This is a genomic window from Marinobacter panjinensis (genome assembly GCF_005298175.1).
Lineage (GTDB): Bacteria > Pseudomonadota > Gammaproteobacteria > Pseudomonadales > Oleiphilaceae > Marinobacter > Marinobacter panjinensis.
Genome location: NZ_SZYH01000001.1, coordinates 3,508,310 through 3,558,273 on the forward strand (window position 1 = coordinate 3,508,310; position 49,964 = coordinate 3,558,273).

The 49,964-nt window shown below is 57.9% G+C and carries 46 protein-coding genes and 1 tRNA gene (1 of these 47 cut by a window edge); 18 read left to right on the forward strand and 29 right to left on the reverse strand.

The window, feature by feature from the left end:
* The 3 genes from FDP08_RS16065 to FDP08_RS16075 form a co-directional block, all read right to left on the reverse strand.
* Positions 1-2,660, reverse strand: partial view of an Ig-like domain-containing domain gene (locus FDP08_RS16065; RefSeq protein ID WP_137437126.1) — the 5' portion only. Its footprint begins 664 nt before the window's first position; the window shows 2,660 of its 3,324 coding nt (coding positions 1-2,660); it begins with the start codon at positions 2,658-2,660; its stop codon lies off the left edge, out of view.
* A gap of 13 nt (positions 2,661-2,673) precedes the next feature.
* Entirely contained in the window at positions 2,674-4,011 is a 1,338-nt protein-coding gene (gene aupA / locus FDP08_RS16070; protein WP_137437127.1) for an alkane uptake protein AupA, read from the reverse strand.
* A gap of 333 nt (positions 4,012-4,344) precedes the next feature.
* A complete protein-coding gene (locus tag FDP08_RS16075; RefSeq protein ID WP_137437128.1) occupies positions 4,345-4,584 on the reverse strand; it encodes a TIGR02647 family protein in 240 nt (79 codons plus the stop codon).
* Between the two features lie 100 nt (positions 4,585-4,684).
* Between FDP08_RS16075 and FDP08_RS16080 the strand changes: the two genes are divergently transcribed.
* The 3 genes from FDP08_RS16080 (at position 4,685) to FDP08_RS20385 (ending at position 6,717) form a co-directional block, all read left to right on the forward strand.
* Positions 4,685-5,365: a glutathione S-transferase family protein gene (locus FDP08_RS16080; protein WP_137437129.1), complete on the forward strand. Its 681-nt coding sequence runs from the start codon at positions 4,685-4,687 to the stop codon at positions 5,363-5,365.
* Between the two features lie 35 nt (positions 5,366-5,400).
* The gene (locus FDP08_RS16085) at positions 5,401-5,733 is read left to right on the forward strand and encodes a tRNA-binding protein (RefSeq protein WP_137437130.1); all 333 of its coding nucleotides are present in this window, start codon (positions 5,401-5,403) and stop codon (positions 5,731-5,733) included.
* Positions 5,734-6,060: 327 nt separating this feature from the next.
* Positions 6,061-6,717: a PEP-CTERM sorting domain-containing protein gene (locus FDP08_RS20385; RefSeq protein WP_206077300.1), complete on the forward strand. Its 657-nt coding sequence runs from the start codon at positions 6,061-6,063 to the stop codon at positions 6,715-6,717.
* Between the two features lie 276 nt (positions 6,718-6,993).
* On the opposite strand, the gene FDP08_RS16095 is transcribed toward FDP08_RS20385, so the two are convergent.
* The 4 genes from FDP08_RS16095 to rpsU all read right to left on the reverse strand — a co-directional run bounded on the left by FDP08_RS16095 (position 6,994) and on the right by rpsU (position 11,317).
* Positions 6,994-7,070 (reverse strand) — tRNA-Ile (locus tag FDP08_RS16095).
* Between the two features lie 115 nt (positions 7,071-7,185).
* Positions 7,186-9,033 carry an RNA polymerase sigma factor RpoD gene (gene rpoD / locus FDP08_RS16100; protein ID WP_137437131.1) on the reverse strand — a complete coding sequence of 616 codons (1,848 nt, stop codon included), beginning with the start codon at positions 9,031-9,033 and terminating at the stop codon, positions 7,186-7,188.
* Between the two features lie 181 nt (positions 9,034-9,214).
* A complete protein-coding gene (gene dnaG, locus FDP08_RS16105) occupies positions 9,215-10,948 on the reverse strand; it encodes a DNA primase (RefSeq protein ID WP_137437132.1) in 1,734 nt (577 codons plus the stop codon).
* Between the two features lie 153 nt (positions 10,949-11,101).
* On the reverse strand, positions 11,102-11,317 hold the full coding sequence (rpsU, locus tag FDP08_RS16110; RefSeq protein WP_007153483.1) for a 30S ribosomal protein S21: 216 nt from the start codon (positions 11,315-11,317) through the stop codon (positions 11,102-11,104).
* 239 nt (positions 11,318-11,556) lie between these two features.
* On the opposite strand from rpsU, the gene tsaD reads away from it, so the two are divergent.
* Positions 11,557-12,612, forward strand: coding sequence for a tRNA (adenosine(37)-N6)-threonylcarbamoyltransferase complex transferase subunit TsaD (gene tsaD, locus FDP08_RS16115; protein WP_137437133.1), 1,056 nt, complete (start codon positions 11,557-11,559; stop codon positions 12,610-12,612).
* On the opposite strand, the gene plsY is transcribed toward tsaD, so the two are convergent.
* Complete coding sequence (gene plsY, locus FDP08_RS16120; protein WP_137437134.1) at positions 12,609-13,202, reverse strand: glycerol-3-phosphate 1-O-acyltransferase PlsY; 594 nt, start codon at positions 13,200-13,202, stop codon at positions 12,609-12,611. The two genes, tsaD and plsY, sit on opposite strands and share 4 nt — an antisense overlap.
* 159 nt (positions 13,203-13,361) lie before the next feature.
* On the opposite strand from plsY, the gene folB reads away from it, so the two are divergent.
* Positions 13,362-13,718 (forward strand): dihydroneopterin aldolase, encoded by a 357-nt coding sequence (folB, locus tag FDP08_RS16125; RefSeq protein ID WP_137437135.1) that lies wholly within the window; start codon positions 13,362-13,364, stop codon positions 13,716-13,718.
* Complete coding sequence (gene folK, locus FDP08_RS16130; protein ID WP_137437136.1) at positions 13,718-14,236, forward strand: 2-amino-4-hydroxy-6-hydroxymethyldihydropteridine diphosphokinase; 519 nt, start codon at positions 13,718-13,720, stop codon at positions 14,234-14,236. Before folB ends, folK (FDP08_RS16130) begins: the two co-directional genes overlap by 1 nt.
* 15 nt (positions 14,237-14,251) lie before the next feature.
* Here folK (FDP08_RS16130) and pgi read toward each other — a convergent pair whose 3' ends face one another.
* The 10 genes from pgi to dksA form a co-directional block, all read right to left on the reverse strand.
* The gene (pgi, locus tag FDP08_RS16135) at positions 14,252-15,916 is read right to left on the reverse strand and encodes a glucose-6-phosphate isomerase (RefSeq protein WP_137437137.1); all 1,665 of its coding nucleotides are present in this window, start codon (positions 15,914-15,916) and stop codon (positions 14,252-14,254) included.
* Positions 15,917-15,944: 28 nt separating this feature from the next.
* The gene (panC, locus tag FDP08_RS16140) at positions 15,945-16,793 is read right to left on the reverse strand and encodes a pantoate--beta-alanine ligase (protein ID WP_137437138.1); all 849 of its coding nucleotides are present in this window, start codon (positions 16,791-16,793) and stop codon (positions 15,945-15,947) included.
* Entirely contained in the window at positions 16,790-17,584 is a 795-nt protein-coding gene (gene panB, locus FDP08_RS16145) for a 3-methyl-2-oxobutanoate hydroxymethyltransferase (protein WP_137437139.1), read from the reverse strand. The genes panC and panB overlap by 4 nt, the downstream gene beginning before the upstream one ends.
* 118 nt (positions 17,585-17,702) lie before the next feature.
* On the reverse strand, positions 17,703-18,218 hold the full coding sequence (gene folK / locus FDP08_RS16150) for a 2-amino-4-hydroxy-6-hydroxymethyldihydropteridine diphosphokinase (RefSeq protein WP_137437140.1): 516 nt from the start codon (positions 18,216-18,218) through the stop codon (positions 17,703-17,705).
* Positions 18,219-18,220: 2 nt separating this feature from the next.
* The gene (gene pcnB / locus FDP08_RS16155; protein ID WP_137437141.1) at positions 18,221-19,567 is read right to left on the reverse strand and encodes a polynucleotide adenylyltransferase PcnB; all 1,347 of its coding nucleotides are present in this window, start codon (positions 19,565-19,567) and stop codon (positions 18,221-18,223) included.
* 740 nt (positions 19,568-20,307) lie between these two features.
* On the reverse strand, positions 20,308-21,714 hold the full coding sequence (locus tag FDP08_RS16160) for a sigma-54-dependent transcriptional regulator (protein WP_137437142.1): 1,407 nt from the start codon (positions 21,712-21,714) through the stop codon (positions 20,308-20,310).
* A 7-nt stretch (positions 21,715-21,721) separates the two neighbouring features.
* Positions 21,722-24,682, reverse strand: coding sequence for an ATP-binding protein (locus FDP08_RS16165; protein WP_137437143.1), 2,961 nt, complete (start codon positions 24,680-24,682; stop codon positions 21,722-21,724).
* On the reverse strand, positions 24,672-24,848 hold the full coding sequence (locus FDP08_RS20345; protein WP_170979047.1) for a hypothetical protein: 177 nt from the start codon (positions 24,846-24,848) through the stop codon (positions 24,672-24,674). The genes FDP08_RS16165 and FDP08_RS20345 overlap by 11 nt, the downstream gene beginning before the upstream one ends.
* A 50-nt stretch (positions 24,849-24,898) precedes the next feature.
* The gene (gluQRS, locus tag FDP08_RS16170; RefSeq protein ID WP_137437144.1) at positions 24,899-25,771 is read right to left on the reverse strand and encodes a tRNA glutamyl-Q(34) synthetase GluQRS; all 873 of its coding nucleotides are present in this window, start codon (positions 25,769-25,771) and stop codon (positions 24,899-24,901) included.
* 53 nt (positions 25,772-25,824) lie between these two features.
* Positions 25,825-26,265, reverse strand: coding sequence for an RNA polymerase-binding protein DksA (gene dksA, locus FDP08_RS16175; RefSeq protein WP_137437145.1), 441 nt, complete (start codon positions 26,263-26,265; stop codon positions 25,825-25,827).
* A 119-nt stretch (positions 26,266-26,384) separates the two neighbouring features.
* Between dksA and sfsA the strand changes: the two genes are divergently transcribed.
* A complete protein-coding gene (sfsA, locus tag FDP08_RS16180; RefSeq protein WP_137437146.1) occupies positions 26,385-27,113 on the forward strand; it encodes a DNA/RNA nuclease SfsA in 729 nt (242 codons plus the stop codon).
* Here the strand turns inward: sfsA and FDP08_RS16185 are convergent.
* A complete protein-coding gene (locus tag FDP08_RS16185) occupies positions 27,097-27,456 on the reverse strand; it encodes a Rieske (2Fe-2S) protein (protein ID WP_137437147.1) in 360 nt (119 codons plus the stop codon). The two genes, sfsA and FDP08_RS16185, sit on opposite strands and share 17 nt — an antisense overlap.
* On the reverse strand, positions 27,453-29,081 hold the full coding sequence (locus tag FDP08_RS16190; RefSeq protein ID WP_170979048.1) for a bifunctional aminoglycoside phosphotransferase/ATP-binding protein: 1,629 nt from the start codon (positions 29,079-29,081) through the stop codon (positions 27,453-27,455). Before FDP08_RS16190 ends, FDP08_RS16185 begins: the two co-directional genes overlap by 4 nt.
* A gap of 71 nt (positions 29,082-29,152) precedes the next feature.
* On the opposite strand from FDP08_RS16190, the gene mrcB reads away from it, so the two are divergent.
* On the forward strand, positions 29,153-31,489 hold the full coding sequence (gene mrcB, locus FDP08_RS16195; protein WP_137437149.1) for a penicillin-binding protein 1B: 2,337 nt from the start codon (positions 29,153-29,155) through the stop codon (positions 31,487-31,489).
* Complete coding sequence (locus tag FDP08_RS16200) at positions 31,486-32,058, forward strand: tetratricopeptide repeat protein (protein WP_137437150.1); 573 nt, start codon at positions 31,486-31,488, stop codon at positions 32,056-32,058. The genes mrcB and FDP08_RS16200 overlap by 4 nt, the downstream gene beginning before the upstream one ends.
* Positions 32,059-32,113: 55 nt before the next feature.
* Here FDP08_RS16200 and FDP08_RS16205 read toward each other — a convergent pair whose 3' ends face one another.
* Entirely contained in the window at positions 32,114-33,025 is a 912-nt protein-coding gene (locus FDP08_RS16205) for a DUF4382 domain-containing protein (protein WP_137437151.1), read from the reverse strand.
* Positions 33,026-33,243: 218 nt separating this feature from the next.
* On the opposite strand from FDP08_RS16205, the gene FDP08_RS16210 reads away from it, so the two are divergent.
* The 4 genes from FDP08_RS16210 to FDP08_RS16225 all read left to right on the forward strand — a co-directional run bounded on the left by FDP08_RS16210 (position 33,244) and on the right by FDP08_RS16225 (position 36,402).
* Entirely contained in the window at positions 33,244-33,831 is a 588-nt protein-coding gene (locus FDP08_RS16210; protein ID WP_137437152.1) for an RNA polymerase sigma factor, read from the forward strand.
* Positions 33,832-33,841: 10 nt separating this feature from the next.
* Positions 33,842-34,546, forward strand: coding sequence for an anti-sigma factor family protein (locus FDP08_RS16215; RefSeq protein ID WP_170979049.1), 705 nt, complete (start codon positions 33,842-33,844; stop codon positions 34,544-34,546).
* Positions 34,543-34,941: a hypothetical protein gene (locus FDP08_RS16220; protein ID WP_228263329.1), complete on the forward strand. Its 399-nt coding sequence runs from the start codon at positions 34,543-34,545 to the stop codon at positions 34,939-34,941. The genes FDP08_RS16215 and FDP08_RS16220 overlap by 4 nt, the downstream gene beginning before the upstream one ends.
* A 150-nt stretch (positions 34,942-35,091) precedes the next feature.
* On the forward strand, positions 35,092-36,402 hold the full coding sequence (locus tag FDP08_RS16225; protein ID WP_137437154.1) for a tetratricopeptide repeat protein: 1,311 nt from the start codon (positions 35,092-35,094) through the stop codon (positions 36,400-36,402).
* Between the two features lie 36 nt (positions 36,403-36,438).
* Here FDP08_RS16225 and FDP08_RS16230 read toward each other — a convergent pair whose 3' ends face one another.
* From FDP08_RS16230 to FDP08_RS16255, 6 genes are all read right to left on the reverse strand, one after another.
* A complete protein-coding gene (locus FDP08_RS16230; RefSeq protein ID WP_137437155.1) occupies positions 36,439-37,359 on the reverse strand; it encodes a lipase family alpha/beta hydrolase in 921 nt (306 codons plus the stop codon).
* 345 nt (positions 37,360-37,704) lie between these two features.
* Entirely contained in the window at positions 37,705-38,985 is a 1,281-nt protein-coding gene (hemL, locus tag FDP08_RS16235) for a glutamate-1-semialdehyde 2,1-aminomutase (RefSeq protein ID WP_137437156.1), read from the reverse strand.
* Between the two features lie 3 nt (positions 38,986-38,988).
* On the reverse strand, positions 38,989-39,702 hold the full coding sequence (thiE, locus tag FDP08_RS16240; RefSeq protein WP_137437157.1) for a thiamine phosphate synthase: 714 nt from the start codon (positions 39,700-39,702) through the stop codon (positions 38,989-38,991).
* Positions 39,690-40,451, reverse strand: coding sequence for a bifunctional hydroxymethylpyrimidine kinase/phosphomethylpyrimidine kinase (thiD, locus tag FDP08_RS16245; protein ID WP_228263372.1), 762 nt, complete (start codon positions 40,449-40,451; stop codon positions 39,690-39,692). The genes thiE and thiD overlap by 13 nt, the downstream gene beginning before the upstream one ends.
* Before the next feature lie 38 nt (positions 40,452-40,489).
* Positions 40,490-40,912, reverse strand: a complete 423-nt coding sequence (gene hemJ, locus FDP08_RS16250) for a protoporphyrinogen oxidase HemJ (RefSeq protein ID WP_137437159.1) — start codon at positions 40,910-40,912, stop codon at positions 40,490-40,492.
* 3 nt (positions 40,913-40,915) lie between these two features.
* The gene (locus FDP08_RS16255; RefSeq protein WP_137437160.1) at positions 40,916-42,700 is read right to left on the reverse strand and encodes a chloride channel protein; all 1,785 of its coding nucleotides are present in this window, start codon (positions 42,698-42,700) and stop codon (positions 40,916-40,918) included.
* Between the two features lie 134 nt (positions 42,701-42,834).
* Here FDP08_RS16255 and argC point away from each other — a divergent pair, with 134 nt between their 5' ends.
* The 4 genes from argC to erpA all read left to right on the forward strand — a co-directional run bounded on the left by argC (position 42,835) and on the right by erpA (position 45,516).
* On the forward strand, positions 42,835-43,872 hold the full coding sequence (gene argC, locus FDP08_RS16260) for an N-acetyl-gamma-glutamyl-phosphate reductase (RefSeq protein ID WP_137437161.1): 1,038 nt from the start codon (positions 42,835-42,837) through the stop codon (positions 43,870-43,872).
* A 9-nt stretch (positions 43,873-43,881) separates the two neighbouring features.
* On the forward strand, positions 43,882-44,622 hold the full coding sequence (locus FDP08_RS16265; protein WP_137437162.1) for a DUF6776 family protein: 741 nt from the start codon (positions 43,882-43,884) through the stop codon (positions 44,620-44,622).
* 1 nt (position 44,623) lies between these two features.
* Positions 44,624-45,097 (forward strand): bactofilin family protein, encoded by a 474-nt coding sequence (locus FDP08_RS16270; protein ID WP_137437163.1) that lies wholly within the window; start codon positions 44,624-44,626, stop codon positions 45,095-45,097.
* Positions 45,098-45,186: 89 nt separating this feature from the next.
* A complete protein-coding gene (gene erpA / locus FDP08_RS16275; RefSeq protein ID WP_206077326.1) occupies positions 45,187-45,516 on the forward strand; it encodes an iron-sulfur cluster insertion protein ErpA in 330 nt (109 codons plus the stop codon).
* A 24-nt stretch (positions 45,517-45,540) separates the two neighbouring features.
* Here erpA and FDP08_RS16280 read toward each other — a convergent pair whose 3' ends face one another.
* Together FDP08_RS16280 and FDP08_RS16285 are read right to left on the reverse strand one after the other, a co-directional pair.
* Positions 45,541-46,638 (reverse strand): anhydro-N-acetylmuramic acid kinase, encoded by a 1,098-nt coding sequence (locus tag FDP08_RS16280; RefSeq protein WP_137437165.1) that lies wholly within the window; start codon positions 46,636-46,638, stop codon positions 45,541-45,543.
* Positions 46,639-46,641: 3 nt separating this feature from the next.
* Positions 46,642-48,042, reverse strand: coding sequence for an OapA family protein (locus tag FDP08_RS16285; RefSeq protein ID WP_137437166.1), 1,401 nt, complete (start codon positions 48,040-48,042; stop codon positions 46,642-46,644).
* 306 nt (positions 48,043-48,348) lie between these two features.
* Between FDP08_RS16285 and tyrS the strand changes: the two genes are divergently transcribed.
* Positions 48,349-49,551: a tyrosine--tRNA ligase gene (gene tyrS, locus FDP08_RS16290; RefSeq protein WP_137437167.1), complete on the forward strand. Its 1,203-nt coding sequence runs from the start codon at positions 48,349-48,351 to the stop codon at positions 49,549-49,551.
* The last annotated feature ends 413 nt before the right edge of the window (positions 49,552-49,964 follow it).

A 49,964-nucleotide genomic window follows, 5' to 3' on the forward strand; every position in this document is an offset into this window, starting at 1 on the left:
GTCTGATAGATAAATTTATTGTCAGGGCAGTCATCGGCGTTCTCATAATTGCACCCAACCCTTGCATTGGGTTCGCTTCCGCCATCGTTTCCAAGAACGGTGGCGTTGCGTGCCATGGCGAGGCGCGAGGCATTAGGCGGTGTCACGTAGTGATCAAGTTCCATACCCTCGGCATCCCTGGCAAACTCGAAATCGAATGATTCAAAGGCATCAATCTCGTAGTTTGAATTGGCGTCCCTGATCGGCAGATTTCGCAAGGGTGTGAATACGGTATCCACCTTCGCCTGTCCGCGAAAGAAAATTTCCAGTGACTCACTTCCATTGCCCGTTGGGCTTAGCAAATGTGAAGCGGCGAAGGCCTTGCCGTTTTCGCCGCAAATGACCCTGGAACAGTCGGCTGAGCTCTCATCCCCGGTTTCTGGGTCACCGAATTGATCAGAGACCAGGGTATACCTGTACAGTGTGCCTTCCTCCCATGGTTTCTCCGGGTAGAAGCGGATACGTTGATTGTTTTTCTCAATCCTTCCCAAAACTGTTTCAACGCGATTACCTGAGCCATCGACCTCCTCGACAATGAATGTGGAATCATTAATTGTGTCCAGATCCATGGATTGCGAGAACACGACCACTATAGGTCTGTCTGCGGGCAGGGTCGTGACTGGCAGGCGATCCCGTTCGCGATCCTCTGGCAAATCGCTACCGGCTTCAGAAAGCTTATCTTTGCAATAGCCGTGATCGCCATTTTCTCCGAGGTCGCGATCAGTGGTTATGCAGGGGAATCCTGGGTAGGTTGTCAGTGCAAACGGCGATTGTTGGGTTACTGGCTCACTTCCATCATCAATTTGGGGTAGCGAGAAGCTCAGTATTTGTGAAGTGGCACCATTGCCGACCAAGTCTGTCAGTGCGTTGTCGATCTGCACGGTATAAGCCACCCCGTGCTTAAGCCCACCTTCCGGGTTCAGTATCAGAGCTGTGCCGTCCAGTTTTGCTTTGAGCGAGCCGTTACCCGTGGTCAGCGGGTTGCCACCTTCATCCAGTACAATACCGTCGGCGATGGATTCCGCGTCCAGCGGCTCATCAAAGTTCAGCACCACAGGATCACCCGGGCGCTGCATGTCCTGGCGGGTAGGAGGCACCGCATTTTCCGGCCCCGGCATCCAGCTCACAAGCTGCGGGCCGGTGGTGTCCGCCAGTTCCTTATCGCGCTGGTCTGCGGCGTTGAGGGCGGATGTGGAATCGGTCGCGGCCTCGATGCGGAAAGCGATGGTGGAGTCGGTGAATTCCTGGCCCAGCAGGTTGGGTTCAACCATGCCGATGGCATCGATGGTCAGCACGCCGTCTTCCACAATGGCGATACCGGTAAGCTCCACGCCGAGCAGGTCCTGTGACAGGGAGGCGTTTGGCTGTGCCTCTTCCGTATTCATGGAGACGTCCATGAACAGTTTGACGTGGCGTGGGGCGTTCATGTCATCGGTATAGGGATTGGGCATCAGATAACCGGTTGCGTCCGACAGCATGGTGACTTTGATGTTGCCGGTCTGCTGCATCTCGCCGGTGGCCGGGTCGATGACGGGCACGCTACCGTTTATCTTCACATCCAGGCTGCTGCTGTTCAGCACGCTGCCTTTTGGCACCCGCAGGGGCAGGGGCTCATCGGCTTCGAAAGCGGGAGCATAGGCCAGTTCCGCAAACAGACCGCCGGTTTGCTGCGATGGCCCGGCGATGCCCTGCAATACCGAGTTCAGGGTAACGCCATTGATGAGTTGGCCATTGAGCCGGGAACGGCGGGCGCTGGCCTCGTCTTCACCGGCACCCAGTCCGGAATCGATAACTTGCTGGAAAAGCACAACAGTAGGGCTGGTGTCCCGTGGGGTTACTTCTTCGGTGAATTCGCCCAGGGTATCACCATGGAGTCCTGGCAGATTACGGACAGAAACGGTATAGGTCTCGCCGGAATTCAGAACGTCGTCTTCACGGCCACACAGTTGCGGGCTGTCAGCCAGGCACGGGTCGATGGTGATGTAGCGGCCATTGACCAGTACCGTTGCCGGTACTGTCTCGCCATTGCCGTCCTTGAGCTCAATGATCCCACCTTGCTCTTTCCACTCAGGGTGTACCGCCTGAGTCAGGCGCAGTCGGAATGTGGAAAAATTCATTGGTTTGAACGTGTTGTTCGCGGACGGAATCATCTCCGCTACGGCGAACCCGGTATCAAGATTATCCAGGGCGGCGATACCACTGAGGGCTCCACGGGTCGTGAACTGGATGCCCTCAGCATCAATAGCGTTCGGTGTGCCGATCAGACGACCACCCTCTGCTTCGAGCTCTTCGCTGAACTCAATGGTGTATTCGGTGCCCGGGCGCAGCATTCCATCCGGTGAGATCGTCAGGCTTCGCCCCTGATCAACACTCTCTGTCGAGAAGCCCACCTCGGTACTGCCATCGGTAATGCGTATTTTTCCGGCTACGTCGTTGTCGCTGAGGGCATTGGAGAATCTCAATACCAGATCGGCCTTCGGGCTGACCTCACTCTGCCCGTCTGCCGGATAGGAGTAGACGACGGAGCCCGGTTTGGCGGGCTTGTTGACTGTCTGTTCATCACCCCCGCAGGCCGCAAGCAGCATGGCGGGTATCAGTGCCAGTGTCTTATTGTATTTCATGGCAAGCCTCTCCTCAGAACTTCAGGGTGATGGAGCCGCTGATTACATGAATATCACCGTCGGCAGTTGTTTGGCGTTCGTTGCCGTCAAAGTCGACGATGGTGAAATCCCGATCCTGCAACTGCTGGTACTGGTAACCAATATCCAGCCGCACCGGATAAGCCAGCAGACGGGTGCGCTCGTAGGTGGCACTGATACCCAGGCCGGCCACGATCTTGTCGGTGTCCAGATAGTTAAGCTCGGGGTTGCGGGTGGTTTTCAGGGGAGACTCTTCGTAAGCCAGGCCGCCGCGGAGGGCAAAATTACGGCTTAACTGGTATTCGGCGCCGATGCGGGGAACCAGGGTGTCGTCGAATCCGATGCGGTTGCCGGCACTGACATTCTCCTGGTCCTTGATGCTGTCGCCGGCGAATTCGTCTTCCAGTTCCGACCAGTTCTGCTGCTCGACGCTGCCACCGACACGCCAGCCGTCTCCTTTATATTGGGTGCCAATGGCGATGGTTTCGGGCTGGAAAGAATCAATAGTGGCAACCGCGAGGCTCAGGCCCGGATCCGGAATGGTCTGGGTAACAATGATGTTGGAGTCAACCGACGTGGAAGCGGAGGACTTGGTGCGGTAGGTCAGCGCCGATTCCCAGCCATCCAGAAAGCAACCGCTGTCAGGGCAGAAGGTATCGCCCCACTTGATGGTGGTGCCAAGAATGGACTTCAGGGAAGGTTCAGCGTTAACCGCAAGCCGCTCGCGGCTGGTTTCCCCGCCAAGCGTGGACACTGCGTCCAGTTGTGCGGCCGCTTCCAGAGTCACGCGTACCGAAAAACCACCCGAAATGCCACGCCAGAGCGGGGTGGCACCGCCGATATTCAGGAACAGAGGCTCCTTGCCATATTGCAGGTACTGGCCGGTTTCAGAGGTTTCGGAAGAGAAGGCCAGCATCTCTTTGCCATATTTCTCAACACCGGCAATAAAGCCGAGGTAAATCGGGTGCTTGAAACGGGTCAGCGAGGCAAGGTTGGTTTTCATCCCGATCAGCACATGTTGGCTCGGTGAGTTCGAGACGATATCGCCGTCTGCATCAGACCGGCTGGAGCGCAGCTCCTGCTCCGCATGAAGAATGCCACCAGTGAGCTCGCCGCGCTCGTCGCTGGTCAGGTAAGACGGGTTGTAATAAGTAGCCGATACCTGATCGTTGAACATGGACAGTGACTGAGCGGTTGCAACATCCACGGGCATAACGCCGTAGGTAGTGCCCAGGTTGCCCATACTGGCAGAGGCGCTAAATGAAAAGCCGGCAGTGGCGGCTGCTACGGCGAGCGTCAAAGCGCGCAGAGAAAAATGGGGGGTCGGGACCATGAAACATACTCCATTCGTTGGTCTTGTTATTGATCTTCGCCATGCACCGGAGAGGTGACAGGGCTGACAACCATTGTTGGTACGTTTGTTCGAAAAGCAGTGTAGTGATCTTGTCTTATCGGGACGTTGGCTTTCTTGACAGCTTTTGATGTCGGAATGACCACTTGCCAGTGAAAGATGGTTTAAAAATGACGGAAATACAGAGTCTTATCAGGCCGGAAAGTGTTTTTTCTGTTACGGGGAGTTGTGAGCGGTTGCAGGTTTTGGCGCTGACGAAAAAGGCCCCGGTTGGGGGCCTTCAGGAAGAGCGGCAGAATAAAGCGCGCTGTTGTGTCAGCTGCTGGACAGCACCGATAGGACTCTCTGCGCATGCTCCGCTGTTTCGCTACCCAGGCTTGTCAGGTAACCGCCATCCTTCTGAGTGATCAGCCCCTTGGAGTATAGGCGTTCAGCCGCAGCAACCAACTCCGGTGCTGCCGAATGCTGGTGAACCTTGATGCCTTCCTGCGCGGAAGACAGGTCAAACATGGCAAGCAGGTTGAGTTCATCAATATGGTGGGAAGAGAAGGGCATGGTGCTTTCCTTGTGTTATTTTTAACGGGCTTGTACTAGTTGTATACGAAGCCAAAGTATTCGGCAACAACAGCCACGTCACCATAGGATGAAGACACGGATGTATACCCTTCATATCGCCAACAAGAATTACTCGTCATGGTCGTTACGGCCCTGGGTTCTGATGAAGGAACTGGGCATTGCGTTCGACGAACAGATGGTCGTGTTTGGTGACGAACCGTCCTGGCAGGCATTTCGGCGCCAGTGCCCCAGTGGCAAGGTCCCCTGCCTCATCGACCAGGACACAACCGTCTGGGACTCTCTGGCAATCATCGAGTACCTGGCGGAGCGGCATGACGATGTCTGGCCTTCGGAGGCCAGGGCCCGTGCCTGGGCCCGCTGTGCGGCCGCTGAAATGCACTCCGGATTCCAGCCGTTGCGAGATCTTTGCAGCATGAACGTGGGCCTGCGTATCCGCATGAACACTACCAGTGGGAGCCTGCAAAAGGATATCGACCGGATTGACAGTCTCTGGCTTGATGGTCTGAAGCAGTTTGGTGGCCCCTTTCTGGCTGGTGAACGGTTTACCGCCGTAGACGCTTTCTTCGCCCCGGTGGTATTCCGGGTGCGCACCTATGGGCTGGACCTGAGCGACGAATCAGCCGCTTACGTGGAGAGAATTCTGGCGTTAGGCAGCATGCAACAGTGGGAAGCTGAAGCGCTGGCGGAACCCTGGCGGGACGCAGTCCACGAGGACGTCGCGTTCACCGTCGGAACCCTGCTGGCAGACCACCGACAATAACCCCATTACTTAACCGGCCCGAGGAAACCCCAGGCATGATCAGTTGGGAAGACTTTGAGAACGTAGAGCTGCGAATCGGCACCATCATTGAAGTGAGCGAATTCCCGGAAGCTCGCAAGCCAGCGTACAAGCTGAAAGTCGATTTCGGCCCGGAGGTAGGCATTCGCAAATCCAGTGCCCAGATCACGGATCTTTACGATTCTGAAAAGCTGCTGGGCAAGCAGGTGCTCGCCGTGACCAACTTCCCGCCCAAACAGATCGGTCCCTTTATTTCCGAATGCCTGGTGACCGGCATCCAGACGGATGAGGGTGCGATAACGTTGGTTAGTCCTGATCATGAGGTGAGTAATGGGCAGAGGCTTATTTGATGATCGGAAATGGTTTACGTAGCTCGCTGGGTCTGACGGCCATTTGGATTCTTAGGTCTAGGTTCTTGAGGAAGTGGTACAAGGTTCGCTAGGACGCTGAACCTGTAAGTCGCAGGAAAGGAATGCGTTAAGGGAATGAGTGAGCGTCGAAAAACTTTACGAGAGGCCTTTGCGAAAGCTGTGCTCTGTATTTGTAAGTGTTTGATGCGTAAATTTCTTCCTGTAGTGGTCCATTAAATGCTTAGAGTTGCTCTAGAAACTTGGCGCCGGAGTCGGGGAAGATTGTCTTCAAGGTGATTTTCGGTCCAATTAATGGAGGAACGGAAAATGAAAACAAAAGGAATGCTGTTGTCGCTGCTGTTTGCCGTGGGTTCTATTGCAGCAGCGGGCTCTGTAAATGCAGGTGCTATGACGTATGACACCTGGGAGACAAACGAAAACGGCACAGGCAATTATATTTTCAAGGTTGATGACGATACAGCAAACAGGTTCAACTACTCTCTGACTGTTGATCCTTGGAATGCTGAAGCGCTGGGTATTTTCATTGACTTTGGTGCTGCTAGCACTGGAGTAGGAGCTTTGGATCTTCTCGGGGACAGTACTGTTTCCCTTGCAGGTCGGAATACAAGTAGCGACAGTTGTGGAACCGGATGTAATCTAGGCGGGCTGACTATCCCGGGCTTTGATGGCACGTGGGGGTTAGTATTCCGTCTCGGCACTACGGGTTTTGACGGAATCCAGACGTTTAACTGGAGTACATCTGACTTTGGTTTAGGTCTGAATGATTTCGGAGTGGTCGCGATCCGCTCTCAGGTACTGTGTGGAAATGGAGATTTGTTGCCTAACGATGTGAATGATTGCGAGGGCAGTGATAAGGCCTATGGCTATAGTACCGTATCGGTGCCAGAGCCCGGCACGCTCGCTCTGCTTGGCCTGGGTTTGTTGGGCCTGTTTTCCCGCCGCAAGGGTGCGATCAAAAGCTAGTCTAATTACGAATAGCTGAACGCAAAAATAAAAGGCCGCTGGTGAGAATCAGCGGCCTTTTTATTTGTCAGGAATATTTACAGTCGCTATGGGTTGAAAGCCACTGAAGTATCTTCCCCCGTCCCGGATGCCTAATCAGTCCTGTCACCAGCTTTTGGCAAGCGAAGGCATTTTAACGCATGTTTGGAAAGGTGTCAGTGAAGTTGTCATGCTGACGCTATGTTGGCCACCAGCAGGTCTAGACTCTGGGCAGTCGATAATTAAGTATCTGCAAAATGGTGGGCCCACCTGGACTCGAACCAGGGACCAAAGGATTATGAGTCCTCTGCTCTAACCAACTGAGCTATAGGCCCTTTTATCAGCGAATGCTGCTTAAAGGTTTGCTTTTCGGGGTGTTTCTCCCGGGCGGGAGCAACAAAGCGGGCGCCATTATACCGGTGAGGGGTGGCGCCCGCTACTGTTGTGGTGCTATCCGTTGCCCTGGTCGTCAATGAAGCCGCGCAGGTGGTCGGAGCGGGAAGGGTGGCGCAGTTTGCGCAGGGCCTTGGCTTCGATCTGGCGGATTCGCTCACGGGTCACGTCGAACTGTTTGCCCACTTCTTCCAGGGTGTGGTCGGTATTCATTTCAATACCGAAGCGCATGCGCAGCACCTTGGACTCGCGGGCGGTCAGGCCGGAGAGCACGGAGCGGGTGGCTTCGCGCAGGCCTTCGGCGGTGGCCGAGTCGACGGGTGACAGGGCCTGGATGTCTTCGATGAAGTCGCCCAGGTGGCTGTCTTCGTCATCGCCGATCGGAGTTTCCATGGAAATCGGTTCTTTGGCGATCTTCAATACCTTGCGGATCTTGTCCTCGGGCATTTCCATGCGCTCGCCCAGCTCTTCCGGGGTGGGCTCGCGGCCCATCTCCTGCAGCATCTGGCGGGAGATACGGTTGAGCTTGTTGATGGTTTCGATCATGTGCACCGGAATACGGATGGTGCGGGCCTGGTCCGCGATAGAGCGGGTGATGGCCTGACGAATCCACCAGGTGGCGTAGGTGGAGAACTTGTAGCCACGGCGATACTCGAACTTGTCGACGGCCTTCATCAGGCCGATGTTGCCTTCCTGGATCAGGTCCAGGAACTGCAGGCCGCGGTTGGTGTACTTCTTGGCAATGGAAATAACCAGACGCAGGTTGGCTTCCACCATTTCTTTCTTGGCACGGCGGGCCTTGGCTTCGCCGATGGAAACGCGGCGGTTGATTTCCTTGATATCGGAAACGTCCAGATCCACTTCGGTCTGGATGTTGGCGATGCGCTTCTGCAGACGGACGATTTCGTCGATGCGCTCGGCGATCAGCGGAGCGTAGGGCTTCTTGCTCTTGGAAATCTTCTCGGCCCAGTCAAGGCTGGTTTCGTTGCCCGGGAACGTCTTGATGAAATCCTTGCGTGGCATCTTGCACTCGCGTACGCAGATTTTCATGATCGCACGCTCGTTTTCACGGACCAGGTCGTTGGTGGAGCGGACCACGTTCACCAGCTCATCAAACGCTTTGTTGCCCAGCTTGAAAGGTGCGAACACCTGGCCCAGCTCGTTCAGGGCTTCCTGGGTTTTCTTGTGGCCACGGCCGTGTTTGGCCAGGCACTCGTCGGCGGCGTCGAGCTTTTCTTTCAGCAGCTCGAAGCGCAGGCGGGTTTCTTCCGGATCCGGACCGCTCTCGGTTTCTTCTTCGCTGTCGTCATCGTCATCGTCGTCGGATGAGTCGTCAGAACTGCTGGACGTGTCCGGGGTGTTGTCTTCGTCCATGAACGGCTCGGCGCCGTCCGGGTCGAGGAAGCCGGATACGATGTCGCTGAGGCGGCCTTCGTTCTCGATGATGCGGTCGTAGGCCTGGATAACGGTGCCGGTGATGCCCGGGAAGTGTGCAACGGCGGCCATCACATCGCGGATACCTTCCTCGATGCGCTTGGCAATGACGATTTCACCTTCACGGGTCAGCAGTTCCACGGTGCCCATTTCCCGCATGTACATGCGGACGGGGTCGGTGGTGCGACCGGCGTCGGATTCTACGGCAGCGAGTGCGGCAGCGGCTTCTGCAGCAGCGGCTTCGTCGGCGGTGGAATCGCCGTCGGTCATCAGAAGCGTGTCTGCGTCCGGTGCAACTTCCGACACCTGAATGCCCATGTCGTTGATCATGCGAATGATGTCTTCGACCTGGTCCGGGTCAGCTATGTCTTCCGGGAGGTGGTCATTTACCTCGGCGTAAGTCAGGTAACCTTGCTCTTTGCCTCGTGCAATGAGATCTTTTAAACGTGATTTCTGCGAATTGCCTGACATAGACACCCTGTGGACTCGCTGGTAAAAGTAAAAAAGTTAAACAGCCATTATAGCTGTCACGCTATTGGTCTGCCACCGGATGGTTAGATGGTGATCAACACTGCAAGTTTCAAGTGCAGTGTCCTTTCCGGCTGCAGTTTTTGCGTTTTCTGGCCCGCCGGCCCTGTGCTTCTGGCGCTGTTCAGTCGTCGTTCTGTCCGGACAGTGCCTTCAGTTCCTGCCGCTCTTCAGCGGTGAGGTCGGCAAGGCTGCGTTTTTCCGACAGCAGGGACGCCAGCCGTTGCTTGCGTGCCACCTCCTGATTCGGATTCAGCATCTCCCGGGCGCCTGCCAGGGTCTGCTCCCGTGCCGGCACGTGTTCAATTCCGTCGAACAGACCGTAGAACTGTTCCCTGGCCCGCTTGTCCGTGGCCAGTTGGCGTGTCAGGGAGCGCCGGTTTGCGATGGCGTTCTCCAGAATCCAGCCGGCAAACTGGCCCGCCTGCCGGTACTGGCGGCTGCTCCTGCTCAGTTCGGCAATTTCGCTGGCCATGTCCGGTGCTTCCAGCAGGGCCAGGCAAAGCTGGGTATCCTTGCTGAGTTTTACGTCAATCCGTTGTTCCTGTACCCGGCGTTCGCCGTATCCACCCTTGCCGTTCTGCTGGCGCCGGTTCTGCCAGTCACCGCGGTTGTTGCCGCACAGTCTCAGCATCTCATGCCACATGGCATCCCTGAGGGTGCTGCGGGGCATTTTCTTGAGCAGCGGCTCTACCCGTGCCTTCAGCTCGCCCCGGTCTTCCGGCAGCGTCAGATCCAGCCCTTCGCTCTGCCGGTTAAACAGGTAGCGGGACAGGGGCGTGGCACCGTCGATGCGCTTCTGGAACGCGTCCGCGCCTTCCTTGCGTACCAGCGTATCCGGGTCTTCACCGTCCGGCATCATCAGGAACTGCAGATGCAGCCCGTCGGTCAGCAATTCCAGGGCGTTTTCCATCGCCTTGTCGGCTGCGCGGTAACCGGCCTGGTCGCCGTCGAAACAGAACACCAGATGGCGCACCTGTTTCAGCAGGGCTGACAGGCTGTCCTGATTTGTCGCCGTGCCCAGTGTCGCCACTGCGAAGTGGATGCCGTTCTGCGCCAGGGCAATGACATCCATATACCCTTCCACCACCAGCAGTTTGTCCAGCTGGCGGATCGACTGCTTGGCTTCGTAAAGGCCGTAAATCTCGCGGCTTTTATGAAAGACATCAGACTCTGGAGAGTTGATGTACTTGGCCTTGTCGTCACCCAGGGTGCGTCCGCCAAAGGCAATGGTCCGGCCGCGGCTGTTGCGGATCGGGAACATCACCCGGTTGCGGAACAAATCCCGTGGCCGGCCGTAACGGTCGGAGACAGTACCGGTTTCAATCAGCGGCCCTTGAAGGTCTTTGCTGGCGCTGTCAAAAAGCGCTGTGCCGGTGCCAGGGGCGTAGCCCAGCATGTACTGTTCGATAATGCTGTCGTCCAGGCCCCGTTGCTTCAGGTAGTCCCGGGCGAATTCACCTTGCTGGCCTCGTAGCGCGGACTGGTAGAAGCGGCTGGCGTAGTCCAGGGCATCTGTCAGTGTTCGCGCTTGTTGTATTTCCTGGCGCGCGCTCTGGTCGTAGGGCACTTCCATGCCGGCTCGCCGGGCCAGTTCCTCAACCGCGTCGGTGAACCCCAGGCCGTCGAACTCGCGGACAAAGCTGATGGCATCGCCATGGGCGCCACAGCCAAAGCAGTGGTAAAAGCCCTTGTCCGGCCGAACGTTGAAAGACGGCGTTTTTTCATCATGGAAGGGGCAGCGGGCCTTGTAGTTGCCGCCGGCCTTTTTCAGGGTGATACGTGATCCGATCAGCTCGGCCAGGTCTATCCTGTCGAGCAGGTCTTCAACAAAGCGTTGTGGGATCAGTCCACTCATGATGTCTCCGGTCGCGCGGAAAATGCCGGGCCTGCAAGTACAGCCAAAAATGCCGCCGAAGCCAGGCCTCGGCGGCATTTGGGTATCGCTCTGTGCAACCTGCGGCTATACAGGCGATTATAGGCTTGCAGTCAAGCGGCGTCCGGGTAAAGCTTAGTACAGACGCTCGAACTTGCGCTGTTCCCGCTGAAGCTTCTTGAGATGACGCTTGACGGCTGCAGCTGCCTTGCGCTTGCGCACGGCTGTCGGCTTCTCGTAGTGCTCACGGCGACGTACTTCCGACAACACGCCTGCTTTTTCGCAGGAGCGCTTGAAGCGACGAAGGGCTACGTCAAACGGTTCATTCTCTTTCACTTTAACAGCTGGCATTCGAAAATCACCTACCTGATTGATTCGGTTTCTGTTTTGTCTGATCGACCGGTCCGTCAAATCGACTCGATACCTGGCCAGATTGGCTAAAACTCGACCAGTGCTTATTTAAGGCCGGCAATGATAGCGCTTGCCCATGGCCAAGGTCAATGTTTGTTCGATGAAACTGACGGGGGCTTTCGGGTTTCTGCTAAAATGCTCCGCTGTATTCTACCAGCCTGGAGTTGTGGCCCTTATTTATGCTGATTCTCGGTATTGAAACCTCCTGTGATGAAACCGGCGTTGCCCTGTATGACAGTGAACAGGGCCTGCTGGCACATGCCCTGTTCAGTCAGATTGCCATGCATGCGGACTACGGAGGCGTGGTGCCGGAACTGGCGTCCCGCGACCACGTACGCAAGTTGTTGCCGCTGTGCGACCAGGTACTGGCAGACGCGGGCAAGGTTCGCAGCGATATCGAGGGCATTACCTATACGGCGGGCCCGGGCCTGGTGGGTGCGCTGATGGTAGGCGGTTCCGTGGCCCATGCCCTGGGGTTTGCGCTGGGGGTGCCGGTGCTGGGTGTCCATCATATGGAAGGCCACCTGCTGGCGCCGATGCTGGAGGAGAATCCTCCGGCGTTTCCCTTTGTCGCCTTGCTGGTTTCCGGTGGGCATACGCAGTTGGTGCTGGTCAATGGCATTGGCGAGTATGAAATGCTGGGTGAGTCCGTGGATGACGCGGCTGGTGAAGCGTTCGACAAAACCGCCAAGATGCTGGGGCTGGACTATCCTGGCGGGCCAAGGGTGGCGGCGTTGGCAGAGAAGGGCACGCCAGGGCGCTATCGTTTCCCGCGCCCGATGACCGACCGGCCGGGGCTGGATTTCAGTTTCAGCGGGCTGAAGACCTTCACTCTCAATACCGTGACAGCCGCAGAAAAGGCCGGTGGCCTGGATGAGCAGACCCGTGCAGACATCGCTCTGGCTTTCGAAGCGGCAGTGGTGGACACCCTCACCATCAAGTGCCGCCGCGCCCTGGAACAGACCGGCAGCAAACGCCTGGTGATTGCCGGTGGTGTAAGTGCCAACAAGCGGCTGCGGGCAGGGCTGGAGAAGATGACGGAAAAACTTCGCGCCGGTGTATTTTACGCCCGCCCCGAGTTCTGCACCGATAACGGCGCCATGATTGCCTATGCCGGTTGTCAGCGCATGAAGGCGGGGCAGCAGGATGGTGACCGGATCGTGGCAGTGCCGCGCTGGCCCATGAACACCCTGCCGCCGGTGGGTGAGCCGCGGGCGAACGGGCTCGTGGATTAGAACCCCGGTTCCCGGCCCTGGGCCATACGAATCAGGTTGTTGCGGTGGCGCACCACAATCAGTATCGCCAGCAGGCCGAACAGGGGCAGGGTTTCCGGCTCGATCAGCGCACTGATAATCGGGCCGCTGACAATGGCAATGATGGAAGCCAGCGCTGAAATTCTCCAGCGCCACATCACCAGCGCCCAGATGGCGGCCAGCATCAGTGTGGTGACCGGCGCCAGTGCCAGGCCCGCCCCCAGCGCCGTGGCCACGCCTTTCCCGCCTTTGAAGCGATAGAACAGCGGAATCATGTGCCCGGTTACCGCGCACAGCGCCACTATGGCCTGGGAGAGAATGGTCAGGTCTGCCTGGTGGGCCAGCCACACCGGCAGCCATCCCTTGGCCGCGTCCAGCACCAGTGTCATTGCCGCCGGTGGCCAGCCGCCAGCACGGTAGACGTTGGTGGCGCCGGGGTTACCCGAGCCCAGGGCTCGTGGGTCCGGCAGGTGCCATGCCCGGCAGACCGGCAGCGCAAACAGCACCGAGCCCGCCAGATAGGCGAGGGCGCAGAGCAGAACTGTCAGTACCGGGTCACTCAGATAACTCATCAGCGGTGTTCACTGGCAAAATGGTAAAGACGCAAAGACGCGTGCTGGTCATTTGTGAGAAAATGCCGGCCCCACGATGGTGCAGGCCAGAAATTACACAGTATCCGCTGCCTGCCTGTTATTCAATCAGCAAAGAGTGTAATCCCGGGAGCGCCATCCTTGACCGATAGTGTACTGATCGAAGGTCTGGCCGTTGAGGCAATCATCGGCGTTTACGACTGGGAGCGGGAAGTCAGCCAGCGGCTGCTGGTGGATCTGGAGATGGCCTGGGACAACCGGGTGCCTGCAGCCTCGGATAACGTCAGCGATGCGCTCGACTATGCGCTGGTCAGTGAGCGGGTTTCAGACTACCTGGTCCAGGCCCGTCCCCGTTTGCTGGAAACCGCCGCCGAAGGCATCGCTGACTTATTGCAGGGCGAGTTCGGCGTGCGCTGGTTAAAGCTGGCGCTGCGCAAACCCGGTGCGGTGCCGGCCGCAGCGACCGTTGGTGTGAAGATCGAACGGGGAAGCCGCTGATGCCAAGGGTGTATATCAGTATCGGCAGCAACATCGACCGCGAGCGCTATATCACCGCGGCCTTGAATGCGCTGGATAGCTGGTTTGACCAACTGCTGATCTCCTCGGTTTACGAAAGCGAATCCGTCGGCTTTGACGGCTCGCCCTTCTACAACCTGGTGGTGGGTGTCGATACGGGGCTTACCGTGGCGGAACTGTCGGCCCGTTTCAAGCAACTGGAAGCGGATAATGGCCGGCGGCGTGATGTGCCTAAATTCAGTGCCCGAACCCTGGACCTGGACATCCTCACCTACGATGACGAGGTGGGCAGGATCGATGGCGTGGAGCTGCCCCGTGGCGAAATTCTGAAGAACGCGTTTGTGCTGATGCCACTGGCAGAAATTGCACCGGCCGATGTCCATCCGGTCTGTGGCAAGCGTTACGACGCGCTGTGGCAGGCTTACGATCGTGACCAGAAACTCTGGCCGGTGGATTTTACCTGGCAGGGCCGGTTGATTTCGCGGGCCACTGCCAGGTAAGTCCGCTGTCCTGCCTCAGGGCGAGTGGTGTGAGCGGAACATCCGGATCAGATTGTCCGTTGAGCTGTCGCTGGGCGCGGAGCTTTCCGCAGTGTCTCCGGTGAGGCGGTCCAGAATGCCTTTGCCCATCTGTTTGCCCAGTTCCACACCCCACTGATCGAATGAATCCACATCCCAGATGATGCCCTGCACAAAGGTGCGATGCTCGTAGAGTGCAATCAGGGCACCCACGGTTTGCGGAGTTGATTTGTCCATCAGCAGGGTATTGCTGGGCTTGTTGCCGGGGATCACCTTGTGGGGGGCCAGCTTGTCGATCTCGTCTGCACTCATGTCTTCGGCTTGCAGTTCCGCTTTCGCCTCGTCCAGGTTCTTGCCGGACATCAGCGCCCGTGACTGGCTCAGGCAATTGGCGAACAGGGTGACGTGATGGCTCGCCACCCGGTTGTGGGTTTCCAGGGGGATAATGAAGTCTGCCGGAATCAGCCGGGTGCCCTGGTGCAGCAACTGATGGAAAGCATGTTGACCGTTGGCGCCGACTCCGCCCCAGATCACCGGGCCGCTTTGATAGTTCAGCGGCTCGCCGTTTTGGGTAACGCTTTTGCCGTTGCTTTCCATGTCCAGCTGCTGCAGGTGCGCCGGCAGGCTGCGCAGGTAGTGGTCATAGGGCAGGATGGTGTAGGTTTCAGCGCCCCAGAAATTGTTGTACCAGAGCCCCAGCATGGCCATCACCACGGGCAGGTTCTGCTCCAGCGGCGTTGTGCGGAAGTGCTGGTCCATGGCGTTGGCACCGGACAGCAGCGCGCGGAAATTCTTCATCCCAATGGTCAGCGCGACCGGCAGGCCGATGGCGGACCACAGCGAGTAGCGCCCGCCAACCCAGTCCCACATGGGGAAGATATTGTCTTCGGACATGCCAAAGCTGATCGCTTCCGGCGTGTTCGCGGTGACTGCCACGAAGTGCTTGGCGATCTGGTTCTCGCTGCCGCCGTTGTCCAGGAACCAGGCCCTGGCTACCTTGCTGTTCTCCAGGGTTTCCTGGGTGCGGAAGGACTTGGACTGGATCAGGAACAGGGTGGTTTCCGGATTTACCCGGCGCAGTACTTCTGCAATCTGGGTGCCGTCTATATTGGCCACGTAGTGACACTGCAACTGGCCGTGCCCGTAGGGACGCAGGGCCTCAGACACCAGTTTGGGGCCCAGGAAGGAGCCGCCAATACCAATACTGACCACGTCAGTGAACGGCTTGCCGGTGTGGCCCTGCCAGCGCTTGCTGAGCACATCGTCCACGAACTGTTCCATGCGGTTCAATGTGGTTTCCACTTCCGGCGTGATGTTGGTGCCGTCCACATAAATGGGTTCACCGCTGTTGTCCCTCAGGGCAACATGTAATGCCGGGCGTTTCTCCGTCACATTGATGTGGTCGCCGCGAAACATCGCCTCGGTGCGCTCCGGCACACCACAGCTCCTGGCCAGAGCCATCAGCTTTGTCATGGTGTCGTCGGTCATGCGATTGCGGGAATAGTCCAGTGACAGACCGCCACCGCGGATGAAGAAGCGGCTGGCCCGGTCAGGGTCGTCACGGAACATGTCCCGCATGTGGGTGTTTTCCAGTTCCGCCTGATGCTTTGTCAGTGCCTTCCACTCGGGCCGGCTGGTGAGTGGAGCAGAGCCCTGGTACATAGTGGAATCCTTTCGTCAGTCTGTGTGGTTAACGGGTGATAGACAGGTTGTCGATAAGCCGCGTGGTGCCAAGGAACGCTGCTACCAGTAGTGTCAGTTCGGTATCGTCTGCGCTGGCCGGTTTGAGGGTCAGGCTGTTGGCGATATTGAAGTAATCCGGGCGCAGGCCGGCCTCGCTGAGCGCGTCGCTGGCTTCCTGCTCCAGTGCCACAAAATCGCTGCGCCCGTTCTGGATCTGTTCCGCCGTGTTTTTCAGGGTTCGATACACGATTGGTGCAATCGCACGTTCATCCTCCGTCAGGAAGCCGTTGCGGGAACTCTTTGCCAGGCCGTCGTCATCGCGGATGGTCGGGCTGCCAATGACTTCTACCGGTATCATCAGGTCCCGGGTAAGTTTGCGGATAACGGCCAGCTGCTGGTAATCCTTTTCCCCAAAAACGGCGATGTCCGGCTGCACCATGTTGAACAGCATGGTGACCACCGTTGCCACGCCCTCAAAGTGACCGGGCCTGCTGGCGCCGCAATGGCCTTCGCTGACTTCCGGCACGATAACGCGAGTGTGCCTTGCCAGCCCCTCCGGGTAGATTTCCTCAATGGAAGGGGTGAACACCAGGGTGCTGCCAGCGGCATCCAGCCGTTCCTGGTCCTCGATCAATGTGCGTGGGTAGGTGTCCAGATCTTCGCTGACGCCAAACTGCATGGGATTCACGAAGATGGTGGTGACCACGATATCGGCGGCTTCCCGTGCTTTTCTGACCAGCGAGATATGGCCTTCATGCAGGTTGCCCATGGTGGGCACCAGCCCGATGCGTTTGCCCTGCTGGCGATAACCGCGAAGCATGGCTCGGAGTTCTTTTAGAGTATGTACGGTTCTCATGCCTTGAACGTATGCTCCTCGGCGGGGAATGAGCGGTCGCGAACAGCGGCCACGTAAGCTTCGATGGCGCCTTTTACGGATCCGGACTCTGCCAGAAAGTCCTTCACAAAGCGTGGCTTGCGGCCAGTTGTCATGCCCAGCATGTCGTGGACAACCAGTACCTGGCCGTCAGTGTCTGAGCCAGCACCGATACCGATCACCGGTGCCTGCACGGCCTGGGTAATGCGGGCAGCCAGTGGCGCAGGAACACATTCCAGCAGAATCACATCCGCACCGGCTGCAACCAGTTCGCAGGCGTGTTCGATCATCAGTTCGGCGTGCTTTTCATCCCGGCCCTGGACCTTGTAGCCGCCAAACTTGTTGACGAATTGCGGGGTCAGACCCAGGTGCGCACAGACCGGAACTCCCCGTTCGCTGAGGGCGTGGATGGTGTCTTTCATCCAGTCGGTGCCTTCCAGTTTGACCATGTGCGCACCCGCGCGCATCAGGTCCGCGGCGTTCTCCAGTGCAGCCTCGACAGTGCCATAGGTCATGAAGGGCATGTCTGCCATGATCAGTGAGCCACGGTTGCCCTTGGCGACGGATGTTACGTGATACACCATCTGATCCATGGTGACCGGCAGCGTGCTGTCGTGCCCCTGCAGCACCATGCCGAGGGAATCGCCGATCAGGATAACGTCAACGCCCGCTTCACTGACGATCTGTGCAAAGGTGGCGTCGTAGGATGTCAGAACGGAGAAGGCTTCGCCCTTCTGCTTGTAGTCCCGCAGGGTATTGATGGTAACAGCCATAGAATCCTTGCCTTGTGGGTGGATGGGCTAAAACCGGGCCGGGGTATGCCGGCAATCAGGTCTTAAGGGTAATCCGGGGGTGTGTCTGAGGCAATAGCCGCACACCGAGCCATTGGTATCAGCCGGACGGGAAGGGTGCCCGCGCCACCGGATGGAGTTTCTGCAGGTTGTTGTCCGGGCATTGTTGTCTCAGGTCCGCGACGCTGCGGCCGTCCGGCAGGACCCGCTCGGGGTCCAGGTCCAGCAAAGGCTGGAGTACAAAGTCCCGGTTCGCCAGCTCGGCGTGGGGCACTGTCAGGCGTTCGCTGTTGATGGCCTCGTTGCCATACAGGAGCAGATCCAGGTCCAGCGTTCGCGGGCCCCAGTGCCGGATCCGTTTGCGGCCATGGGCCCGCTCGATGGCCTGAAGCTGGTCCAGCAGTTCCAGCGGTGTGAGCTCCGTGCGCAGCCAGGCTGCACCGTTCACGAAATCGGGTTGGTCCTGGGGGCCAACCGGCCGGCTGCTATAGAAAGCCGACTGCGCCACCAGCTCGGTGTCTGGCAGCGCTGCGAGCCGGGCGACAGCGCCGGCCAGTTGTGCGGAAGGATCCGCCATATTGCTGCCAAGCCCGATAAAGGCGTCTGTGGCTGCCATGGTCAGGCCTTCTTTGCAGGCTTCTTGCGGCGACGCTTCTTGGGGCCGTCGCTGCCCAGTTGGGTCAGCATGCGTTCCTGGCCGCGCTCGTCCAATTCCTGGAACTCGGTCCACCACTCGCCCAGTCCGGGCTCGATTTCACCGGATTCTTCCCGCACCAGCAGGAAGTCATAGGCCGCCCGGAAGCGCGGGTGAGACATGGTCACAAAGGCCCGCTTTCCCTGGCGCCGGGGCAGGCGCATCTGCAGTTCCCAGATTTCCTTCATGGGGCCTGAGAAACGTTTAGGGATGGAGGTCGCCTGAACCTGGCGACCAATAACCTTGGCAATGGACTGGTGCAGGGCCGGCTGTACCGGCTCGCCGTTATCCTGGCGTTTGTGCCACTCTGCCTGCAGGGCGGGCCAGAGCATGGCGGCAAACAGGAAGTAGGGGGTAACGGACTTGCCCTGGGCAATGCGGGCATCGGTATTGCGAAGCGCCTTGCGGATCAGTTCGTCCGGCTGGCCGTTGTTGATGGCCTGAACGGTTTCCGGGAATAGCGGGGCCAGCAGATTGTACTCGCTGAGCAGGTCGTAGGTGGCCTCACCGTAGCCCGCGGAGAACAGTTTGAGTACTTCTTCAAACAACCGCGCCGGCGGGATGTGCGTCAGCAACGGCGCCAGCTCCCGGATCGGGGCCTCGGTTTCCGGTTCGATATCGAAACCCAGCTTGGCGGCGAAGCGTACGGCGCGAAGCATGCGAACCGGGTCTTCCCGGTAGCGGGTTTCCGGGTCGCCGATCAGTCGCATCTGGCGGTTTTTCAGGTCTTCAAGGCCGTTGGCGAAGTCCACCACGGTGAAGTCCCGGATGCAGTAATAAAGCGCGTTGACGGTGAAGTCCCGGCGCAGGGCATCTTCTTCCTGGTTGCCGTAGACGTTATCCCGCAACAGCAGGCCGTGTTCACTGGTTCTGCGGTCATCGTCTTCGTCACTGTCTTCTTCCGCGTCCGCGGCGTTACCGCGGAAGGTGGTGACTTCAATGACTTCCCGCCCGAACAGTACGTGGACGATGCGGAAGCGCCGGCCAATCAACCTGGAATTGCGGAACAGCTCGTGCACCTCTTCCGGGGTGGCATTGGTGGCGATGTCGAAGTCCTTGGGCTTGCCGCCGAGAAGTATGTCACGAACGCCGCCGCCCACCAGGTAGGCTTCATAGCCGGCGTTGTTCAGGCGGCTGAGCACCTTCTTGGCCGGCTCGCTGATGGCCGAGCGGGACACGTTGTGCTGATCCCGGGGAATTTCCTGGCGCTGGTAGGTGCGGGGCTTTTTCTTCCCGTTTCCTGATACGTATGACAATAGTCGTTTAAGCATTGAATTCCGTTATTGCGGTGAGCAAAAGCGAGAGTTTAACGGTTTGGGCGGGATTTGCACATGTCTGGCGCCATAAGCCGGCAAAAACTGGTTGATCGGGGGCAGATCTGGCCGGGTTGGAAAACCACTGGGCCAGATAATCAAAAGGCGGGCCCGTTTTCACGAACCCGCCCTGAAAGCGTTGACGATCTGCATTGTTTTTGTTTTTACCGGGATTTTTCTTCGTTTTTCTACCCCACTGTCAATCCCCAAGTTCAGGGACATCAGTAGTACAAACGGAAAGCTTTGAATACACAGAGCAGTCAGAGACACCGGGCAGGTTATAAGGTAAATGCAGTGCCGTCTCAGAGACGATTCTTCTCCACATCTACAACCCGCACGTGCCGTGGGACCACTAAAAAGCAAAGTACCCAAAACACTCAGTTCGCTCACGTTCTGTTTTTGTTTTTGTTACCGAACGTCTTCTACAGCTTTTTGTTCTTGTTGTTGGCGCTGCGTTGTCACTGTTGTTTTTGTTGTTGTGCGCCCTATAGAGTGCAGTCCGTGTGCCAGTTTTTGAAAACTGTTTATTAACAGCGAGTTAGTATTTTGCAATCTTTCAAGAGGGGTACGTATAAGTCCGAAGTGTTACTGAACGCTCGTTTTTTAGATCGCGGGTGTTACCGTGAGGAACACGGGGTAACAATTGAGCGCCAGTTCACACTTTTCCGGTAACACATGACAGTTTCGACGCTCTCCGGTCAATTGCCTGAGCTCTTTTTGCGGGGAATGCCAAGGCGCTGCCGCCGTTCCCACAAGGACTTTCGGCTGATGCCGAGCTTTTGTGCCAGTTCGGTTTCACTCATGCGGTCCTGATTTTCCAGCACAAAGTGCTGGAAATAGTCCTCAAGCGACAGGTCACTGGTTGATTCGGCCTCCCGCGAGAGGGTTTGTTCATTGTTACCGTCCACCAGGGATTCCGGGATGTTTACATCACCACCTTCGCCATCCAGGTCCAGCAGCGAAGGGGTGATCAGGTCGTTGTCGCAGAGGATGGTGGCACGCTCGATGGCATTCTCCAGCTCCCTGACATTTCCGGGCCAGCGATGCCTTTCCAGTGCCCGCATGGCCTCTGGCGTCAGGTTCAGGTCGGGTTTTCCCATTTTCTCGCCCTGACGTTTCAGGAAGCGCTGGGCAAGGCCGAGGATGTCTGCCTGGCGTTCCCGCAGGGGCGGAATGCGAACCTGCATGACGTTCAGCCGATAAAACAGGTCCTCCCGGAATTCTCCGGTGCGGGTCATGGCCTTGAGATTACGGTGGGTGGCGGCAATCATGCGTACATCTACCTGGCGGCTCTGGGTGGAACCTACCTTGCGTATCTCGCCTTCCTGAAGCACCCGCAGCAGACGGGCCTGGGCTTCAGCGGGCAACTCGCCGATTTCATCGAGGAACAGGCTGCCGCCGTCTGCGGCTTCGATCAGACCGGTGCGGGCAGAAACAGCACCGGTGAACGACCCTTTTTCATGGCCGAACAACTCTGACTCGATAAGGCTTTCCGGGATAGCGGCGCAATTCACGGAAATCAGTGGGTTGGATGCGCGGGGGCTCATCAGGTGCAGTGCCCTGGCCGCGAGTTCTTTGCCAGTGCCTGACTCGCCCTGAATCAGCACGGTGGTTTCAGTGGGTGCCACCTTGCGGATCAGGGTGAAAACCCTCTGCATGGCATCGCAATGGCCGAACATGATGCTTGCCGGGTCGCTGTCAGGATCACTGGCGGTGCCGCGGCCGGGTTTTTCATCAACAGTGCTGGCGGCTTGTGGCTGCCTGGCAAGAATGCTTTCCACCGCTTCCAGCATCTCGTCGTGGTCGAACGGTTTGGCGATGTATTCCACGGCCCCCATTTTCATGGAGTCCACGGCGGAGCGCAGGCTGGCATAGCTGGTCATGATCAGTACCGGAGTGTCCGGCGCGCGCCTGATAAGTTCGGTCCCCGGGGCGCCGGGCAGGCGCAGGTCGGAAATGATCAGATCAAACTGGGCGGGGTCGTGGTTGTCTTCCGCTTCTTCTACCGATCCCGCGTCTGCGACCTCGTAGCCTGCGTGTGTGAGCAGCTTGCGAACCGCCGAACGGATAATCTCTTCATCTTCTACGATAAGAATACGAGACATAACTGTTTTACGACCCCTGGTTCTGGCTGATGGTGTTTCCGGCGTCCGGTTCGTAGGCGGGTAACCTCATGCGCACACGGGTTCCCCTGCCCAGGTCAGTATTTACCGGACTGTCCACCTGGATGTTGCCGTAGTGTTCTTCAATGATGCTGTACACCAGTGATAACCCAAGGCCGGTGCCCTTGTTGGGTGCCTTGGTGGTGTAAAAAGGCTCGAAGATATGGTCCAGCTGTTCTGTCGGAATGCCAGACCCTTCATCGGTGACTTCGATAATAGCGGAGTAGCCGTCGAGGTTTCCACTTATGCGGACCGTTCCACCGACCGGTGAGGCGTCACGGGCATTGGCCAGCAGGTTGATAAAGACCTGAACAAGTCTCTGCTCGTCGCCAAGAATCAACAGGTTTTCGGGGCAGTCGTTCACATAGTGAACTCCCATGCTCTTGTCGCTGAGTGAGAGCAGGTTGATGGATTCGTCCACACAGCGGCGAATGGCCACCGGCTCATAGCGGTTGGCATGGGCATGGTTGCCGGTGCGGGCAAAATTCATCAGCGACTGGAGAATGGTGGAAATGCGCCGGGTCTGTTGCTGAATCTGGTCGGCGGTGGAAAGGATGTCGGGGTCATCCGTTTCCAGCTTCAGGTTCTGGGCCAGTGACGAGATGCCAGTGACCGGGTTGCCGATCTCGTGGGCGACACCTGCCGCCAACCGGCCCACGGACGCCAGCCGTTCGCTGTGCATTAACTCGTCTTCCAGCAGGCGGGTTTCGGTCTGGTCTTCCACCAGGATGATGCTGCCGCCCTCAGTGTGGTCAGGGCCACTCAATGCGGCCTTGTGAAGGTTCAGCCAGTGGGGCCGGCCTTTCAGGTCCAGCCTGTGTTTGTATCGATGCAGGTCCTCGCCACTGTTGAAGTCGTCCAGCAGCAGGTGCCAGTGCTCCGGCAATGCCATCAGGCGCGCACCCACGACGTCGTCAGCGGTAATGCCGGTGAGGGATTCCATGGCGTTGTTCCACATCAGGATTTCACCGTCTTCACCCACGGAACAGGCAGGGATAGGCAGGTTTTGAAGGGTTTGCCGGTAATGCCTGCGCAGGTTGTCCAGTTCGCCCGCCAGCCCCGTCAGGCGGTTCTGGTAGTCGCCGAGTGCCCGCTCCACGTAACGGATATCCTGGGCCGTGCCGCCACTCGCCATGGGTTTGTAACCAAGGTGCCGCTTGACCAGATCCCTTGCAACAGCAGGGCCCAGCAGGCCCGAAAGGTTCACCTCTACCCGGTCGCGAAGGCGCCTGAGCTGGTAGGGGCGATACTCGACATTGGGCAGCTTGAGCTGGGTCAGTGCCCGTTCCACTTCTCGCCCGGCAACGCCTAGTCCCAGGGGAACCGCCAGTTGCCGCACGAAATCGTCCGAGGATGTGGCCAGCAGCTCCCGGCGTTGGGGGCGGGAAAGTGCCCCGAGTGAGCAGGCTTCTGCAGCACCGGCTTCCTCAGCGGTGCTGGTGCTCAACACCGAGATCAGAGTAAACACGACAACGTTTACCGTCAGGCTGACAAACGTGAATATATGCCAGTTGCTGTAATCCGGAACCAGTGGTGCGCCAAGAAATTCCAGCAGGTTGGCCGTGTGGGAAAACGGCAGCACCAGGGTGACAACCCAGATAAACAGGCCGCACACCAGGCCGGCGATCAGCCCGCGGCGGTTGCCTTCCGGCCAGTAGATGACGCCAAGCGCCCCCGGTAACAGCTGTAGCATGCCCGATAATGAAATAGCGCCCAGAATGGACAGGTCCAGGTTCTTGCCCAGGGTTTCGTGAAACAGCAATGCCGCAAAGATGATGGCGGCAATCAGCAGGCGTTTTACCCATCTCAGCCAGTGGTAGATATCGCCCTGGTCTTTCGGCGTGCGAAGAGGCAGTACGGCATGGTTCAGCACCATGCCCGCCAGTGCCAGGGTGCTGACAATCATCAGCCCACTGGCGGCAGACAGCCCTGCAATGTACATCAGCAGTGTCAGTGCCGGGCTACCGAGCGCCTGGGCGATGCCAATGGCGTAGAAGTCAGGGCCGGTGGTGGCAGCCAGAGCCTGGCCGCCCCAGAGAATCAGTGGCACCGGCAGGCCCAGCAACAACAAGTAAAGCGGGAGGCCCCAGCTTGCCTTGGCCAGTGCCTTGGGCGACGGGTTCTCGCTGAAGGTCATATGGTACATGTGAGGAAGTACCAGGGCGCCGGCAAAGGACATCAGCATCAATGCCCGCCAGCTGCCGTCATCAATGCTCATGGTCATCGAGCTGACCGGTGTACTCTGGTCTGCCAGCCAGGTCTCCAGCCCGCCCATGCCGCCAAATACACCAAACAGGATTACGCCGCCCAGGGTCAGCAGGGAAAACAGTTTGACCAGGGAGTCGAAAGCGATCGCTAGCACCAGGCCCTGGTGGTTTTCCGAACCCTGGCTGCGCCGTGTGCCGAACAGCATGGCGAACAACACCACGGTAATGCTGAACAGAATGCTGATCAGCCGGGGTGAGGTGTCTGGTGCCAACAGGCTGGCGGAGGTGGATACCGCCTGAATCTGCATGCTCAGCAGGGAGAGTATGGCAGCGCCGGAACAGATGGTGACCAGGGTGCCGGCCCACTGGCTGCGATAGCGGTAGGCAAACAGGTCGGCAAGGGACGTAAGCTGATAGGCGCGGCCAATCCTCATGACCGGGTTGAGCAGCACCGGTGCCAGCAGGAAGGCGCCGCTGATGCCCAGGTAATAGGCCAGGAAACCGAAGCCGGATTCCGCGGCCATGCCCACTGCGGCGTAGACCGCCCAGATGCCGGCATAGACCCCGAGGCTCAGTGTGTAGACCAGGGGGTGCCGGACCCAGCTGCGGGGCAGCACGCCCTTTTCGGTAATCCATGCGATGCCGAACAGCAGTATCAGATACAGAAGGCTGGCCAGTAACAGGCCCGGAGCGCTAAAACTCATTTGGATCCCGGCGCCATTCCAGCCAGAAGCCAATGGCAATCAGGCCAGCCCAGATGACATATGGGCTGTACCAGGCATTCTCTGGTGATGCCCACCAGTCAAGAATGTTGGGCGAGAATATGTAGATGGCCAGAACCAGAAGGAAGACCAGACGGTAGATATACATCAGGCATGATATCCGCACTGTCGTTTGTGAGAAGCTTTATAACATGTCGTTCACCGGACTGTCAGGTGAATCCGCTCCGGAGCCCAGTTGGCTGCAGCCCGGTCGAGCAGGGTATCGATGTCTGCTGCTCCCGACAACGAACTGAGGTCCTGGCCCAGGGCAGCAAGGGCCTGTTCAAGGTTTTGTTTCGCTATCCTGTCATTCAGTGCCGGTGCGTGGTTCTGTTTGCTGAGCTTCTGCCCCTCGGCATTGAGGATGACCGGAATGTGCATCCAGTGGGGTGGGCGAGCGCCCAGGGCATGGTAAATCTGCTGTTGCTGAGCCGTCATATCCAGCAAATCGGACCCTCTGACCACATGGGTGATGCCCTGGTCAATATCGTCGGCAACCACGGCCAGTTGGTAGGCATAAAATCCTTCCTTGCGGAGGATAACCGGGTCATCCAGTTCGGCTTGTACCTGTTGAGTCTGTGGGCCAAGCAATTGATCGTGCCACTCGCTGTGTTCGTCGTGAAGCGCAAAGCGCACAGCAAAGGGACGTTCGCCAGGGTCGGCATGGCCTTCACGGCAGCGCTCCGGGTGCCGGCCGCCATGCTCCCTGAGTTGCTTGCGGGAGCAGGCGCAGCGGTAGGCCAGCCTCTGTGCCAGCAGCTGGTCGACCAGTTTTTGGTAGTGAGGATGGCGTTCAGACTGAAAACGTACTGGCTCATCGGAATGCAGGCCGTGGGCCTCCAGGCTCGCCAGGATCTGCTGTGTGGCTTCCGGGGATTCCCGCAGGGGGTCGAGGTCCTCAATCCTGACCAGCCAGGTGCCACCACGACTGCGGGCTTCCAGGAAACTGGCCACGGCGGTAACCAGCGAGCCAAAATGAAGTGGGCCGGTAGGAGAGGGCGCAAAGCGGCCCCGGTAACGGGATTCAGTCATGATAGGTGATGACTGGCCCCGGTTCGGGGGCCAGCGTACTCAGGACACGGGCATTAAATGCCAGTCTGGCGCTCGCGGATTTCGGCCAGGGTCTTGCAGTCGATGCACAGTGTCGCCGTGGGACGTGCCTCAAGGCGACGGATACCGATTTCAACCCCACACTGGTCGCAGAAGCCGTAGTCGTCCTTGTCGATGCGATCGATGGTCTGGTCAATCTTCTTGATCAGTTTGCGTTCGCGATCACGGGTGCGCAGCTCCAGGCTGAATTCCTCTTCCTGGGTTGCGCGGTCGCTGGGATCCGCGTAATTTGCGGCGTCTTCCTGCATATGGTGCATTGTGCGATCCACTTCTTCCATCAGCTCCTGCTTCCATTGCAGAAGCAGTTGCTTGAAGTGCTCGAGCATGTCAGCACTCATGTACTCTTCACCCTTTTTAGTTTCATAGGGGGTGAAGTTGGTAATACGTTCGCGTGGTTGTGCTGCAGTATTTGCCATTGAATACGGCCTCTTATAATCCTGAAAAGCACTCGCCCTGAAACGGGAATTTGCGGAAAATAGCAGATTAGTCTCAGGGGCGCCAGCCTTGTAACAACAACTTTAGCATGGAGTCATCAATGAAGTTACCCGCTCCGCTGGTCGAAGGCAGGCTAATTCGCCGCTATAAACGTTTCCTTGCCGACGTATTGTTGCCGGATGGCAATGAAGTAATCGCTCACTGCCCCAACACCGGCTCCATGCTGGGTTGTCAGCCGGCGGATGCGCGGGTCTGGCTGAGCACCAGTGACAACCCGAAGCGCAAGCTGAAGTACACCTGGGAGCTGGTTGAAACCGCACCGGATCAGGTGGCCTGTATCAATACCGCACGGCCCAATAACCAGGCCCGGGAAGCGATCGAGCAGGGCACGGTGCCGGAATTGTCGGGCTACGGGCATTGCAAGGCAGAAGTACGTTACGGTGCCGAGAAAAGCCGGATTGATCTACACCTGTCCGGCCACCCAAGCCTTGCCGACGCCTGGGTAGAGGTGAAGAACGTGACCCTGTGCGAGGAAGGCCGGGGTTATTTTCCGGATGCGGTAACGACGCGGGGTCAGAAACATTTACGGGAACTGATGACTCAGGCCCGCGCCGGAGAAAGGGCGGTGCTGTTTTTTGTGGTCAACCATACCGGTATAAGCAGCGTACGGCCTGCGGATCATATCGACCGGGCCTACGGTGAGCTGTTGCGTGAAGCAGATGTCGCCGGCGTTGAACTGTTGGCTTACAGGGCGGCGTTGTCGGGTCCGGAGGGGCCGGACGGGGACGTATCGCTGGTCGAATCAGTGCCGGTCATACTGGAAGCCTGACCAGAACTGCGCCGTTGTCTTCCGTTACCTCCAGTGAGGTCAGGGTATCGCCCTGGCAGGGACCGGCAATGCACTGGCCATTCTCGGGAATGAACAGTGCTGCGTGATTGGCGCACTGGATAAAGCAATTGTCCGGGTCCATGAACCGGCCGGGCATCCAGTTCAGCTCGATCCCCAGGTGAGGGCAGCGGTTCAGGTAGGCGTAGAGCCGGCCTTCCCGTTCGAAGACAAAGCCGGTTTGTTCATCCCGCCCGCCGGTGCCATCACTCAGGGAAAATTCTACGAACTGACCTCCGGCAAGGTCACCGCGTTGACAGACTGTCTGCCGGTGGTTCGTGTTCATGCGCCGGGCAGGCCGAAATGCTGGCGGATTCGGTCTGCAACGGCTTCGGCCACGTGTTCCTGGTCAGTGTGCAGGTGGATGGTGTGAGTCTTTTCTTCGGTGGTCAGTGGCTCAAACCAGGTTTCCTGCACCTCAAGAAGTTCCTCGGTGGCCTCGGACGCGTCGCCGGCGCGGTTGCGGATCCATTCCCGGCGGCTTTCCAGTGGCGCCTCACAGTGAATCAGCGCGAATGGCATGCCCCGGCTTTCGGCGACGTCAGCCAGCATTTCCCGTTCGGCCTGTTTCAGACAGGCCGCGTCCACGATGACCGGCATGCCACTTGTCAGCAGTTTGCCAGCAAGATCCGCCAGGCGCTGGTAGGTACGATGGTTGGCCTCTTCGGTATACAGGTTTTCCCCCGTGGGCGACTTGCTCTGATCCAGCGGCCCCAGCCCGAAAAGCCGCTTACGCTCGACATCGGAGCGCAACCGGATCAAACCCAGTTCGGCAGCCATGGAGCTGCTGACCAGGGATTTGCCGCTGGCGGACAGCCCCGTGGTGGCCAACAGGTAAGGGTTGGGAATGGTGCTGTAATCTTCCGCCAGTTGGGCGTAATCGCGGTACTTCTGCATCAGGCCTTCTTTGTCAGCCTCGGTCAGCGACGGATTGCCCATGGTAAACAGTGCAATCTTGGCCCGCACCATGGCGCGATAGGCCTTGTAAAGTGGTAACAGGGGCAAGGCATCGAAATCGCCCCTATATTCCAGGTAGGTGTTCAATACCAGGTTGGCCAGCTCCGGCTCGCGGCGGGATTCCAGGTCCATCAACAGGAAGGCCAGATCGTTGATGACGTCGATCCAGCGAAAAGGCTCGCTGAACTCGATGCAGTCGAATACCGTGACTTCACCCTCATACACGGTGATATTCGCCAGGTGCAGGTCGCCGTGGCATTCGCGGACAAAACCACCATCGTAGCGCTTGGCAATCAGGGCAGACTGGCGTTCGAAGGTAGTACGGGTCCATTGCTCCAGATTGTCCAGTTGCCGTAGCAGCGCTTCGTCGTCAATCATCGGACGGATCTGGTCAAAGTTTTCCTGCATGCCGGCATAGACCGCGTCCGGCGTACCCAGTGGCTTGCCTGGGCTGACCGGTGGCTGCTTGCCGTGGAAGTCCGCCACCTGACGTGCCAGGCCGGTGAGCAGGTCAGCGGAGAGTTTGCTGTTTTCCTGCCGCACGTCGAACAGGTCGTTCTGGTCGAACTGGCGCATGCGAATGGCGTACTCGAACGCCTCGCCCTGGCCGCCCAGCTCAGGTGCTTCTGCCGAGCCGGTAATGGGCAGAACGTCGAGGTAAAGGTTCTCGGCAAGGCGGCGGTTCAACCGAAGCTCTTCTTCGCAGAAGCGTTTGCGACGCTCCAGGGTCGAGAAATCCAGAAATCCGAAATCCATGGGTTTCTTGATCTTGTAGGCGAAGTCGCCCGTCAGGATTACCCAGGAGATATGCGTCTCGAGAACCTGAAATTCTTTCACCGGGTGGTCATACAGCGCCGGATCCTGCAGTGCCAGAATCAGGTTGTCGGATGTTGCATCGCTCACGGCTCTCTCCTTGGGTTCCTTGAACTCGTTGATTTTTAATGCGCCTATCATAACGGGCAGATTACAGAAATAACATACGGAGGGCCTGCCTCACCGATGCCCCGATTCGTTATAATCCCGCCATGAAAAAATCTGCCTCTCCCAGAAAATCCCCGAAAAAGAACAGTCGCAAAGGCAAAAGCACCCGCAAGCCCTGGTTCTGGCGGCTGTTTCTCCGTGTTTTTTTTATCGGCGTGGTATTACTCGCTGGCTGGATGGTCTATCTCGATGCCGTAGTGACCTCCCGTTTTGAGGGCCGCCGCTTTGAGGTGCCGTCCCGGGTCTATGCCAGGCCGCTTGAACTCTACGATGGTGCCAGTGTCAGCTCCGGAGCTCTTCAGCGGGAACTTGAGCTGTCGGGCTACCGCGCCGGTGATGGCAGCAACGCGGGCACTTATCGCCGCAGTGGCGGGCACTTTGTGATCAGTACCCGTGGCTTTCTGTTCACGGACGGACTGGAGCCGCGCCGGCGACTGTCACTGACGATCTACGGTGACAGGGTACAGGACTTCAGGGTGCTGTCGGGTGACAGTTCACCCATTGTCCGCCTGGAGCCCGCCCAGATCGGGGGCATCTATCCGGCCCACAAAGAGGACCGGGTACTGGTTCAGCTTGAAGACGTCCCGGTACTTTTCACCGATACCTTATTGGCGGTGGAAGACCGTAACTTCCGGGATCACTACGGCATTGCTCCGCTGTCCATTGCCCGGGCGATGTTGGCCAACATCCGGGCAGGCCGGATTGTGCAGGGGGGCAGTACACTGACCCAGCAACTGGTGAAAAACTTCTTCCTGACCCGTGACCAGACACTGCTGCGCAAGGGCAACGAAGCATTGATGTCGGTTCTGCTGGAGCTGCATTACGAGAAAGACGACATTCTGGAAACCTACCTCAACGAGGTTTATCTGGGGCAGGCAGGCACCCGTGCCATTCACGGTTTTGGTCTGGCAAGCCAGTTTTACTTCGGTGAATCCATCCGGGAAATCGAGCCCCACCAGGTCGCACTGCTGGTGGGCATGGTCAAAGGACCGAGTTACTACAATCCCCGGCGCCGTCCCGAGCAGGCCCTTTCCCGTCGTAATCTCGTACTCGATGTGATGGCCGAAACCGGGCTGATCAGTGAGGAGGATGCCGCAAAAGCCCGTGCGCAGCCGCTAGGAGTGACTGATCGGGCCTCCTATTCGGAAAACCGTTACCCGGCCTACATCGACCTGGTGCGTCGCCACCTTGCCAGGGACTACAAGCAGGAAGACCTGCAAAGTGAAGGCTTGCGCATTTTCACCACCCTGGACCCGGCCATCCAGTACGCCGCCGAGTTTTCCGTCAGGGATATGCTTTCCCGCATGGACGGAGGTTCCGACACCAATTCCGACACCAAGCTGGAGGCCGCGTTGGTGGTCACCTCCCGTGACAGCGGCGAGGTACTGGCACTCGTGGGCGGTCGCGACCCGCAGTACGCCGGCTTCAACCGTGCGCTGGATGCCCACCGCCCGATAGGTTCGCTGATCAAGCCGTTCACCTACTTGACAGCACTTCAGCAACCGGAGCGCTACACTCTGATTACCCCCGTGGAAGACAAGGGCTTTTCCCTGGTGTTCGACGACGGCCGACGCTGGGAGCCAAAGAACTATGACGGTGAAGAGCGAGGGCTGGTGCCCCTGCACGAAGCCTTGTCACGCTCGTACAACTTCCCGGCCGTCCGGGTGGGGCTCGACGTGGGAATCGATGCGGTGAAGTCCACGCTCCAGGGCTTCGGAGTGACCAGCGGTATATCCGAGTACCCTTCCATGTTGCTGGGCTCCGTGGCCATGACACCGGTCACCGTGGCCCAGATCTATCAGGGTTTGGCGACGTCCGGATTCAACACGCCACTGAGAACCATCCGGCAGGTAACCGATGCGGACGGTGAAGCTCTTTCACGCTATCGCCTGAAGGTGGATCAGGTGGCTGACCCGGCAGCCGTTCACCTCGTGCAGTACGTGATGCAGGAAACCATGCAAGAGGGCACGGGGCGCTCCGCGTACCGCACTGTGCCCAGGGAACTCTCGCTTGCAGGCAAGACCGGAACCACCGATGATGGCCGCGATTCCTGGTTTGCCGGTTTCAGCGGGGATCTGCTGGCGGTTAGCTGGGTCGGCCGTGACGACAACGGGCCCACATCTTTGACCGGTGCCACCGGGGCGTTGCCGGTTTGGTCCCGGTTCATGAGTCAGGTACCCCAGCACGGATTCTCGCCGGTAGTGCCGGATGGTGTGGAGTACCACTGGGTGAATCCGGCGGAAGGCGCCCTGACTGACGAACACTGTGAAAATGCACGCCTTGTGCCGTTCATAACCGGCAGCGAACCCGAGGTAGAGGTTTCCTGCGGCGGTAATATAGAACGGCGTATACGGGGCTGGTTTGAAGGACTTTTCCAATGAAAGCGAACACATTGAGATACGCGGGTGTAATGGCGCTGGCGCTTACGGTAGCGGGATGTGCCTCGGGCCCGGGTGGTGGCTCCATTTATGTCCCTGCGGGAGGTTCCTCCTCCCGTGATGAGGCTCCGGAACCGCCGCAGACCAGCGACAGGGACGAGCCGAGGATCGAGCGCAAGAGTGAGCAGCCCGAGGAACCGGTGCGCGAGCCGGAGTACAGCTCGCCGAGCTATCAGGATGAAGGCGATGCGCTCTCGCCTGCCGCCAGAAGCCTGATCAAGCGTGCCGACAGTCTTATGGCCGCGGGTGATGCCCAGGCGGCGGTGGCGCAACTGGAACGGGCGCAGCGCATTGCCCCGCGTTCGGCGGAGGTTTACTTCAAGCTGTCAGAGGCCTATGTAGCCCTTGACCAGCTGGGCTCGGCGGAACAATTTACCCTGAAAGGTCTGTCGCTGGCGGGCAGTGATTCGTCACTTCAGCGCGCAGGATGGTTGCTGCTGGCGGACATTCGTCGTGCCAGGGGGAATGTGGCTGGGGCGGATCAGGCTGAGGCGCGGGCTGCCAACCTGTAAATAAAAAAATCCCCGCCGGAGACCCGGCGGGGATCCTTACTGCCCGGCTAATTTATCAAGAACCCGGCTGTGACTGGAGTTCAAAATCAGCGGTTGATGTCTCGCCAGCAACAACGGTGACGTTTTGAGCGCCGTTGAAGTTGATGTCGTCATCTGACGGTTCTGCCTGATCGTTCTCGATCAGGTCATCCTCACAAGTGTAGCTCACGGTGTACTCGCCAGCTGGAACGAAGGCGGCTGTGTACGTGTAGGTTCCGTTGTCATTGACAGAGGCAACCACAAGCGGTTCATTTTCGCTGCCGATGTCGTCTGTCACGGCATCCGCGCCTTCATGAACGTATACGTTGCCTGCATACCCCTGAGTGAAAGTATCGCCACATTCCTGAGTGATTAGCTCACCAGCTACGGTTCCCTTGATAGTGCCGACCTCCGAGTTGTCGACAAGCCTGAGTACTGGCTTGAGTCGATAATCTTCCTGCCCGACAGGATTGACCAGTGACTTGCGGACATCGAAGTCGATGGTAAGGCTGACCACACCTCCGGCAGGAACGGTAAATCCTGACGTCTGCACGCCCCTGGCCGATGGAGTGGTAAGGATGTGAGAGCTTCCGTCATCAAGAAGAATGGTGTTGTCATCACCGAGCTCCAGTCGCATCCAGTTATAAGCGCCTGCGGGCACTTCTTCATCGGAAATCAGGGTTTCAAACGCGCCGCCCTGAAGATCCAGAAGGTTGATCGGTTCCGGGAACTTCATTTCAAATCTGCTGCGCTCGCCATCGGAGGGTTGAAGCACCAGCGCCATCACCTCGATGTTTACTTCCTGGGCACTGTCAACCGGTGCGTCGGTCAGTCCGACACTTACGCTGCCTGTTTCCCCGGCGCCGCTACTACTGCTGCCGCCACCGCCACAGGCGGCCAAGGCACCGGTAAAACCAACGACTGTCAGGTATTTGAGAGACTGATTCATTGCAAACCTCCGTTGTGAAAATACTGGCCGGGTTAATGAATGATTACCGGCCGTAAGCGCTCAACGTTCGCGTTTCACCAAAAGTTCCATTACTTCTGTTAATCTTTGCTCATATTTCCGGTCATCCGGACTTGCAGTGCGATGGGCCAATACTTCTCCGTTGGTTGTGTTATAAACTGCCACTCTATTTTCGGCTATTAATCAGATGAGTTCCGGTTTTGGCATTACTTCCGTTTAAACCCTCCCGGCCCAAACGATTTGAAAAACTGGTCCAGCCCCACCTGGAGGCCATGTACCGTTTTGCCTTCCGTTTGGCGGGACAGCAGCATGATGCCGAAGACCTGGTTCAGGACGTAATCGTCAAACTCTATCCACGCCTGGAAGAGCTCGAAGGCATCGAGCAATTGCGGCCCTGGCTTAACCGGGTGCTGTACCGCCACTTCATCGATCAGGTGCGGCGCAAGGGGCGGCGCGCGGACAGGCCGGTAAGCGATGTGGCGGAGCCGGAGCAGCAGGCCACGTTTCTCGACTCCTACGCAGCGGATATACCGGAGCTGGCGGAACAGATCAGTGCAGGTCGCCTGAAGCCCATCATGGACTCTGTGATCCAGGAACTGTCGCCGGATATGCGCACATTGATGCTGCTGCACGACGTGGATGGCTGGAGCCAGGAGGATATTGCACGGGTGTTGGAGATACCGGTTGGTACGGTGAAGTCGCGGGTTCATCGTTGCCGAGCATCGCTCAGGGAAAAATTACTTGAGCGACCGGAACTTTTTCCGCAGGTCAGGCGTGTGGAACAATGAGGTGATGGATATGTTGTGTAACGAGTGCAAAAACAATCTGCGTTCCTGGGTCAGGAACGAGCTTTCTGCGGCGCAAGCCAGCCGCATTGAGCAGCATATTGCCAATTGTAAGGATTGTTCCATTGCCGCGCACAACGAACAGGCAATATTTGACTCGCTGCAGGACAGTCAGGCCGTGCCAGCTCCTTCGTTCGGTTTTGAGGAGCGCGTTCTGGGGGCGGCCACTGGAAAAGGCGGAGAAGCCGGGAAAGGTTCTCATGGCCATGGCTGGAGCACGCCCGTGGCCAGTGGCGCTGTCGCGGCGGCCCTGGTCATCGGTATTGCATTGGGGTTTGGCTGGAAGGCTGAGCCGGAGCCTGGCGCCGAACAGGCGATCTCCGGGGCAGAACAGGCTGGCGGTGACAAGACCCTGACCGCTGAGCCAGTTGCCCGCAATGTACGGCTTGCATTCAGCTCCAGGGAGGCGCTGGAAGGGGTTACCCTGACAGTGGAACTGCCCCCTCACGTTGAAGTTGCCAGTTACCCCGGCCATCAAAAGCTGAGTTGGAAAGTGGATCTGGACAAAGGCGAAAATGTGGTGAATCTGCCACTCAACATACTGTTTTCAGGTGAGGGCGAACTGGTTGCCCACCTTGACGATGGCCGCAGAACAAAGACATTCCGCACCAGCCTGAACAGCGCTTCAGGGAATGGCGATCAGGAGCCTTCATCATGACACCCGGTTTTTGGCACAGGCTGGCTGTTCGCGGTTGCCTTGGGTTATTGCTGGCAACCCCCGTAGTCGTGGTCGCCGATGACGACCTGGATGTGACCATGCGAATGGTCAGAGACAATGACGATCTGACGGAGTCTGTTGTCCGTGAGATTGAACTGCGCGAGCCGGTTGCCCTTGAGCGCCGTAATGGCGACGCGGGCAAACCCGCTGATACAACCGGTGCGGCACGAGGCGTCGAAAAAGCACGTGAAGCTCGGGACCGGGGTCGTGAAGCGGCACGGACCGCGACAGAGGGGGCAAAGGAAGTCCGCGAACGTAATGAACAGCGCGAGCGCCCCGATCGGCCAGAACCACCAGGTGCGTCCAGGCGCCCTGAAAAGCCCGAGTTACCCTGACCCGGGCTTCTGTTCCCATCGTAATCGTAATGTTCCTCCCCTGCGACGAAGCACTTCGTCCCTTGCTATACTCCCGGTTTTTGCTGTCCTCGCACCTGACTTCTCGGGTGCAGGGTATCGGCTATCACATCGCTATCTCCGGAGTAAGGCTTGCGGCCCATAACATTAGCCACACTGTTTATTGCCCTGATGATTCTGGCACCTTTCTCAATGGCAGAAGAAGGTACCGGCAGCCCGGACTTTGAAGCCGGCGTGGCGGCATTCGGCGCGGGTGAGCTGACCGCTGCCAGGGCGCATTTCGAGCGGGCCAGGAACGCGGGCCTGAACACCCCGTCACTGCTTTACAATCTTGGTGTGGTCTATTTCCGTCTCGGGCAGTATGAGTCGGCCGAAGCCGTTTTCCTCGAGTTACTGGACACGCCCCATGCGCCTCTGGCCCGCTATAACCTCGGGCTTGTTATGCAGGAGAGTGGGCGTCCAGAGGCTGCCCGTCGATGGTTTGAGCAAGCTTCTGGCCCCGAGTCGCCGGAAAAGGTCCGGGTGCTGGCCCTTCGTCAGCTTGATGAGCCTGAAGCTGACCGATTCGGTGAAATCAGTGGCAGCGGGTATCTCTGGGCTGCTGGTGGCTATGACGACAATATCGCCGGAACACCGGATGACGCCTCAAGTAATCAAGCGGGCGTTTTTGCGGATCTCCTGGCGGCAGGCGACGCTCGCATAGGTGATGACGGCTTTGGCCTGCATGGTGTCGCCTACTCACGTCAATATCCCGGTAACACAGAATTCGACAACACTTACCTGAGCACCGGCGCCTCCTTGCTCAAAGGTGTCGGTGCAGGTGAGCTCAAGTCCACCCTCAGTGTCGCGGGCTCGTGGTTCGGAGGCGAGGTTCTTGAGCGGGAAGTTCGGTTGGCAGCTGTTTATTGGCCGGATCAATGTTTTTTCATGTCCATCCTGTCCGGGGTTGACTGCAGCGCAAGCGGGTCGCTTTCCACTATCCGGGGTGGGAGTGGTTTCAGCGCCTACGATGGGGAAATGTTGCGGGTAGACGTCAGTGCCTGGAAAAGTGCAGGAAGCTGGCTGTTCAGGGGCCGGTATCTGCTTGAGGTCAACGATCGCAAGGATCTGACAACCGGGCAGGAATTCTTCAGTGTATCGCCGTTACGCAATCTGGTGTCGGCGGAGGCCCGTTATTATGTATCAGGCCGTCTGTCTCTGGGTGCCAGAGGCGATATCCGCCATTCCCGCTACAGGGATGATCATCGGTTGGTTTCCGGTAACGCTGTGGTCTCTGAGCGTCGAACAGACAACCGCCTTCGGGGTGTTCTGCTGGCAGAGTACCGGCTGACTGGCCCTTGGCTGGTGCTGGCGGAGTGGAGCATGCTCAATAACCGCAGCACCATTGAGCGATACGATTACAGCCGTCGCGAAGTGATGGTCGGTGTGGAAATGGGGTTCTGATGCAGGGCCGGGCGTCCATTCCCGGCCAGATCTTACTCAGAGGCCGGCGTTTCTGAGCCGGTTGGCCTGCTGCAGGTACACTGTTTTCGGGTCTGTCTCGAACAGGCTATGAAGGCCCAGCGCCTGGTTCACCTCGTCGAGATGGTTCATGAAATAGTTGTCGCGGATGACCTTGCCAAAATGGTTGCTGCAACGCCCGACCAGGCCGTCATTGGCACTGAAGCCGAACGCCAGGCTGGTGGTGCCCAGCAGCGCATCTGAAGGATCAAGCACGTTGGTCAGAACGCCGGTACCGCCCCAGGAATAGAAGCGCACGCCGTTGGCCGCATAGGATCCTTCACCACAAGAGGTGCCGGGAACACCCGCCGGTGCAAAGTTATTGAATGCGGCACTGCCGTGAGTGGTCAGTGAGTAAAGGCTGGAGCTCAGGTCCTGGTTGTAACCACCGCCAGAAAGCAGGTCAATCAGGCTGCCAAGCGCGTTGCCCAGCGATGCCGCCAGACTCTCGGCCGGGGAACCGTAGATCAGGTCTGCAACCGGCGAGCCCTTATGGGGTGAACCGACCGACGTTACCGAGGCCACCAGGTCAGGCCGCACTCTGGAGATATACCGTGCGGTTGGTCCGCCGTGGCTGTGACCGATGAGGTTTACCTTGCCATGAACGGCCGCAATTGACGCAATCTGGGGAAGTAACGCCTCACCTCTGGCGATGGTGCTGTCCAGGGCGGGGACCTGTGTGGTGTAAACATCGGCGCCATACCTGCGCAGGTCTTCGGCGATGCCATACCAGTAATCCACACCTGCGATGGCGTCGAAGCCGAACATGCCATGAACGAGCACGACGGGATAGCGGGTGTCGGTGTAGTCGGAGGGGGTGGAGTTCCACCACCAGGCCATAGTGGGCGCTGACCATACCAGCACAAGCAGCATGGTGAATGCCTTGATCCATTGTTTCATTGTTGCACCTACAGTTTGCTGTTGTATTTGTTGTCAAACTGCGGCTCGACCTAACAGGTTTTGCCGATACCTGCCTTGCAGGTGATCCGGGGCAATTATGTGGGGCTTCCCTTCGCTGACTTCTTTTTTTTGATTGTTAGATGGTCGCAGTCAGTGCATCTCTTTGCATGAGATCTGCACATAATTTGATCATGAGGAGGGTTAAGTCAACGGCAGGAATGGCTGTGGCGGGTTTGTTACCGGTGAAGTGTGACCTGCTTCACGCATGTGGCCCGGAAAGACATGTCCTTCGGGCCGACAAACCTCCGCGGTTGGCGGCGGAGGTTTGTCGTATTTCTATGAGAGTCAGAGTGTGGCCATGACCCGGCGTGCCGCTTCGATGGTCTGGTGGATGTCGTCGTCAGTCAGCGCTGCACTGGTGAAGCCCGCCTCAAAGGCAGACGGCGCCAGGTAGACGCCTTCCTTCAGCATGCCCTGAAAGAATTTCTTGAATCGCTCCACGTCACAGGCCATTACCTGGTCGAAGCGGGTGATTTGTGGCGCATCGGTAAAGAAGAATCCGAACATGGCGCCGGCGCTTTGCACTGCCAGGGGGATGCCGGTGCTGTCCGCGGCTTCTTTAAGCCCGTCACGCACGGCATTGGTTTTCTCTGTCAGCCGATCGTGAAAGCCAGGTTCGGAAATGGCATTCAGTGTGGCCAGCCCAGCGCACATGGCCAGCGGGTTACCACTGAGTGTTCCGGCCTGGTAAACCGGTCCCAGGGGCGAGATGTGTTCCATGATTGCCCGCCTGCCCCCGAACGCACCTACCGGCAGTCCGCCACCGATCACCTTGCCCAGTGCGGTCAGGTCTGGGGTTACGCCATAAAAGCCCTGGGCGCCACCGAGGGACACCCGGAACCCGGTCATGACTTCGTCAAAAATGAGCACGGTGCCATGCTCGTCACATACTTCCCGCAAGCCTTCGAGGAAACCCGGTACCGGGGGGATACAGTTCATGTTGCCAGCAACCGGTTCGACGATGATGGCAGCAATTTCATCGCCCATTTTGGCGAAGGTTTCCCGAACGCTGTCGATATCGTTGAAGGTCAGGGTCAGCGTGTGCTCCGCAAGGCTGGCGGGAATGCCCGGGGAATTGGGTACACCCAGAGTGAGTGCGCCAGAGCCGGCTTTCACCAGCAGCGAATCCACGTGGCCGTGGTAGCAGCCTTCGAACTTCACGATCTTGTCGCGGCCGGTATAACCTCGCGCCAGGCGAACCGCGCTCATGGTGGCCTCAGTGCCGGAGTTGACCATTCGCACCAGATCGATGGAGGGCACCAGCTCACAGACTTTCTTGGCCATTTCGGTTTCCAGGGCGGTAGGGGCACCATAGCCGATCCCCTGGTCCACCTGGGCGTGCAGGGCATCCTTGATGGTCTGGTTGCCGTGGCCAAGGATCATCGGCCCCCAGGACCCGATGTAATCGATGTAGCGGCGGTCGTCTTCGTCGTAAAGATAGGCCCCTTCAGCGTGCTTGAAAAACAGCGGTGTACCGCCGACTCCCTTGAAGGCTCTGACCGGAGAGTTGACCCCTCCGGGAATGTATTTCTGAGCCTCGGCGAATAGGGTTTCGGACTGGGTCATGGTTCAGGACTCCTGATGTACGGAAAATGAAAATAGTGGGTGATGGTCTGCAAAAAGCCGGGTAAACCGGCGTGCACGCTCTTCAATGGATGCCGGGTCACCGTCGAAGAGGTCGCCAACGACCGCCAGCAGGTCGGTGCCGGCACGGATCAGGGCTTCTCCGTTGTCGGTGGTAATGCCGCCAATCGCCGTAACCGGCTTGCCAAATTGTCGGGCCCGGGCCAGTACCGAGGTGTCGGCGGCGGGTGCATCAGGCTTTGTGTTCGACTTGAAAAATCGCCCGAAAGCCAGGTAATCGGCGCCGTCACGGTCGGCGCTGGTCGCCAGGGCCAGATCGGCATGGCACGTTGCCCCTATGATCGCATGTTCGCCGAGCAGTTGCCTGGCGGCAATGAGGGAACCGTCGGATTGCCCCAGGTGAACGCCGGCAGCGCCGCAGCGTTTGGCCAGCTCTGGGTCATCGTTGATGATCAGTGGTACCCGGGCATTATTGCAAATCGCTGCCAGATCCCTGGCCTGCCGGAGGCGTTCGGGTTGCGGGGCATGCTTCTCCCGATACTGGACCAGTACGGCGCCACCACGAAGGGCGGCTTCCACGGCCGCCAGAAGCTTGACTGCCGGCAGTAGCTGGCTGTCGGTGATGGCATAAAGGCCTGGTCGCAGCCCCTTGGCCGTGGCGCTGGCACTGAAAGTGCCCGGTGAGCCTAGCTCTCCCATGGAATGCCCCGGTCCGGTACCGGTTGGCCGTTGCCGACTTTCAGTGCGTGCCGGATAGCGCGCAGCACATAATTCTGTGCCTGGGCGATGGAGGCCCGGGCCGAGAGCCCGGACGCCCTGCCGGCAGCAATGGAAGCCGCCAGAGTACATCCGGTGCCGTGGTATTCACCGCCAATGCGCTCGATGCAGAAGTACAACGGCTCCTGATCGTGAGAATAAAGCGTGTTGATGATTTCCTCGCCTTTACCGTGGCCTCCGGTTGCAAGCACGGACTGACAACCGGCTTCCAGAAGGTTGTGGGCCGCACGTGCCGCGTCTTTATCGCCGCCTAGCAGCGCCAGCTCAATACCGTTGGGGGTGATGATTTCCGCGTGCGGGAACAGACGTTCCTTCATGCGGGCAATCAGGGCTTCATCCGCCAGGTCACCGCCACCGGCCGCCTTGATCACTGGATCGGTAATCAGCGGAATACCGGGATGCTCGGCCAGAAAATCCACCAAAACATCCACTACATCGGCACTGCCCAGGGCACCGGTTTTTATCGCGTGAATGGGGGCGTCGGCTGCCAGGCATTCCAGTTGCTGGCGAATAATCTCCGGGTCCGTGGCGGTGGCATTGTAGACATTCCGGGTGTCCTGGACTGTCAGGCAGGAGAGCACCGGCATGGGGTGGCAGCCCAGTGAGGTAATGGCCTGGATGTCGGCCTGGATACCGGCGCCCCCCGATGGATCAAGGCCGGAAACAATCAGAACATGAGGGCGGCTATGCAGTTTGATGGTGAGGCTCCTCAGAATGGTTTAACGGAAGCAAGAATGACAACGGCAACCAGAATCAGCACAGGTACCTCGTTGAACCAGCGATAGAAAACGTGGCTGCGGGTGTTCCTGTCGTCACGGAATACTTTTACCAGGTGGCCGCAGTAGAAGTGGTAACCAATCAGCAGAACCACCAGCAACAGCTTGGCATGCAGCCAGCCCTGGCTCATGTACCCCTGTACATTGTAACTGATGAGCCAGAGTCCCAAAACGACGGTTGCTATCATCGATGGCGTAGTGATGCCCCGGTAGAGTTTGCGCTCCATGATCTTGAAGCGTTCCCGTCCGGTTTGATCCTCACAGGCAGCGTGATAGACAAACAGTCGGGGCAGGTAAAAAATGCCGGCGAACCAGCACACCATGGCAATAATATGCAGGGCTTTGACCCAAAGCATTGGTTAACTCCGTCGGTATTGATAGTAGCTTTCGATATCGGTTTTCAGTACCACGCCGTAGACGCGCTGAATCATTGGAGCAACGTGGCGTTGGACGTAAAGGGCCTCTACGTTGGTGTGCTCAAACTCGTTCAGTGCTTCTTCCAGCGTGGCCTGGTATTGCACCGGGGCAATATCCCGACGATTCGCCGGAATATCCATGAGGTCAACCTGCTCCGGAACGGCCTCTTCGTCTTCGTGCTCACGGCTGGCTGGAGATTTGGTGTCTTCCAGGTAGCGGGCGAGATCCACGGCGGGTAAAAGGGCGGTGGGCCCATTACTGCCTTCCACAACCAGCCACTTGGGCTCGGATTTCAGAATCTTGCCAGCCTCCTCCCGGGACAGGAAGCGCTCGGTGCGAAGAATGCTCCGGTCCATGATGGCACCGACGGAAACCCGCCTCAGCGCCTGGATCACCGGGGAGTTCTGGTAGCTCAGACCCTGGCTTTTCAGAATGGTCAGGAAAAGCGATTTCTTGCCAAAAGCCTCGCTCGTCACCAGGCTCGCGGTGGTAATCACCAGCATGCCGGGCAGGATGATGTTCGGGTTCCTGGTTACCTCCATCAGCGCCATCAGTGCTGCAAGTGGAGCCTGCAACACGGCCCCCATCATTGCACCCATACCAAGCATCGCATAGAAACCTACGGATGAGGCGGTATCCGGAAAAATCTGTGCGCCAATCAGGCCCATGGCGCCGCCCAGTGTTGCCCCCATGAACAGGGTGGGGCCAATCACCCCGCTGGGCATGCCGAGGCCGATCGTGATTGACGTAATGATCAGCTTTGCAATACCGACACCGAGCAGAAGCCAGAACGGCAGTTGATTATCAAGAGTGGACTGGACCGTATCGTAGCCAATACCCATGACTTCCGGCACCACCACGGCAAATGGCACCATGAGAAGCCCTGCCATAGTTAGCCGCAGCAATACCGGGCGATGATGGTGGCGCCCGGTCGTGTCTACCAGTTGTATGAGCGCCGCCGCAGCAACTCCGATAATAATGGCTATTGCGATAATCCATGGGATCTCCAGCAGGGAGTTCATGGTCAGCGGCGGTACGCTGAAGGCAACCTCGGAACCGTACATGGCCTGGCTCACTACCGCAGCTGTTACGGATGCCAGGATGATAGGCGTGAAGCCGGCGATGGTATATTCCATCATCACCACTTCCATGGCGAAGATGACACCGGATATCGGTGTGTTGAACGAGGCGGATATGGCAGCGGCACAGCCGCAGGCAACCAGCGTACGAATGCTGTTGTTGGGCAATCTCATCCACTGGCCCATGAGGCTCGAAAAGGCTGCGCCAAGATGGACTGCCGGCCCTTCCCGGCCGGCGGACTGCCCGGTGACCACTGTGCTGACCCCCGTTATAAACTGAACCAGGGCGCTGCGCACGGATATATAACCCTGATGGTAGTTCAGACGTTCCATCACGTGCACGATGCCGACCTTGCGGTCATGAGTCGCAAGATTGTGCATCAGCAGCCCTAACCCGACGGCGCCCCCAAGAGGAAGAATTGCCCGGGTGAGAATGCCCAGCTCTTCAAAGGATTCAGAGTCTCCGCCAGGCAGGAAGTGTTCCAGCGGCCACTCGATCGCCAGCCGGAAAACCAGGATCACGCCACCGGTAAACAACCCGGACAGCAGCCCGAGAACTGCCAGTTGGGGCAATGCATCCACACCGGATAGCCGGCGGCGGAAAACAGGGATCAGGTTCTCGGTAATCTTATGCCAAAATCTACGCATGAACGCCGGGTTTCCGGTGGTGAGTGATTTCCTGACGATATTGTAACCAGCGCTGATGGGGCTGCAATAAGTCATTGGTTTATCATGTTAGACTATTGGGCTTTCGGGAACCTGATTTGTAGCTGGAGTAACTGGTGATAAAAGTAGGCATTGTAGGTGGAACCGGTTATACCGGTGTTGAGCTTCTGAGAATTCTGGCGGTTCATCCTGAAGTGACGGTGAGTTGTATTACATCGCGCTCGGAGGCGGGCATGCCGGTTGCCGACATGTATCCGAACCTGCGTGGCCATTACGACCTCGCTTTTTCAGAGCCTGATGTGCAAACCCTGGCAGCCTGTGACCTGGTCTTTTTCGCAACTCCCCATGGCGTGGCTATGCGCATGATGCCGGAACTGATGGCTGCGGGTGCCCGAGTTGTGGACCTGTCTGCGGACTTCCGCCTGAAGGATCTTGATGTCTGGGCCAACTGGTACGGCATGCCCCACGAGAGCCCCGAGTGGGCAGAAAAGGCCGTCTATGGCCTGCCAGAAGTGGTCAGGGGCGAGATTCGCACTGCGCAACTGGTGGCCAATCCGGGTTGTTACCCGACAGCGGTTCAACTGGGCTTTCTGCCCTTGCTGGAGAACGGGCTGGTCGATCCGTCGCGACTGATCGCCGATGCCAAGTCTGGTGCCAGTGGCGCCGGGCGGCAGGGCAAAATCGGCATGCTGCACGGCGAGGTCGGTGAGAGCTTCAAGGCTTATGGCGCCTCTGGCCACAGGCATCTTCCCGAAATCCGCCAGGGGCTGTCGCAGGCCGCTGGCAGCGAAGTGGGTGTCACCTTCGTGCCGCACCTGATCCCGATGGTTCGCGGTATCGAAGCCACGCTGTATGCGGAGCTGCGTAACTCTGCTGATTTTGATCGCTTGCAGTCACTGTACGAAGAGCGGTTCCGGGACGAGCCGTTTGTGGATGTTATGCCCTTTGGCAGCCACCCGGAAACCCGCAGTGTTCGTGGTGCCAACCAGTGCCGTATGGCGCTCCATCGGCAGGAACAGAGCAACATCGTTATCATTTCATCGGTTATTGATAACCTGGTGAAGGGTGCGGCGGGCCAGGCCATCCAGAACATGAACATCATGTTCGGCCTGCCGGAAACCATGGGGCTGGAAGCGCCCGCGTTGCTGCCATAGGTTCTCCCGGTGAGTGAATCCAGAAAGCCCGCTGAAGAATACGTTGTCATCCGCCATCGCCCAGGCTACCGGCTTCGCCGTACCCTGATACTGTTGGTATTCTCCATTACCGCCGCAGTGCTCGGGTACGCAACGGGCATGGCCCAGGGCGGATTCCGGTTTTCCACCGCGGAGGAATCCCGCGATCGCCTTGAGGAGCAGGTTGAACAGCTGCGGGAGCAGAACCGGGAAACCAGTCAGCAACTGGTCAATCTCGAGCGGGGGCGAACCATTGATGCCCAGGCCCTGAATCAGGCCCGCAGAACCATCGTAGCTCTGGAAACGCAGATCGCATCACTGAAAGCGGATCTGACTTTCTATAAAAACATAATGGCACCTTCGGAAACCAGCAAGGGGTTGCAGGTTGACCGACTGGCTATGCAAAGTGCCAGGCAGGAGGGTGCCTATAATTTCAAGCTGGTGCTGACCCAGGTTGGCGATAACAAGAGTTATATTGCGGGTGTGGTTGCCGTAAACGTTATCGGCATACGGAATGAAGAAAAAGAAGTTATCGCCCTTCGGGATCTTTCCGACGATATTGACGATCTTGGAGTCAGATTCCGCTTCCGGTACTTCCAGGATATTGAAGGCCTGTTGCGGGTGCCGGACGGGTTTGAGCCCCTGGAGTTGCAGGTGGTAGCCCGCGCCGAAGGCAGTAAATCGTCCCAGGCGGAACGTACATTTGATTGGGATGAACTAACGGAGAACTGACATGCTTGGCAAGAAGAAACAGAAACCCCGCCGCCCCAGTGGGCATTTTGATACCCTCGTCTCGTCCCGGACAACGGTGGAGGGGGATGTGCATTTCTCCGGTGGGCTTCACGTTGACGGCACGATTCGCGGCCGGGTGGTCGCGGAAGAAGGCGGCGACGCGGTGCTCAGAGTGTCTGAAGTCGGCTCTGTGGAAGGGGACATTGTTGCACCCCACGTGATCGTCAACGGCACAGTGCATGGGGACGTCTATGCATCTACGCACCTAGAGCTGGCGGAAAAAGCCTCGATTCACGGCAATGTCTACTACAACCTGATTGAAATGGCCATGGGTGCCTCGGTGAATGGCAGCCTGGTTCACCAGAACGAACCAGTCGGGCTGCTTGGCCGCGACAAGCACCAGGCCAGTGCCCGGGTGGCCGACGAAGACAAAGCTGAAAACCATGGCGATACAGCGGTACCTGGTAAGGAATAGTTGATTGTTTTAGTCAGGAATACGATAATCAGGTCAGATTTTATCCAGGCAAACCGGAGGCGGACTTGAGTGTAGTTCAGCAACAGGCAATGACACCGATATTTTTCAGTGACAGTGCGGTGTCCAAAGTTCGTGATCTTGTTGAGGAAGAGGGCAACTCTGACCTCAAGCTTCGCGTGTTTGTGACCGGTGGTGGTTGCTCTGGTTTCCAGTACGGGTTCTCGTTTGACGATGCTCAGGACGAAGAAGACACCGTTATTGAGAAGGATGGTGTGATGTTACTGGTGGATCCCATGAGCTATCAGTACCTGGTCGGGGCAACCGTGGATTACCAGGAAGGACTGCAGGGTTCACAGTTTGTGGTGCAGAATCCCAACGCGAGCTCCACGTGTGGATGCGGCAGCTCCTTTTCCATCTGACGCGACGCTGTCTCGCGCACCAGCTCAGGTGTAATAGACAGCGCCCAGAATTCTTTCTCCGCTTGCGCCTGTCACTTCCGGCAGGTTTCCCGATTTTCCTGACAGTGTCTGGCTGGCCAGCCAGGCAAACGCTGCTGGCTCAACCCACTGTGGGTCCAGGCCCAACTCCGCGGTAGAAGCGATTCGTAACGGGCTGCAGGTTCGCTTCAGTTCCCGCATAAGCACCTTGTTTCTGGCGCCCCCGCCGCATACAAAAATGGTCATCCCCGGTGAGGGAGGTATCTGCTGTGCCACGGTGACGGCCGTCAGTTCCAGCAGAGTCCTCTGAACATCGGCCCCGGGAAGGTCCGGGTGCCGGTTCAACAGAACCTTTAGCCATTCCAGGTTGAACTTTTCAGTACCGGTGCTTTTTGGTGGCTGTCGCGAGAAATAGGCGTCGGAAAGCATATCTCCCAGCAGGCTCTGGTCCACGATGCCTTCATCTGCCCAGGCGCCATCCTTGTCATAGGTGCGCCCAGTCTGATCCAGGCACCATGCATCCATCAGTGCATTCGATGGTCCGGTGTCAAACCCGGTGACAGGCGCTTTGTTGGCGGCGGGCAGGTGGGTGATATTGGCAATGCCGCCAAGGTTTAGAATACAGCGGTCCTCTCCGGCATCGCCGAAGAACGCTTTGTGGAACGCCGGGACCAGTGGCGCGCCTTGTCCTCCGGCTGCCAGGTCGCGCCGTCGGAAGTCGGCAACGGTTGTTATGCCGGTGCGTTCTGCAATGAGATTGGGGTCGCCAACCTGAATGGAAAAGGGTGCTGAACCGTCTGGCTGGTGCCGAATCGTCTGCCCGTGGCTGCCAATCGCTGCAATTGACGTCGATGGGAAGCCGGACTTTTCAATGACACTGCTTGCGGCAAGAGCAAACAGGGAGCCGGTTGCGTGGTCCAGCTCTCCAAGGTCATCCGGGGTGCCACGGTTCTGGCTGAGGCTGGCAAGTCGCTGGCGGATACCGTCAGGATAATCGGTAGTGTGAGTGGCGTGGATCCGAATGTTTCGGTCCTGGAAAGACACCAGTATGGCGTCAATGCCATCCATACTGGTGCCGGACATCAATCCAATCCAGGCTTTCATGTCTTATTCGTCTGCGGCCAGGGCCAGTTGCTGGTAATCCTGGCGGAATAGCTCAAACTTGGCCACCTGCTGGTCGGCGTGCTTCTTGAAGCGGGCCATTTCAGACTGTGGTACCGGCTTGGCATCCGGCAGTTTCACGGTGCGGGAATTTCTCGGGGATCCATTCACCCGGAACTCATAATGAAGATGAGGGCCGGTTACCATGCCCGACGAGCCCACGTGGCCGATAGTGTCGCCCTGTTTGACGCGCGATCCATTCTTTATGCCTTTGCCGAGGCGGCTCATGTGGGCATAGAGGGTAGTGATGTTGTCACCGTGCTTGAGAATAACGGTGCGCCCGTAACCACCTTTCCAGCCTGCAAACTGAACCCGGCCGTGACCGGCTGCCTTGATCGGTGTTCCCGGAGGTGCCGCGTAGTCTGTGCCTTCGTGAGGGCGAACCACATCCAGCACCGGATGGCGGCGCTGCAGGTTAAAGGAGGAAGAAACCCGCGCACTGATCGGCGTTCTCAGGAACGCCTTGCGCATACTGCTGCCATCGGGGCTGTAATAGTCGGTATCGCCGTTGCTGTCGGTGTACTGCAGTGCGATGACGTCTTTGCCCTGGTTAACGAACCGGGCGGAGATAATGTTGCCGGTGTCGAACTTTTCTCCATCCAGGTACAGCTCTTCGTAAACCACCTCAAACCGGTCGCCCTTGCGCACGTCATAAACGAAGTCGATGTTCCAGCCGAAGATGCCTGCCATTTCCATCGCCAGCCCGTCTGACATACCGGCTTCCCGGGCCGCTACATAAAGCGAACCGTCAATAATGCCGGAGGCAAAGGCAGGTTTTACGTCGGGTTCACGTATCACCGTTTCGCCTTTGAAGCCATCTTCGGTTTTTTCGACACGAAGGGTTTCCAGAAGGTTGCGCTGAAGGTCAACCGCTGTCAGTTCGCCGGCGTCATCGGTTGCGAACGCGATGGTTTCACCCGCATAAAGCCGCTGTAATTTGTCCGCTTCACCGTCGCCATGAATAACCGACAGCATGATGCCGTCGTTGAAGCCGGCCTTGCCAAAGAGGGAGGACAGGGTGTCGCCGGACTTGATCTTGTACTCTTGCCATTGCAGCTCAGGCTCACTGGCCTCCGCGATGGCAGCTGCTGTATCAAGTGCCTCAGGCAGCTCGGGTTCTTTTTTGGCTGTGGCTACTTCAGGATCAGGAGCCGGTTTTTCGTTGCTCTTCGCCTGCTTGGCGGGCGGACTGCCTGACTCGCTGACGGTGCCTTCATCGAGATCGAGTGCGTAGGCCATTCTGTTGGCTTCAACGTTGGCACTTGGGCTCATGAGAATCGCGGCGGCGATGACCACGCTGGTCGCGGCGGCGATGGTAATATGTGTTTTTGGAAACATTTTCAGCACGTGTCGCATCCGTTTTGATCGGCATTCCGGTAGGTTGTACTACCTAATTAAAGCTGTTGTTAAAGTATAGACCAACAGATTACCGTATAAAATGCGCTCAGGACAGCTTCAAACATTACCGTTGGTGGTACGTGGGCCGGATTTCCTGGGTAAGGGTTGCTATAATCCCCCGCCTTAAATACGCGGCCCTGTTTAAAAACTGAGCAGGAATACTGTAGCAGGGAGGCCGGTAACGCACAGATTTCTTTTGTAGTGGTCTGTAACCGTCCTTCTGCCCAAACCATCAGAATTGAGGATGTGTGGTTTATGGCATCTATTGATGAGGCCTTGGCCGTAGTCAAGCGCGGCATGGACGAGTTGATTTCCGAAGAGGCGCTGGTTGAAAAACTTCAAGAGGGGCGTCCCCTCAGGATCAAGGCAGGGTTCGATCCGACGGCGCCTGATCTGCATCTGGGGCACACCGTACTGATCAACAAGCTTCGTCAGTTTCAGGATCTGGGGCACGAGGTTATTTTTCTTATTGGTGACTTTACCGGGATGATTGGTGATCCAACCGGTAAGAGCGCCACCCGTCCTCCACTCACCGAGGCGCAGGTGGCCGAAAATGCCGTCAGCTATAAAGAGCAGGTGTTCAAGATCCTGGATCCCGGCAAGACCAGGGTCGTTTTCAATTCCGACTGGATGAGCAAGCTCTCCGCTGCAGATATGATCCGCCTGGCCGGTCAGTACACAGTCGCACGGATGCTGGAGCGAGACGACTTCACCAAGCGCTATCGCGCCGAACAGCCCATCGCCATACACGAGTTCCTTTATCCTCTTGTGCAGGGCTATGACTCAGTGGCACTCGAGGCCGATGTCGAACTGGGAGGAACTGACCAGAAATTCAACCTTCTGATGGGGCGCATTCTGCAGAGACATTATGGCCAGTCGCCTCAGGTCGTTCTCACCATGCCGATACTCGAAGGGCTCGACGGCGTCCAGAAAATGTCGAAGTCCCTTGGCAACTATGTAGGTGTCAACGATTCGCCCGGGGAGATGTACACCAAATTGCTGTCCATGCCGGATGATCTGCTTTGGCGTTATTTTGAATTGTTGAGCTTCCGGTCGCTGACAGAAGTGGAGGAGTTTCATGCTGCCGTAGATGGTGGTGCTAACCCGCAGGATTATAAGAAGCTGCTGGCGGAAGAGATCATTACCCGTTTCCACGACGCCGAAGCGGCTGCCACGGCTCACAAGTCGGCTGGTAACCGGGTGGGCCTGGGAGAGATCCCTGAGAATGTGCCCGTGGTGGAGGTTTCCCTGGCCGGGCGCGGTGAATTGCATATTGTGTCATTGCTCAAGGAGGCCAACCTGGCGAGCAATGGCAAGGCTGCGAAGGACGTGTTCGGGCGCGGCGCTGTTTACATTAATGGCGAGCAGGTAACAGATGAGCGGATGTTTTCCGCTGGTGATGACTGTGTCGTCCAGGCAGGTAAGAAGAAAATTGCCCGTGTTCTGGTCAAGGATTGATCGGAATCCGGGGTTTCTGAGAAAATATCCAAAAGCTCGTTGACACCTCGAGTGAGCTCTGTAGAATACGCATCTCGTTCGAGGGACACGCCACTGAGGCGGGTCAGAAATCGAACGACAACCGTTTGATTTAGTTGAAGAATTCGAGTTTTTAAATTCTTCAGAAAGCGGTTGACAAGGCAGCGATTCGATGTAGAATACGCCACCTTGATCGGGCAAGCCCCGAACGCTCTTTAAAAAGTTGACCAAGTAATTCGTGTGGGCGCTGGCCGAGGTATTTCGGATACGAAATATCAGGACAGTGACTCGTCGAAAATTGAGTTTTGTCTTGAGCAAGAATAGAGAATCTTCGGATTCTTGTATGATTTAAACTGAAGAGTTTGATCATGGCTCAGATTGAACGCTGGCGGCAG

Coding starts and splice junctions, on each gene's coding strand:
- aupA (WP_137437127.1), bottom strand. CDS start 4,011: ATGGTCCCGACCCCCCATTTTTCTCTGCGCGCTTTGACGCTCGCCGTA.
- FDP08_RS16075 (WP_137437128.1), bottom strand. CDS start 4,584: ATGCCCTTCTCTTCCCACCATATTGATGAACTCAACCTGCTTGCCATG.
- FDP08_RS16080 (WP_137437129.1), top strand. CDS start 4,685: ATGTATACCCTTCATATCGCCAACAAGAATTACTCGTCATGGTCGTTA.
- FDP08_RS16085 (WP_137437130.1), top strand. CDS start 5,401: ATGATCAGTTGGGAAGACTTTGAGAACGTAGAGCTGCGAATCGGCACC.
- FDP08_RS20385 (WP_206077300.1), top strand. CDS start 6,061: ATGAAAACAAAAGGAATGCTGTTGTCGCTGCTGTTTGCCGTGGGTTCT.
- rpoD (WP_137437131.1), bottom strand. CDS start 9,033: ATGTCAGGCAATTCGCAGAAATCACGTTTAAAAGATCTCATTGCACGA.
- dnaG (WP_137437132.1), bottom strand. CDS start 10,948: ATGAGTGGACTGATCCCACAACGCTTTGTTGAAGACCTGCTCGACAGG.
- rpsU (WP_007153483.1), bottom strand. CDS start 11,317: ATGCCAGCTGTTAAAGTGAAAGAGAATGAACCGTTTGACGTAGCCCTT.
- tsaD (WP_137437133.1), top strand. CDS start 11,557: ATGCTGATTCTCGGTATTGAAACCTCCTGTGATGAAACCGGCGTTGCC.
- plsY (WP_137437134.1), bottom strand. CDS start 13,202: ATGAGTTATCTGAGTGACCCGGTACTGACAGTTCTGCTCTGCGCCCTC.
- folK (WP_137437136.1), top strand. CDS start 13,718: ATGCCAAGGGTGTATATCAGTATCGGCAGCAACATCGACCGCGAGCGC.
- pgi (WP_137437137.1), bottom strand. CDS start 15,916: ATGTACCAGGGCTCTGCTCCACTCACCAGCCGGCCCGAGTGGAAGGCA.
- panC (WP_137437138.1), bottom strand. CDS start 16,793: ATGAGAACCGTACATACTCTAAAAGAACTCCGAGCCATGCTTCGCGGT.
- panB (WP_137437139.1), bottom strand. CDS start 17,584: ATGGCTGTTACCATCAATACCCTGCGGGACTACAAGCAGAAGGGCGAA.
- folK (WP_137437140.1), bottom strand. CDS start 18,218: ATGGCAGCCACAGACGCCTTTATCGGGCTTGGCAGCAATATGGCGGAT.
- pcnB (WP_137437141.1), bottom strand. CDS start 19,567: ATGCTTAAACGACTATTGTCATACGTATCAGGAAACGGGAAGAAAAAG.
- FDP08_RS16160 (WP_137437142.1), bottom strand. CDS start 21,714: ATGTCTCGTATTCTTATCGTAGAAGATGAAGAGATTATCCGTTCGGCG.
- FDP08_RS16165 (WP_137437143.1), bottom strand. CDS start 24,682: ATGAGTTTTAGCGCTCCGGGCCTGTTACTGGCCAGCCTTCTGTATCTG.
- FDP08_RS20345 (WP_170979047.1), bottom strand. CDS start 24,848: ATGTATATCTACCGTCTGGTCTTCCTTCTGGTTCTGGCCATCTACATA.
- gluQRS (WP_137437144.1), bottom strand. CDS start 25,771: ATGACTGAATCCCGTTACCGGGGCCGCTTTGCGCCCTCTCCTACCGGC.
- dksA (WP_137437145.1), bottom strand. CDS start 26,265: ATGGCAAATACTGCAGCACAACCACGCGAACGTATTACCAACTTCACC.
- sfsA (WP_137437146.1), top strand. CDS start 26,385: ATGAAGTTACCCGCTCCGCTGGTCGAAGGCAGGCTAATTCGCCGCTAT.
- FDP08_RS16185 (WP_137437147.1), bottom strand. CDS start 27,456: ATGAACACGAACCACCGGCAGACAGTCTGTCAACGCGGTGACCTTGCC.
- FDP08_RS16190 (WP_170979048.1), bottom strand. CDS start 29,081: ATGATAGGCGCATTAAAAATCAACGAGTTCAAGGAACCCAAGGAGAGA.
- mrcB (WP_137437149.1), top strand. CDS start 29,153: ATGAAAAAATCTGCCTCTCCCAGAAAATCCCCGAAAAAGAACAGTCGC.
- FDP08_RS16200 (WP_137437150.1), top strand. CDS start 31,486: ATGAAAGCGAACACATTGAGATACGCGGGTGTAATGGCGCTGGCGCTT.
- FDP08_RS16205 (WP_137437151.1), bottom strand. CDS start 33,025: ATGAATCAGTCTCTCAAATACCTGACAGTCGTTGGTTTTACCGGTGCC.
- FDP08_RS16215 (WP_170979049.1), top strand. CDS start 33,842: ATGTTGTGTAACGAGTGCAAAAACAATCTGCGTTCCTGGGTCAGGAAC.
- FDP08_RS16220 (WP_228263329.1), top strand. CDS start 34,543: ATGACACCCGGTTTTTGGCACAGGCTGGCTGTTCGCGGTTGCCTTGGG.
- FDP08_RS16230 (WP_137437155.1), bottom strand. CDS start 37,359: ATGAAACAATGGATCAAGGCATTCACCATGCTGCTTGTGCTGGTATGG.
- hemL (WP_137437156.1), bottom strand. CDS start 38,985: ATGACCCAGTCCGAAACCCTATTCGCCGAGGCTCAGAAATACATTCCC.
- thiE (WP_137437157.1), bottom strand. CDS start 39,702: ATGGGAGAGCTAGGCTCACCGGGCACTTTCAGTGCCAGCGCCACGGCC.
- hemJ (WP_137437159.1), bottom strand. CDS start 40,912: ATGCTTTGGGTCAAAGCCCTGCATATTATTGCCATGGTGTGCTGGTTC.
- FDP08_RS16255 (WP_137437160.1), bottom strand. CDS start 42,700: ATGCGTAGATTTTGGCATAAGATTACCGAGAACCTGATCCCTGTTTTC.
- FDP08_RS16270 (WP_137437163.1), top strand. CDS start 44,624: ATGCTTGGCAAGAAGAAACAGAAACCCCGCCGCCCCAGTGGGCATTTT.
- erpA (WP_206077326.1), top strand. CDS start 45,187: ATGACACCGATATTTTTCAGTGACAGTGCGGTGTCCAAAGTTCGTGAT.
- FDP08_RS16280 (WP_137437165.1), bottom strand. CDS start 46,638: ATGAAAGCCTGGATTGGATTGATGTCCGGCACCAGTATGGATGGCATT.
- tyrS (WP_137437167.1), top strand. CDS start 48,349: ATGGCATCTATTGATGAGGCCTTGGCCGTAGTCAAGCGCGGCATGGAC.